The 45,985-nt window shown below is 69.7% G+C and carries 39 protein-coding genes and 3 pseudogenes; 23 read left to right on the forward strand and 19 right to left on the reverse strand.

Features of this window, described 5'->3' with window-relative positions:
- The coding region (locus ACFU53_RS17535; protein WP_383992477.1) for a hypothetical protein at positions 1-3,348 on the forward strand (3,348 nt) is incomplete at its 5' end.
- Positions 3,349-3,370: 22 nt separating this feature from the next.
- Here the strand turns inward: ACFU53_RS17535 and ACFU53_RS17540 are convergent.
- Positions 3,371-3,979 (reverse strand): annotated as a pseudogene (locus ACFU53_RS17540) (transposase); the annotation flags it as partial.
- A gap of 620 nt (positions 3,980-4,599) precedes the next feature.
- Here ACFU53_RS17540 and ACFU53_RS17545 point away from each other — a divergent pair.
- On the forward strand, positions 4,600-4,749 hold the full coding sequence (locus tag ACFU53_RS17545) for an integrase (protein WP_383992480.1): 150 nt from the start codon (positions 4,600-4,602) through the stop codon (positions 4,747-4,749).
- 500 nt (positions 4,750-5,249) lie between these two features.
- Here ACFU53_RS17545 and ACFU53_RS17550 read toward each other — a convergent pair.
- From ACFU53_RS17550 to ACFU53_RS17590, 9 genes and pseudogenes are all read right to left on the reverse strand, one after another.
- A pseudogene (locus ACFU53_RS17550) lies at positions 5,250-5,851 on the reverse strand (transposase family protein); the annotation flags it as partial.
- Between the two features lie 235 nt (positions 5,852-6,086).
- On the reverse strand, positions 6,087-7,049 hold the full coding sequence (locus ACFU53_RS17555; RefSeq protein WP_383992482.1) for a hypothetical protein: 963 nt from the start codon (positions 7,047-7,049) through the stop codon (positions 6,087-6,089).
- Between the two features lie 470 nt (positions 7,050-7,519).
- Positions 7,520-8,107 carry a TetR/AcrR family transcriptional regulator gene (locus ACFU53_RS17560; protein WP_383992485.1) on the reverse strand — a complete coding sequence of 196 codons (588 nt, stop codon included), beginning with the start codon at positions 8,105-8,107 and terminating at the stop codon, positions 7,520-7,522.
- A 32-nt stretch (positions 8,108-8,139) separates the two neighbouring features.
- On the reverse strand, positions 8,140-9,315 hold the full coding sequence (locus ACFU53_RS17565; RefSeq protein ID WP_383992488.1) for a pyridoxal phosphate-dependent aminotransferase: 1,176 nt from the start codon (positions 9,313-9,315) through the stop codon (positions 8,140-8,142).
- 26 nt (positions 9,316-9,341) lie between these two features.
- Positions 9,342-10,127 (reverse strand): SDR family oxidoreductase, encoded by a 786-nt coding sequence (locus ACFU53_RS17570; RefSeq protein ID WP_383992491.1) that lies wholly within the window; start codon positions 10,125-10,127, stop codon positions 9,342-9,344.
- 70 nt (positions 10,128-10,197) lie between these two features.
- Positions 10,198-11,193, reverse strand: coding sequence for a biotin-dependent carboxyltransferase family protein (locus tag ACFU53_RS17575; protein WP_383992494.1), 996 nt, complete (start codon positions 11,191-11,193; stop codon positions 10,198-10,200).
- The gene (locus ACFU53_RS17580; RefSeq protein WP_383992497.1) at positions 11,190-11,921 is read right to left on the reverse strand and encodes an allophanate hydrolase subunit 1; all 732 of its coding nucleotides are present in this window, start codon (positions 11,919-11,921) and stop codon (positions 11,190-11,192) included. Before ACFU53_RS17580 ends, ACFU53_RS17575 begins: the two co-directional genes overlap by 4 nt.
- A 6-nt stretch (positions 11,922-11,927) precedes the next feature.
- Positions 11,928-12,734 (reverse strand): LamB/YcsF family protein, encoded by an 807-nt coding sequence (locus ACFU53_RS17585; RefSeq protein ID WP_383992500.1) that lies wholly within the window; start codon positions 12,732-12,734, stop codon positions 11,928-11,930.
- A 27-nt stretch (positions 12,735-12,761) separates the two neighbouring features.
- Positions 12,762-14,114 (reverse strand): MFS transporter, encoded by a 1,353-nt coding sequence (locus tag ACFU53_RS17590; protein WP_383992503.1) that lies wholly within the window; start codon positions 14,112-14,114, stop codon positions 12,762-12,764.
- Between the two features lie 343 nt (positions 14,115-14,457).
- On the opposite strand from ACFU53_RS17590, the gene ACFU53_RS17595 reads away from it, so the two are divergent.
- The 6 genes from ACFU53_RS17595 to ACFU53_RS17620 all read left to right on the forward strand — a co-directional run bounded on the left by ACFU53_RS17595 (position 14,458) and on the right by ACFU53_RS17620 (position 18,236).
- Positions 14,458-15,093: an RraA family protein gene (locus tag ACFU53_RS17595; RefSeq protein WP_383992504.1), complete on the forward strand. Its 636-nt coding sequence runs from the start codon at positions 14,458-14,460 to the stop codon at positions 15,091-15,093.
- Positions 15,093-15,596 (forward strand): hypothetical protein, encoded by a 504-nt coding sequence (locus tag ACFU53_RS17600; protein ID WP_383992507.1) that lies wholly within the window; start codon positions 15,093-15,095, stop codon positions 15,594-15,596. The genes ACFU53_RS17595 and ACFU53_RS17600 overlap by 1 nt, the downstream gene beginning before the upstream one ends.
- On the forward strand, positions 15,518-15,805 hold the full coding sequence (locus tag ACFU53_RS17605; RefSeq protein WP_383992510.1) for an NAD(P)-dependent oxidoreductase: 288 nt from the start codon (positions 15,518-15,520) through the stop codon (positions 15,803-15,805). Before ACFU53_RS17600 ends, ACFU53_RS17605 begins: the two co-directional genes overlap by 79 nt.
- A gap of 32 nt (positions 15,806-15,837) precedes the next feature.
- Positions 15,838-16,170 (forward strand): hypothetical protein, encoded by a 333-nt coding sequence (locus ACFU53_RS17610; RefSeq protein ID WP_383992513.1) that lies wholly within the window; start codon positions 15,838-15,840, stop codon positions 16,168-16,170.
- On the forward strand, positions 16,167-17,027 hold the full coding sequence (locus ACFU53_RS17615) for a branched-chain amino acid ABC transporter permease (RefSeq protein ID WP_383992516.1): 861 nt from the start codon (positions 16,167-16,169) through the stop codon (positions 17,025-17,027). The genes ACFU53_RS17610 and ACFU53_RS17615 overlap by 4 nt, the downstream gene beginning before the upstream one ends.
- A gap of 273 nt (positions 17,028-17,300) precedes the next feature.
- The gene (locus tag ACFU53_RS17620; protein WP_383992519.1) at positions 17,301-18,236 is read left to right on the forward strand and encodes a branched-chain amino acid ABC transporter permease; all 936 of its coding nucleotides are present in this window, start codon (positions 17,301-17,303) and stop codon (positions 18,234-18,236) included.
- A 373-nt stretch (positions 18,237-18,609) separates the two neighbouring features.
- Here the strand turns inward: ACFU53_RS17620 and ACFU53_RS17625 are convergent, their stop codons facing one another.
- From ACFU53_RS17625 to ACFU53_RS17640, 4 genes are all read right to left on the reverse strand, one after another.
- A complete protein-coding gene (locus ACFU53_RS17625) occupies positions 18,610-20,157 on the reverse strand; it encodes a long-chain fatty acid--CoA ligase (protein ID WP_383992521.1) in 1,548 nt (515 codons plus the stop codon).
- Positions 20,158-20,289: 132 nt separating this feature from the next.
- Positions 20,290-21,816 (reverse strand): CocE/NonD family hydrolase, encoded by a 1,527-nt coding sequence (locus ACFU53_RS17630; RefSeq protein WP_383992524.1) that lies wholly within the window; start codon positions 21,814-21,816, stop codon positions 20,290-20,292.
- Between the two features lie 213 nt (positions 21,817-22,029).
- Positions 22,030-22,302 carry an alpha/beta fold hydrolase gene (locus ACFU53_RS17635; RefSeq protein ID WP_383992526.1) on the reverse strand — a complete coding sequence of 91 codons (273 nt, stop codon included), beginning with the start codon at positions 22,300-22,302 and terminating at the stop codon, positions 22,030-22,032.
- A gap of 624 nt (positions 22,303-22,926) precedes the next feature.
- Positions 22,927-23,856, reverse strand: coding sequence for a LacI family DNA-binding transcriptional regulator (locus tag ACFU53_RS17640; RefSeq protein ID WP_383992529.1), 930 nt, complete (start codon positions 23,854-23,856; stop codon positions 22,927-22,929).
- 265 nt (positions 23,857-24,121) lie between these two features.
- On the opposite strand from ACFU53_RS17640, the gene ACFU53_RS17645 reads away from it, so the two are divergent.
- The 6 genes from ACFU53_RS17645 (at position 24,122) to ACFU53_RS17670 (ending at position 28,164) form a co-directional block, all read left to right on the forward strand.
- The gene (locus tag ACFU53_RS17645; protein WP_383992531.1) at positions 24,122-25,405 is read left to right on the forward strand and encodes an MFS transporter; all 1,284 of its coding nucleotides are present in this window, start codon (positions 24,122-24,124) and stop codon (positions 25,403-25,405) included.
- A 16-nt stretch (positions 25,406-25,421) separates the two neighbouring features.
- Positions 25,422-26,249, forward strand: coding sequence for an alpha/beta fold hydrolase (locus ACFU53_RS17650; protein WP_383992534.1), 828 nt, complete (start codon positions 25,422-25,424; stop codon positions 26,247-26,249).
- Positions 26,250-26,357: 108 nt separating this feature from the next.
- The gene (locus ACFU53_RS17655; RefSeq protein ID WP_383992536.1) at positions 26,358-26,795 is read left to right on the forward strand and encodes a serine hydrolase domain-containing protein; all 438 of its coding nucleotides are present in this window, start codon (positions 26,358-26,360) and stop codon (positions 26,793-26,795) included.
- A 240-nt stretch (positions 26,796-27,035) separates the two neighbouring features.
- Entirely contained in the window at positions 27,036-27,455 is a 420-nt protein-coding gene (panD, locus tag ACFU53_RS17660; RefSeq protein WP_383992539.1) for an aspartate 1-decarboxylase, read from the forward strand.
- 48 nt (positions 27,456-27,503) lie between these two features.
- Positions 27,504-27,848, forward strand: coding sequence for a GNAT family N-acetyltransferase (locus ACFU53_RS17665; RefSeq protein ID WP_383992542.1), 345 nt, complete (start codon positions 27,504-27,506; stop codon positions 27,846-27,848).
- A gap of 85 nt (positions 27,849-27,933) precedes the next feature.
- On the forward strand, positions 27,934-28,164 hold the full coding sequence (locus ACFU53_RS17670; RefSeq protein WP_383992545.1) for a hypothetical protein: 231 nt from the start codon (positions 27,934-27,936) through the stop codon (positions 28,162-28,164).
- A gap of 137 nt (positions 28,165-28,301) precedes the next feature.
- Here ACFU53_RS17670 and gndA read toward each other — a convergent pair whose 3' ends face one another.
- On the reverse strand, positions 28,302-29,741 hold the full coding sequence (gndA, locus tag ACFU53_RS17675; RefSeq protein WP_383992547.1) for an NADP-dependent phosphogluconate dehydrogenase: 1,440 nt from the start codon (positions 29,739-29,741) through the stop codon (positions 28,302-28,304).
- A 336-nt stretch (positions 29,742-30,077) separates the two neighbouring features.
- Between gndA and ACFU53_RS17680 the strand changes: the two genes are divergently transcribed.
- The gene (locus tag ACFU53_RS17680) at positions 30,078-31,211 is read left to right on the forward strand and encodes a transglycosylase family protein (protein ID WP_383992549.1); all 1,134 of its coding nucleotides are present in this window, start codon (positions 30,078-30,080) and stop codon (positions 31,209-31,211) included.
- Between the two features lie 71 nt (positions 31,212-31,282).
- Here the strand turns inward: ACFU53_RS17680 and ACFU53_RS17685 are convergent, their stop codons facing one another.
- Positions 31,283-32,401 (reverse strand): DMT family transporter, encoded by a 1,119-nt coding sequence (locus ACFU53_RS17685; protein WP_383992553.1) that lies wholly within the window; start codon positions 32,399-32,401, stop codon positions 31,283-31,285.
- Between the two features lie 229 nt (positions 32,402-32,630).
- Here ACFU53_RS17685 and ACFU53_RS17690 point away from each other — a divergent pair, with 229 nt between their 5' ends.
- From ACFU53_RS17690 to ACFU53_RS17710, 5 genes are all read left to right on the forward strand, one after another.
- Positions 32,631-33,347, forward strand: coding sequence for a (2Fe-2S)-binding protein (locus ACFU53_RS17690; RefSeq protein ID WP_383992556.1), 717 nt, complete (start codon positions 32,631-32,633; stop codon positions 33,345-33,347).
- 121 nt (positions 33,348-33,468) lie between these two features.
- Positions 33,469-34,620 (forward strand): glycogen synthase, encoded by a 1,152-nt coding sequence (gene glgA, locus ACFU53_RS17695; RefSeq protein WP_383992559.1) that lies wholly within the window; start codon positions 33,469-33,471, stop codon positions 34,618-34,620.
- Positions 34,621-34,680: 60 nt separating this feature from the next.
- Positions 34,681-35,901 carry a glucose-1-phosphate adenylyltransferase gene (glgC, locus tag ACFU53_RS17700; protein ID WP_383992562.1) on the forward strand — a complete coding sequence of 407 codons (1,221 nt, stop codon included), beginning with the start codon at positions 34,681-34,683 and terminating at the stop codon, positions 35,899-35,901.
- 225 nt (positions 35,902-36,126) lie between these two features.
- Positions 36,127-37,476 carry a wax ester/triacylglycerol synthase family O-acyltransferase gene (locus ACFU53_RS17705; protein WP_383992565.1) on the forward strand — a complete coding sequence of 450 codons (1,350 nt, stop codon included), beginning with the start codon at positions 36,127-36,129 and terminating at the stop codon, positions 37,474-37,476.
- Positions 37,477-37,721: 245 nt separating this feature from the next.
- Positions 37,722-39,215: an SDR family NAD(P)-dependent oxidoreductase gene (locus ACFU53_RS17710; protein ID WP_383992568.1), complete on the forward strand. Its 1,494-nt coding sequence runs from the start codon at positions 37,722-37,724 to the stop codon at positions 39,213-39,215.
- Here ACFU53_RS17710 and ACFU53_RS17715 read toward each other — a convergent pair.
- A complete protein-coding gene (locus ACFU53_RS17715; RefSeq protein WP_383992571.1) occupies positions 39,194-39,730 on the reverse strand; it encodes a hypothetical protein in 537 nt (178 codons plus the stop codon). The genes ACFU53_RS17710 and ACFU53_RS17715 overlap by 22 nt on opposite strands.
- 496 nt (positions 39,731-40,226) lie before the next feature.
- Between ACFU53_RS17715 and ACFU53_RS17720 the strand changes: the two genes are divergently transcribed.
- Positions 40,227-40,400: a hypothetical protein gene (locus tag ACFU53_RS17720; RefSeq protein WP_383992574.1), complete on the forward strand. Its 174-nt coding sequence runs from the start codon at positions 40,227-40,229 to the stop codon at positions 40,398-40,400.
- A 91-nt stretch (positions 40,401-40,491) separates the two neighbouring features.
- Positions 40,492-40,784, forward strand: a pseudogene (locus tag ACFU53_RS17725) (GNAT family N-acetyltransferase).
- 19 nt (positions 40,785-40,803) lie between these two features.
- Here ACFU53_RS17725 and ACFU53_RS17730 read toward each other — a convergent pair.
- Positions 40,804-42,153: an amidase gene (locus ACFU53_RS17730; RefSeq protein WP_383992577.1), complete on the reverse strand. Its 1,350-nt coding sequence runs from the start codon at positions 42,151-42,153 to the stop codon at positions 40,804-40,806.
- A 151-nt stretch (positions 42,154-42,304) separates the two neighbouring features.
- Complete coding sequence (locus ACFU53_RS17735; RefSeq protein WP_383992580.1) at positions 42,305-43,729, reverse strand: lipase maturation factor family protein; 1,425 nt, start codon at positions 43,727-43,729, stop codon at positions 42,305-42,307.
- A 76-nt stretch (positions 43,730-43,805) separates the two neighbouring features.
- Between ACFU53_RS17735 and ACFU53_RS17740 the strand changes: the two genes are divergently transcribed.
- Complete coding sequence (locus ACFU53_RS17740; protein WP_383992583.1) at positions 43,806-45,890, forward strand: SpoIIE family protein phosphatase; 2,085 nt, start codon at positions 43,806-43,808, stop codon at positions 45,888-45,890.
- Positions 45,891-45,985 lie beyond the last annotated feature (95 nt).

The following is a 45,985-nucleotide window of genomic DNA, read 5'->3' on the forward strand; positions in this document are numbered from 1 at the left end:
CGGGACTTCTCCGTGCGGCCGAACCTGCTCGGCCGGATCTACGACGAGACGCGCTCCGTCGGCGCGGACGACGGGACCGACCCGGTGCTCGGGTACGAGGGAGCCGTCTTCCTCGTCGAGGTACGGCAGGGTGAGACGCCCGGCACCTGGCTGGGCCGGCTCACCTCCGTCCCGGCCAGGGAGGCGGGGTCACTGGTCAGCGCGGTGCGGCACGCCGGAGGATCACTGCTCGCCGTGGTCGCGGACCCCCAGGGAAGCAAGGTCGAGGTCGTCCCCGGAGTCGTTTTCAAGCTGCCCGAGGAATCCCGTAAGCACGCGGCCAGGGCGGGAACGGGGGCTGTGGTCCGGCTCTCCACGCGCGGCGGAAGGGGGCTGCACGTCGGCCTGGCACAGAGAACGGATCGCGACTACCTGCCTGGCGGCGAGAGCGGACGTGCCGCGCTCATCGGGAAGACCGGCGGCCGACGGAACGACGCTGGGGACTCCTTCCGTGCCGGCGGGCTGCCCACACTGTCCGTCAGTGTCCCCGATCACCTCACGAGCCGTCTGCGACAGAACGGACTTCCCCAGATCGCCCGCCTGGTACCGCCCCGTGCCGAGACGGGGAAGGCACGGGCAGCGCGGCCCACCGGGGTGCGGGCCGCGAAGGTCGACACCCGGGGCGCGACACCAATCATGCGGCCCGTGCCGCTCGGCGCGAGCGGCACACCGAAGGAGGGGCCGATCCCCTGGTCCCGACTCAGCTTCGCCGACGGCACCGCGGAGGATATTGCCGCGCGGTGGAGGGAGGGAGGGCGCTACGACGACCTGGAGACCGCTGCCACGCGCCGCGCCCGGTGGCAGGCTCCGTCGTTCTTCGACGTCGACGTCGACGGCAACTGGACGCTGCGTTACCGGACCGAACGGCTGTTGAGGAGCTTCGCCCTGCCCCCGAGCGCACTGACCGAGGTACCGCGACCGACCGGCCTTGCCTGGTACACCGTGGCCGGGCCGGCCCGGCACGTCTCGGGCACCGCCTACGGTCTCTGGCTCGAACTCGGTCCCGGCCGCGTCGTGGAGGTCAGCGGCCAACTGGTCACGGGACCGTACGGGCACCCCTTGGCCGACCTTGCCTGGGACCGGTTCGGCCCCGGCGACCAGGTACGCCTTGAGGTGGTCCAAGGTGCTTTCGCCGCGCCCCAGGGGCTCCGGCTGCTGGACTGGCGTCCGGGCCCGCGCGCCGCATGGTCGGCCACCTCGCGCTCCCGGGTGTGGCTGCCCGTCCGTCCCGTGAGGGGACGGAACGGAGTCGAACTGGGCGCGGGTCATTTCCGTTGCCGGTACCCGCTGGCCGACGCCGAATCCTGCTTCGCTCCGGGCGGCGTGCTGCACTCGGCCACGGCGGCTGTCCTGAACTGCTCCACCAACGCCCTGTCCGCCGCCCCCGAAACCGGGCCGGCCGCCGGTGACTGCGCCCTGCTCGGCCTCGGCCCGGACGGTGTTCCGACTCTCCTCGGACTGGAACACCGCCGTGTCGAGTTGAGCGAAGCCCCCGAGGGGTGGCCCGGCGGCGACTGGCTGCGCGGCCTGCTCGCCCGGCGGCCGGCCACGGTGCTGGACCCGCTCGGCTGTCTCCCGGTGACCGTAGAGCACTGGGCGGAGGAGTCCGTCACCGTGTCGCGACGGCTCCAGCCGGACGGGACACTGCACGAGAGGGCGATCATGCTCTGCGTCGGGCTGGCCGAGGTCGACGGTGATCTCTTGGTGCGCTGCGGGGGAGCGCTGCATCGGCTCTCCCTGAGCGAGGCGATCCCCGGACTGCCGGACGATCTGGCCACCGAGGCCGCCGCTTTCCTGAGCGATCCGGCACGGCGTCAGAAGGGGGAGGACCCGCGAGGCCGACGACTGTGGTGCCGCACACCGGCGCCCACCGGCAGCGGCCAGGAGCCCGGCCCCGGCTCGGTGCTCCGCGTCGGTCTGTCGGTGCCGGGCACACCCGCCCTCCGGGACGAGCCGCTCATGACACCTCGGGGGGTGCTGGCCCCGCAGGACGGGCCTCCGCACGGTCTGCTCGTGGAGGACGAGCAGGACCACGGCTGGTACTGGCTGCCCGCCGAGCGAGCGTCGTGGCTGCCGGATCCCACGGCCGGGGAGCTGCGCACCGCCCTCGCGGGCGACGCTCGGTCCCTCCGGGTCCGGCGCATGCCGGACAACACCGTGTCGGTGGTGGACGTACGGGAGGTGGAGCGCACCCGGCTCGGCCTGCGGCCGGGCTCCCGGATCCGGGTCGAGGTCGCCGGCTACCGCGAGCCCACGGCACGGGAACCGCGGGCGATGGTGGCGCGCGCACTGCCCACGGGCGTCCTCGTGCAGCTGCGCCCCGAAGCGTACGGCGACAAGCACGACAGGAAGAAGGACGACAGAGGGAGCGACCGCGGGCAGGCGAGGGAATCGCTCTACTGTGAGGTGGAGCGGCTGGACACCGGACCGGACCGCTGCGCGGTCCACGTCGTACGGGTCGGTCGCCGCCCCCTCAGGGTGGACCTCCCGAAACGACTTGCCCAGGCTTCCGCGACCACCGTGGCAGATGAACAGATGTCCCTTGCCACGCGATACGCCGACACGCCGCTCGTGTCCACCGCGATCCGTCTGCCTCGGACACCCGACATGCCGCTTCCCCCCGAGGCCCGGCAGGAACTGCGGCGCTGGCTGACGGGCCACGGTGAGGCCGCGTACCACCTCTGTCCCGATCCGGACACACCCGGGGCGGACTCGGATCTGGAACTGACGGAGGCCCTGGCCGCCCTCCTGCTGATGGAGTGGCACGGCCGCGGCAGCGCGCTGTATGCCCAGGGTGCGGTTATGCTCGCGCACCATCTGGGGTTGCGCGCCACCAGCTCCCTCCATGTGGAGCCACTGGTGAGGACGTGGGCCTCGCACGAGCGGCTCCAGGCCGACGCGCGCCTCAGGATCCTTCAGTTCCCCGCCGAGATGACCGACACGCAGCTCGCCGCGGCCCGCGCCTTCGGGAACGGTCTGCTCGGCCAGACCGACGGCAGGGCGGGGGCGCACCCCGACGCACCCGTGGCCCGTGCCGTGCTCGCCGCCATAGGCGAACTCCCGCCGGGAGAGGACCTGACGGAAGGTGCCGATGTGCTCTCCTCACTCGCGGCTCTGGGCAGGGCCCTGCACCCCCCGAAGGGCGAGGCCACGGCCCAGACCGAACTGACCGAGGGGCAACGCAACCTGCTGTGGACTTCGCTGCGCAACGTCGTCGGCGTCCCCATCCCACTGCTCGCCCACACCGTCACCTTGGCTGACGCCCAGCTTCGCCTCGCGCGCGTGATCCTCAAGGAGGACATCGAGTAAGAGGTCGCTCTCTACCGATGTTTCATCCCGTAGTTGGTGTTTGATCCCGGGGTGTCGGGTCGCGCCAGGAGATGGTGGCTTCGCCGGTGAGCCGGCGGGCCATCAGGTCGGTCATGGCCAGCTGGATCACGGCGTCCGAGCGTGCGGGGAGGGTTTCGTAGTCGCGAGCCAGGCGGCGGTGGAACATCAGCTTCCCGTAGGTTCGCTCCACGGTCCAGCGCTTGGGCGGCGGGGAAAATCCCCTGGTTCCGGGGGTGCGTTGCATGGTTTCCATGTCGATGCCGAGCGCGGCGGCGTGCTCGACGAGGTGTTGGCGGTAGCCGCCGTCGACCCAGACTTTGCGGATGGTGGGGTGGGCGGCGGCGACCTGCTCGATCAGATGGGTGCCGACCACGGAGTCCTGCACGCTCGCTGCGGTGACGGACCGCGAGCAGTAGCCCGAGGGTGTCGGTGGCGATGCTGCGCTGCGGCCCACGTTCTTCTTTGCCGCGTCGGTGCCTCGGCCGGCGGCCGGGACGCTAATGGAGGTCTTCACGTTCTGCGCGTCGATCACGCACGCGGACGACTACGCACGCTTGCCCTCCTGCTGCCCTAACAGCCTGCGCAGTACGCCGGTGAGCTGGGTGAACACACGTAAACTGGACGGCAAGGCGGCTGCGGTCAAGACAGCCCGACCTAAGAGAGCTGCGTGCAACGAAGCTCTCAACACTGCGCTAGAAAGGGGTGCTTCGCCGAGAACCCCCTCAATGGCCTCCGGTGACGAGCGCCAGCAGTCACTGAGGAGGTCGGACCGAACCGGCCGCCGTTCCCGATCCGGCCCAGGTGCTTCGGCTGCTCGATGCCGTTGCTCACCATCGGGGGCGGGGTCCTCATCTTGAAGCGTTCTTCGGCTGCATGTACTTCGCGGCCAGGCGGCCAGCTGAGGTCATCCATCCTCGGATCGAACAAGGCAAATGCCGAAGACTGGATGGGGGATGGTCAACCTCTCTGGCGGGGGCGTCACGTCCCGCCGCAATTCGTACGCATGCTGCGTGCCCATGCGAAACGGTTCGACATGGCACCTGACGGCCGATTCTTCCAGAACCAGGCTGGCAACTACATGGACGCTGCCGCATACGGCATCACGTGGGCGCGGGCACGGGAGCACCCCCTGGCTCGAACTGAGCGCACCTCTCACCTGGCCGAGCGACCTCACGATCTCCGGCACGCCGGGATCTCGTTCTGGCTCTACTCCGGAGTGGACTCGGCCCAATGGCCCGCCGCGCCGGCCAGAGCACCGAGGTTCTCTTCCGCCACTACGCCAAGTTCCTCGACGGCCTTCGAGAGCAGGCGAACCGCCTCATCGAGCAGTCCATGAACGAGTGGCAGCGCGTCAGCCAAGGTGACGTACCCGAGGGCTGAACCGGCGGTTTGGTCCGTGACTGGTCCGGAAGCACTGGTCAGGAGGGGTGCAGTCGTGGGAGGAATGGGGAGTTAGAGCGCAAGCCGGGCTCGGTCGAGAGCGGGCTGAGCGAACGGCGCCTGACGGGTGAAAACCCAGGTCAGGCGCCTTTTCGCATGTGTCTAGAAGAAGCCCACCTTCTTCGGCGAGTAGCTCACCAGCAGATTCTTCGTCTGCTGGTGGCACGGCGCGCGCGAGCCCGTGAGCTGCGGCGATTATGTAACGGGCGACACTTGCGGCTCGTCTGGCCCGCGTATGGTCCGGATCTTGGTTGTTCCATCGAGTTCGTGTCCGGAGCGGTAGTCGGCTGGGGTGACAGATGTGGATGGCTGCCCGCCTGGGGTGGGCACCACATGGCACATGTCGTAGAAGCCGTCTTCAGGCGTCCACGTGGTCTACATCGCTGCTGTTCATGCAGGTAGGGTTTTCGGTGACCCATCACGTGTCACGTTACTGTCACTAACACCATCGATGTGAGGCTGAGTTCCTGCAGGGGCCTGCGTTTGATGCCCGTGGTCACCCAGGGGCCACCGCCCTGGTGGCGAGATCGGCCAGGATGGGGACGCCCTGGCGCTCGCAGATGCGGATGATCCGGTGGGTGCGGGCCGCGGTCAGGTCGTGAGTTCGGCCCGGCAACGCGGGTGAGAGCCACAGCAGCTGGCCGTCCGGATCGGTGACTACCTGCACGTTCACGCCGTGCCGGTGGCGCTTGTGGGAGTAGTCGGCTCGTCCGTCGCCGACCCGGTCGCATTCGGCGAGCGTGCCGTCCAGCAGGACGAAGGCCGCATCGGCCTCGCGCAGGACCTTCAGCAGACCCGGGGCACGGTCGGCCAGCAGGTCGATGACGGCGCTGGTGTAGGCGTGAGCGGTGGACTCGCTGATCCCGAACCCGGCGGCGATCTCCGCCAGGGTGGTGTGCTCGCGCAGGTACACCAGTGCCACCATCGCACGCTGAGAGGGGCGGAGCTTGCAGCGGCGGTCGCCCTCACGGGTGACTACGAGCATCGTCACCCACTCCACGAGCGCATGTGGCAGGTCGAGTGCGGCAGGATTGATGACCAATGAGGCCCCCGAGCAAAGTGATTGAGACGTCAGACATCTCGATCAACAGCCCGGGGGCCTCGCTCGTTGCGCTTCGCGGCCGTTACCTGATCGGTGGCCAACTCGAAGAAGCTCATTCAGATGAGGTAACAACACCCCGAGTTTCAGGGCCAGTTAGTCACGAATCTCGTTCGGTGTGGACATACCACCAACGACAGGCGGACCGGGAAGCAACGTGTTGATTCCTTACGGGCCCTTAGCTCTTGCCGCTGCCGTTCCAGAACAACTCCTCGAATCGCTGATACTCGCGGCCTAGGCTCACCCTCCCTGTGTAGTTGGCGAGCGTTGCAAGGAAGAGACGCGGTCCCGCCCAAGCGCCGGTCGACCACAATCGGATCAACCACGCCGGAGCCGTGCCGAGGTCTTGGGACAGCTCAACCCACGACGCCGTGTCGGCGGCATGCTCGCCGTGCGCCATCGACGACCCGCTCGTCCAGGCGTACCCCTCGATGCCGATTCGGCGCTCAAGGTTCTCGCTGAGCCAGTCAATCGAAAGGGTTGTGATCTCGGGGGCGCGGCGGCTCTTCTTCACGGGCCAGCCCCGGTCCTTGGCGTAAATCAAGATGTCGTCGATGTCCTTCGCAGGATCGCGGTTGGTCCCGTGCTGGTCATCGACGTCGCCGTCGTTTTCGATGAACTGGTCGGCGTCAGTGACGCCGTCGTCGAGCATGTTCTTGAGACGGATGCCTGCCGAGAGTCGTGCGAGGCGACGCGTCAGGGCGCGTTGCAAACGCTCGTCAGTGGTGATGGTCGGGTCGATTACCGCTGTGGCCCACAGGCACGCCTCGAAGATGCCGCGCGCGACCGAGACCGCGCCCATCAGCGATGCCTCTGCGCGAAGCAGGACGGCGAAACCCCGAAGCTGATCGGCGGCGCTAAGGATGTTGACCGCTGATTCATACCTGAGAATCGTTGCGGCTGGTTCGGCGCGGTCACCGAGCAGGACGTCCGGGGCCTTCATGTCCTCTCGCGCCGGGCTCTTTCGCCTCATTTTCCAAGGCTTGAGGCCCAACTGCGTGAATCCGTGCGCTATTTCGTCGACCGCTACCGCGAGCGCGTCGCGACGCTCATGCGCCTCCTGTGTGCCTCGGTTCAGCCGGTCGATGAATTCCATCGCCCACGCCTCGTCGTCCCTGCTGGCATCGCCCTCGCCTGTCACGCGCCACACCCTGCCAGAAGGCGCCGACCAGGGAAAAGCGTTTACCGTCATAGGAGTCGCGCCGGGATACCGTGCTGGTGCTCACGCTCACACCGATCTGGATGCACGCGACATCCCGGTCGAGAAGTCCTACGACGCCTGCTGAACGCCCAGCGGTTGCCAAACGCTCATGTCTCGACGACACAGGAACGGCAAGTGCTCCACTCCACCCTCGGCAAGCCGGAGGATCACGATCAGTCCGGCTTTAAGAGGGCGTTTCATGAACGGTCAGGGGCGATGTGGCGCCGAAACGGCTGAGCATGAGTCGCAGGCCGCGCTTCATGCTCAGCCGCCAGGTGGTCTGGCGGAAGTGCGGGCTGCTCCAAGCTTATTGTCCGGCTGCTGCGGCGCCGTCGTCGCGTGTCCGGCCATGACACCCGAGTTGCCGTCCTTGACCTGCTGCCAAGGAGTACTGAACTGCAGCGTCGGTCTCACTCATCCCTCCGGTCCGGTGCCGTGGACCAGCCGATGAGGGCGCCGCGCAGTGCGGCCACCAGGCGGGAGGCAGCCTCGTCCTCGGTGCGGCCGCTCTTGATGAGGTCGAGGATGTCGCGGGGGTCGAACAGAGCGTTCCATAGGTACAGGGCTTCGTCTCCTAGGTCGCCGAGTCCGAGGTCCTCGGTGGTCTGCCGCAGGGGCTCGGTGAGTGCCTCGGCCTGGGGAGCGAGATAGCCGGTTCCCTCGCGCAGCCGCTCCAGGTAGCCCCGGTGCGAGCGCATCTGAGCCATCGCTCCGCCGTGTTCGAGGACGAGCGACACCCAGTAGCGGGACACCGTCTCCAGCCGCTGCATGCCGCGGGTGGTCTGTGCCGCACTGAAGTCGCGTAGTTCGGTGCCGACTTGGGCACGGAAGGCGTGCAGGATTTCCTCGACGGAGGAGAAGTGCCGGTAGGCGGTGGCGGTGGACACCTCGGCGTACTTGGCGATCTCGGCCAGGCTGACCGGGGTCGGCGAGTTCTCGAACAGCCGCGCTGCGGCCTTGATGAGCTGCCTGCGGTTGCGCTGGGTGTCACTGCGCATCGGTCGACTCCCCGTGTGTGTCATGCCGGCGTTCACAGAAGGGCCGCGAGGCCGTGAGCCAGACGGCGGACGCCCTCGGTGATGGACTCCGCGTCGGCAGCGTACGACAACCGCAGGTGCCCCTCGCCCTGGGCGCCGAACTCACTGCCCGGCCGCACGGCGACGCCGTACGTCGTGCGCAGCGCCGCTACGACCTCGGCCGACGGCAGATCGAGGTCGTAGCGCGGGAACTGGTAGAACGCGCCTTCGGGAGAACTCAGGGTGAGGCCCGGGATCTTGGCGAGTCCCGCCCGCATGATCTCGCGGCGCGCCTCGTACTGAGCCCGCATCCTCGCGATGTCCGGGCCACAGGTCTGTACGGCGACGAGCGCGGCGTCCTGGATGAAGGTGTTCACCGAGCCATTGAAGGTGTTGTGGATGCGTGCGGCGGCCTGGATCAGTGGTGTGGGGCCCCAGAGGTAGCCCACGCGCCAGCCGGTCATCGCGTAACTCTTGGAGAAGGTCTGGCAGTAGACCGTACGGTCGCGCAGGCCGTCGAGTGAGAGCGCCGACGTGAACGGGCGGCCGGTGAAGTCCAGGTCGGCGTACGCCTCGTCGGAGATGACGAGGGTGGGCGTGCCGTCGAGCAGTTCGGCCAGCGCTTCCAACTCGGCCCGGCTGTGCACGATTCCGGTCGGATTGCTCGGGTTGCAGAACACGAAGAGCTTCGCCCCGTCGAGGGCTTCGGCCAGCCGGTCGAGGTCCCAGTGCAGGTCGAGGGCGAGCGGGACGGGCACGACGACTCCACCGGCCATGCTCACCAGGTCAGCGTAGAGGGAGTACGTGGGGTCGGGGATGACCACCTTGTCGCCCGGGTCGACGATGCTGAGGATCGACGCGGCGAGACCGGCGGTGCCGCCCTGGGTGATCAGGATGTCGGCGGCGGAGACCGGTGCTGCGGCGATGCCGGCGAGCTTCTCGGCGAGCGCTTCGCGCAAGGACTGTTCGCCCAGCAGGGGCGAGTAGTGGGTGCGTCCGGTGCGCAGCGACGCGTTCGCGGCTTCGGTGACCTGTACGGGCGTGTCGAAGTTGGGTTCCCCCATGGCGAGGGAGACGAGGTCGCCTCCGGACTGCGGCTGCTGTGTCCGGCGGGAGGCGGCGGCGATGCGGGCGACGGCCGCGGCGGGGGCCCACGAGGGCGAGGGGGCGGTGGTGACGGTGGGCGACATGCGCTCCTCCTGGGATCGGGTGCTGTTCAGTCCTGGGGTACGGCGTCGGCGGGAGCGCCCGCCCATCGGCTGATCTCGATATCCGTCGAGGTGTCGCGCTGCCGGGTCGGGGCGACGACGATCTCCTGGAGGACGACCCGCTGGGGCAGCGTGACCGCGAGGCGGATGGCCTCCGCAACGTCCTGCGGCTGCAGCATGTGGGCGCGTTCCTCCGCCGCCGGGGGCCGGGCGCGGTTGTCGAGGATCGGGGTGTCCGCCTCTCCGGGCAGCACGGTGATGGCGCGCAGGCCCTGGTTGCGGAAGGTGTTGTGCAGGAAGGTCATGAAGTTGCGGACCCCCGCCTTGGCCGCTCCGTAGGCGGCCCCGCCTAGCAGGTTGGGGTTGACGGCGGCGAGCGAGGAGACCGTGACGATCGTGCCGCCGCCGCGGCCGAGGAGGTCGGGCAGCACGGCCTGGGTGAGCTGGAAGACCGCCGTGAGGTTCACGTCGAGGACTTCGCGCCACTCCTCGTGGGGCAGCCACTGCGGGTTGAGTACCGACGAGGAGCTTCCCGCGTTGTTGACGAGGATGTCGATCGGGCCGAGTTCGGCGTGCACCCGGTCGACGATCCGGGTCACGTCGTCGGCGCGGGTGATGTCCGCCGCCAGGGCGAGGGCTGTCCCGCCCTCGGCGCGGATCGCCGCCTCGGCCTTGTCGAGGGCCTCCTGGCGTCGGCCGACGAGGACTACGGCGATGCCGTCCCGGGCGAGCAGGCGTGCGGTCTCCAGGCCCATTCCGCTGCCGGCACCTGTGATGAGCGCGGTCGTCGTCACCGTTTCCTCCATTTGCGATGCCTATATCAAATGAGAATAGTTTCTCGTGTAGTGATGGATCAAGTGTGTCTCAGAGGTGGATCAGGTTTCCCGTGAAGCCGAGTGCGCCGAACGCCTCGGCCGTCGCCCGCTCCAGTGCCGCGACCTCGCGCTCCCGTTCCGCGCACCGGCGCACCGAGGTCTCCTGGTCGACCCAGCGGAACCGCAGCTCCCGGCCCGGTCCGGCCTGCCCCAGAAGCGGGAGCGACGCCCGCGAGGTGACGCCGACGATCGGGTATCCCGCCGTCAGGCTCCGATACCGGCCCAGGACGATCAACTCGTCCGCGTGCGGGATCTGGAGGGCCCCGATCGGCACGCCGTGCGACACGATCTCGGCGTCCGTGTCCGGGTGCAGCACCGGCCCGTCGAGCCGCTGGCCGACATGGTTCGAGCGGGTGGTGACGATGTACGACGACTCCGCGATGAGCTCACGCACCCCTGGGATCGAGCGGGCGCCGTAGCTCTCGACGACGTCGACGACCCAGGGCCCCTCCGTGCACCGCAGGACGGGGACGGGGAGCCGGAAGAGCGGGGGAGAGAAGTGGCTGCGCCCGAATCCCCGGAACTCGGACTCCAGCAGGACTCGCGCCCCGAGGGTCTGTGTGAATCCCATCCGGGCGTCCGGGGCGGCGCTGCCCAGCAGGGTCCTGGCCGCGAGCGCACCGCCCACGGCCAGGTAGTTCCGGGCACCGAGGCCCATGTCGCCGCGCAGGCGGATCTCCTGGCCCGCAGGCACCATCACCGGCGACCAGCTGTCGACGGGCGCGCCGCCGACGGTGACGTGGGCGGGGGCACCGGTCACGGCGACCAGGACGTCGGCGTCCGGCACGAACGCCAGCTCACCTCCGAGGTTCTCGATCAACGTGGCACCCCGTGGGTTGCCCACGAGGATGTTCGCCACGGCCGCCGAGTGCTGGTCGGCGGCGCCGCCGGTGGGGACACCCCGGCGTTCGGTGTCGCGCCTGCCGAGGTCCTGGAACGTCGTGACCCACCCTGTGCAGGTGATGTCGAGGCCCACGGTTGTCATACGGTCACCTCCACCGGCATCAGGAAACCTGCGTCCAGCGCCGCCTCGTCCCGGGTGACCGGGACGAACCGCACGACGTCACCCGTGGCGAACGACACCGGGTCCGGGCGGGAGATGTCGACGATGGTGTGCGGAGTGCGCCCGATCACCCGCCAGCCGGTCGGGCCCGGGAACGGCTGGATGATCGCGTTGGTGCCCGCGATCATGACCGCTCCAGGTGCCACGTCGGTGCGCGGCTCGGCCCGTCTCCGTACCGGCCGGGGCACCTGGAGCCCGTCCATCATCGGAGCCATCGCCGCGCCGAGCAGGGAGATCGTGAACGTGGACCCCGCGATCGCGTCGATCACTTCGGCGGGCGCGAGGCCCACCTCCTCGGCGACGGAGAGCAGATCGGGCCCCGTCTCCTCGTCGAACACGACCGGAATGGCGAACCGGCGAGCCGTACGCGTGCGTGCGGGCCGCCGCCCGGCCGGCATTCGCCCCGCCAGCAGCCGTATCGCGTACTCGACGTGCTCAGGTGTGGTCGCCAGCGGGTCGTACTCGACGAGCAGCGACTCCAGGCCGGAGACGACGTCGAGCACGCCGGGCGGTCGGTCCGCCAGGAATCGCTCGCGGAAGGAGGTGATCGCGGTCCGGCGGATCACCGGGTCGGGGTGGGGGACGGTCACCGTCACCGCCGAGTCCCCGAAGACTTCGACGGTGACGGCGGGGCACTGTGCGGCGGTCATGGAGTATCAGACCAGTGCTTTCGCCTTCTCGGCCAACACGTCCTTCAGCCCTGTGACGTTGACACCCGCCGCGTCCAAACCGGCGCGCAGCGCGGTGCCGTTGGCGAGCACGGACGGGTGGTCGCCGTGCAGAAGGAGTACGTCGACGTCGTGGCCGAGCGGTACGACGTTGCCGTCCACCGAGCGCACGGTGCCCTCCCGCACGACCTGTACACAGCGCTCGCCGATGACCTCGGGCTCGTAGATCAGGCCCTGCTCGTGCGAGCGCGGCACGGGCATGCCGTCGTCGCCGTAGCCGCGGTCGGCGAGAAAGACGTAGCCGACATCGAGGCCGCGCTTCCTGGACTCCTCCGCGAGCAGGCCGCGTTGACAGATGACGATGTAGTCCTTGTTGTACGCGGCGATCGCGTCCGTGATGGCGCGGGCGTGTTTGGCGTCGGTCTGCGCTATCGATCCCATGCGGCCGTGCGGGGCGACATGGCTGATCGTGCCGCCGTGCACACGGGCGAAGGCGTCGAGCGCCCCGAGCTGGTAGAGGACGTCGGTGCGGATCTCCTCCTCCGTGGCCTCGATCAGCCGGCGGCCGAAGCCGACGAGGTCGGGATAGCCGGGGTGGGCGCCCAGTTCGATGCCGCGCTCGACGCAGTCGGCGACCGTCTGGTCCATGATGCGCGGGTCGCCGGCGTGGAAGCCGCAGGCGATGTTCGAGGCGGTGACGAGGCCGAGCAGGGCTGCGTCGTCGCCGATCGTGTAGTTGCCGAAGCTCTCGCCGAGGTCGGCGACGACTGCTACCGAGTTGGTTCCGGATGTCATGGTGTGTCTCCCGAAGTGCGGTTCGGTTCAGTGGGATGCGAGCGGTCGGCCCTTGGTCTCCCGCAGGAAGGCCACGGTGACCAGGGTGATCGCGGCGGTGATGATCGACGCGAACGCCGGGATCAGGTTGGAGCCTGTCGACTTGATGAGTTCGGTCATCACGAGCGGGGCGCTGCCGCCGAAGATGATCGTCGAGATGCTGAAGCCGATGCTGTACGCGGAGTAGCGCACGCTGGTCGGGAACATCTCGGCGAGGACGGTGTGGACCACCGCGGCGTGGCCGGAGAACGCCACCGCGAGAACGACGGTGCCGATGCAGGCGAGCCCGAACTCACCGGTGGTGATGAGCAGGAACATCGGGTACGAGACCAGCCCCATCGCGACGGCCGAGAGGGCGAGCACGGGCTTGCGGCCGATGCGGTCGGACAGCCGTGCCATGAGCGGGATGCTGATGACGATGGCGACCAGGCTGAACGCGGTGACCATGAGCGCCCGCACCATCGAGAAGTTGTGGTCGCCGAGCGAGGTCTTCAGATACGTCGGCATGTAGACGAACAGCAGGTAGTAGCCGGGGCCGTTGAGCGCTGGCAGGAAGATGGTGAGCGCGATCGCCTTCAGGTGCCGCGGGGAGGTCAGCGCCTCGCGCAGCGGGTTGCGGGCGACACTCTTCTCCTCGCGCAGGGCCGTGAAGTGCGGGGTCTCCTCCAGCCGGCTGCGGATATAGAAGCCGACATAGCCGAGCGGTACGGCGAGCAGGAAGGGGATCCGCCAGGCCCAGGAGGCCATCGCGTCGTCGCCGAGCGTCGTGATGAGGACGGCGGAGAGCGTGCTGCCGAACATGAGAGCCACGAAGGAGCCGACGGCGATGAAGCTCATCATGTAGTTGCGGCGCGCGTCCGGGGCGTACTCACCCACGAACGACATGGCGCCCGCCACCTCGCCACCCGCGGAGAAGCCCTGGAGCACGCGGAGGAGGACCAGAAGGACGGGCGCGGCGACGCCGATGGCGGCGTGGGACGGGATGAGGCCGATCGCCGCCGTCGCTCCGGAGATGAGCACCAGCAGGGTTGCCAGGAGCGTCTTGCGTCCCAGCTTGTCGCCGAGGTATCCGCAGATCACGCTGCCGAAGGGGCGGGCGAGGAAGCTGATCAGGAAACCGACGTTGGTGAGGAAGAGCCCGCCGGCCTCGGCCTCGCCCATGATGTTGATCGCGAGATAGGTGACGAGCAGGCCGTAGATGCCGTAGTCGTACCACTCCACGAACGAGCCGATGGCGCCCGCGACGGTGGCCTTGCGGACGACTTTGTCCTGTGCGGTGACGGCGTCGCCCGCTGTCTGTGGCTGGTCTGACGTGGAGTGGAGCCGATCTGACGTTGCCATGGGGGTTCACTTTCGCTGTCGCGGACTCCGGATCGGTGTCCTGGGAAGCATGCGCTGGGTCCGCGTGGGGAGGCGACGACGGCGCCGCGGCGGAGTGGGTGGCTCGGCGCTTCAGTACGTACCGGAGCCAAGCTGCGACCTCAATCGCGAATGAGAATAGGTTCGCATTCTCGGCACGGTCAAGAGTCGGAGTTGCCTACGTGTCAATCTTGCGATTCCGTCATGTTTCCTTGGTTGTCGCGGTCGATCGGACTGTCTCGACCTCTTGTCCGGTCGCGCGGTTGGATGCACACTGGCACCTCAAAACGCGAAAGCTTTCGCATTTTCAGAGGAGGGGTCATCGATGACTCAGGACAACGTGCGCGTCCACACGGGGTGGGAACGTGTTGAGCGCCACGTGCTCGACCAGTTCCGCGAGCACTCCGTGGCCAACCTCGGCGACGCCCTCGACCGGCTGAACATCGTCGACGGGGGTATCGCGCCCATCTGGAACGGGGCCCGGGCCGTCGGCACCGCGCTCCCGGTGCTCACCGTCGCGGGTGACAACAAGGCCGTGATCGCCGCGCTCGAGCACATCCGCCCCGGCGACATCCTCGTCATCAACGCCTTCGGCTACGAGGGCCGCGCCATCGTCGGCGACAACCTCGCCCAGCGGTTCGACGTGTACGGCGCCGTCGGAGCGGTCATCGACGGCTATGTGCGCGACGGCGCGATCATCGAGGAGCTCGGCGTCCCGGTCTTCGCGCGCGGGCTGACACCCGCCGGCCCCTTCAAGAACGGACCGGGCACGATCGGCGAACCCGTCGCCATCGGCGGGGTCGTGGTGAACCCCGGCGACATCATCGCAGCCGACGCCGACGGCGTGATCGTCATCCCGCCGCACCGCGTCGAGGAGGCGCTCGCGGCAGTCAAGGAGATCGTCGCCCGCGAGGCCGACCTCGACGCCGAGGTCGAGGAGCTGCGTAAGAAGGCTGCCTGATGGGAGCGCCGGGTCGGCTTCGCGTCGCGGTCGCCGCGCCGCTGTCCGAGGAGAACCGCGCGCGCCTGAGGGAGCTGGAGCCCCGGATCGACCTCGTGGTGGACCAGGACCTGCTCCCGCCCATGTGCTGGCCTGGCGACTTCGCCGGCGACCCGGCCTGGCGGCGCACACCCGCGCGGCAGCACGCTTATGAGGCCGCCCTCGACTCCGCCGAAGCTCTGTACGGCATCCCCGACGTGAACCCGTCCGCGCTGGCGCGCACGGTTCGCGAGAACGGGCGGCTGCGCTGGGTGCACACTATGGCGGCCGGCGGCGGGAGCCAGGTCAAGGCGGCGGGGCTCAGCTCCGAAGAACTCGGCCGGGTCGCCTTCACCACCTCGGCCGGTGTGCACGGGCAGCCCTTGGCAGATTCGCCGTCTTCGGCGTGCTCGCGGGAGCCAAAAATCTTCCCCGCCTCGACCGTCAGCAGCGCGACCGTGAGTGGAGCGGCCGCTGGACGATGAGGCAGGTGAGCGAGCAGACCGTGCTCGTACTCGGCCTCGGCGGGATCGGCCGGGTCGTCGCCGCGAAACTGCACGCGCTGGGAGCGAGGGTCATCGGTACGAGCAGGAAGGACGTCACCGTCACCGGGGTGTCCGACGTCGTGCATCCCGACCGGCTCTCTCCCTCGGCCTCGCGCCTCTCATCGTCGCCGACCTCGCCGAGCACCTGACCGAGCTCAACCGGGAGCAGGGCACGGCCGTTGTGCTCATCGAGCAGAACGCGCGGCTCGCCCTGGACCTGTGCAGCCGCGCCTACGTCCTGGAAGCGGGACGGATCGCCGCCGAGGGCGACAGCGCCGACCTGGCCGCCAGCCCCGACATCGCCCGGGCCTACCTCGGCGAGGCCCAGGTACTCCCAAGCCCTCCGGACGCTCAGGACGACCCGGGTCCGGACGGCCGGGGTTCGGACGAGCCGGGTCCGCACGACCGGGCCACGGCCGACCCCGCACCCACGCCCGGCACTGCCAAGACCGCCCGGGGCAACCAGGACACCGCCGTCCAGGCCGCGCAGGCCGCGACACGGGAGGCGAAATGAGCGACTTCCTCGTCTACCTCATCACCGGACTGGGCACCGGCTGCGGCATCGCGCTGATCGGCAGCGGCCTGGTGCTCATCCACCGGGTGACGCGGGTGGTCAACTTCGCCCAGGGCACCTTCGCCGTCGTCGGGGCGCTGACCGCCATCTCGCTCCTCGACACCGACCTCCCGCACGGGCTCGCCGAACTGCTCGGGGTCGCCGTCGCCGCCGTCGTGGGACTGCTCGTCGGCATGATCGCCATCGGTCGGCGGGGGACCTCGCCGCAGGCCGCGCTGATGGTCACCCTGGGACTGGGCATTCTGGCGTACGCCGTGGAGGTCATGCTCTGGGGGGACCAGGGTCGGTCCTCCGAGGGGCTCTCCGGCGCCGTGACCGTCTTCGGCGCCCGTATCCAGACCCACTACCTGCTCATCATCGGCGTCACCGTGGCCGTCTTCGCCGCGATGGCCACGCTGTTCGGCCGTACCGACGCCGGCAAGGCCCTCTCCGCGTGCTCCTCCAACCCGTACGCCGCCCGCGTCGTCGGGATCTCCGTCACCCGCATGGGGCTGATCGCCTTCGCCATCGGCGGCGCTCTCGGCGGTCTGGCCGGCGTTCTGCTGGCGCCCATGAACTCGATGGCCTTCGACTCCGACGTGGCGCTGATCATCAACGGTTTCGCGGCGGCGGTCGTCGGGTCCATGCATCACATCGGCCGCACCCTGGCCGGTGCGCTGTTCCTCGGAGTGGCCGAAGCGATGGTCGCGGGCTATGGAAGCGCCACGTACCAGACCGTGGTGGCGCTGGGTCTGGTCCTGGCGCTGATGATCGGGCAGGCGGCCCGTACCCACAGCGTCGTGGCGGAGGCCGGATGACGCCTCATCAGTCCTCTGTGGGACGCCCGCTGCCCTCCGCGTACACCGGGTGTATGCACGCATGGGGCACCCCGTCCGTGCTCGATCCGTATCCGCCGCACCAGAAAGGCAGCACGACATGAGCGCCGTCACCTCCGGCCGTGAACGGGCCACCTCCCAGCCCCCCGGCGGCGCGGGGGACACCAGTCGTCGGACGCCCGAGGGCCCCTCGGCGCCCGTTTCGCCGGCCGGGGGAGGCGGGCCGGCCTCGTCGCGGCCGGCGCGGCGGTGGCCGTGACCCTCGCCCTGCCTCCGATGCTGACCGCCGGCCAGCTCTCGGTGTACATCCTGCTCGCCCTGTCCGCCATGGTCACCGTGGGGCTGAGCCTGCTCATGGGCTACGCGGGCCAGGTCTCCATCGGCCAGGCGTCGTTCTACGCCATCGGCGCCTACGCGGCCGGCCTGCTGGGCGTCCACGGTACGCCGCCGCTGCTGGCGCTGGCCGCGGCACCACTGATCGCCGCCCTGTTCGCCGCCGCCATCGGCGGACCGTTGCTGCGGCTGCGGGGGCACCACCTGGCCTTCGCCACCATCGCGCTGCAGCTCATTCTCATCTCCCTGTTGGGCGAGGCGGACTGGGCCGGTGGTTCGGTCGGTCTGCAGGGCATCCCGCGACTCTCCGTCGGAGGTACGGAACTGGGCGAGGACATCCACTACGCCTACCTGGCCTGGGCTGCCGTGGCCGTCACCGTCCTGGTCGCCCGTAACGTCGTCACCTCACGGGCCGGCCGCGGACTGCGCGCGCTGGCCACCAGCGAGACGGCGGCGAGCGCCAGCGGAGTGCCGGTGGCCCGCTACAAACTCGCCGTGTTCACCCTGGCCGCCGCGTTCGCCGGACTCGCCGGAGGGATCTACGCCTTCTTCATCGGCTACATCAATCCGGGGTCCTTCCCGGTCCTGCTGTCCATCCAGTTCCTGGTGATGGCCGTCGTCGGCGGGCTCGGCACCATCTGGGGCGCGCTCCTGGGCGCCACCGCGATCACCCTGATCGTGCAGTTCCTCAACGACCTGGGCTCCAGGCCGGGCATGCCCGCCAGCGCCCCCAGCATCCTCAACTACGCCGTGTACGCCGCCCTTCTCATCCTCGTTGTGCTGTTCCTGCCGCGCGGCATCGTCCCCGCACTGCGCGACGCGTGGCAAGCCCGCCTCGCGGGGCGAGCGTCCTCGTGACACCTAGCCGCTGAGCTTGAGCTTCGCGTACGGCCACTGGTTCTCGCCCGGCGGCTCCGGATTCGATGCCTGTTCCCGCAGCCATGGCTGCGGGAACAGGCATGTGTGTTCAGGCGTGCGGCAGGAGCCGTTCGGCGCCGGCTTCCGGGGCGGCTCGTCCGCCGCCGGGCCGGGTTTGCGCCGGGGACGGAACAGGTCAGCTACGCCCGAGAGCGGTGGTCGTCATTGCCACTCAGGGCCTGTGGGGCCCGGCGGTACCAGGGGCCCGGCGACGCGCAGGTATGCGTCGTCTTCCGCGACGTGGACCCGTTCCTGTTTCCGGCGACCTGCGTGATGATGGCTGACCGGCAGTCGGATCCCTACCGCAGTACGGTCATGGCTGCCGCAGGCTGCGCTTGAGGATCTTGCCGGTGGCCGTCATGGGGAGTGTGTCGGTGAATTCCACCAGGCGGGGGTATTTGTATGCGGCCATGCGCTCCTTGCACCAGCTCACCAGTTCCTCCTCTGTGAGTTCGGCTCCCGGTTGGAGGATGACGAATGCCTTGATCTCCTCGCCGTGGGACTCGTGGGGTACGCCGATGACGGCGACCATGCTTACCGCGGGATGGGTCATGATGACTTCTTCCAACTCGCGCGGGTACACGTTGAAGCCGCCCCGGACGATCATGTCCTTGGCCCGGTCGACGATGTAGTAGTAGCCGTCGGCATCCCGGCGGGCCACGTCGCCGGTGCGGAACCAGCCGTCACTGATGGCTTCGGCGGTGGCGTCAGGGCGGCCGAGATAGCCCTTCATGACGTTGTGTCCACGAATGGCGATCTCGCCGATTTCGCCGTCTGTGACTTCGTTCCAGTGGCTGTCGATCAGCTTGAGCCGTATGCCCCAGACCGGTTGTCCGATCGAGCCGGGCTTTGCTTCCCGTCCGGGGTGGTTGAAGGTGGCGATCGGGCTGGTTTCGGAGAGTCCGTAGCCTTCCCGGACCTGTACACCGAGGACCTTGTGTACCCGCTCCAGGATCTCCACGGGCAACGCGGCGCCGCCGGACAGCGCCATCCGCAGGCTGTCGGCGATGGCTTCCAGGTCGACGGCCGTGTGGTCGGCGCCGAGCAGACCCCAGTACATGGTGGGTACGCCGGCGAAGAAGGTGACTTTCTCTTCCTCCATCAGCTTCAGCGCGGTGGTGGCGTCGAACCGGGGGAGAAGGACGAGCGTCGCTCCTGCGCCGATGCCGGCGTTCATCTGCACGCTCTGGCCGAAAGAGTGGAAGAGCGGCAGTGTCACCAGGTGCACATCATGGTTGACGGTGCCGAACGTCCTGTGGCAGACGACGGCGTTGAGCAGCATGTTGGTGTGGGTCAGCTCGGCGCCCTTGGGCCTGCCGGTGGTTCCGCTGGTGTAGAGGATCACCGCCGTGTCGGTCGCCTCCGTGGCGACCGATTCGAACTCGGTCGACAGTTGAGCCACGGCTTCCCCCAGAGTGGCCGCTCCCTCCGCTGTGCCGGGAGACGAGGCGGCGGCTGTGATGAGGAAGAAGTGCTCGCACCCGTCGACTTCGGAGAACCCGCGCCGGCCCTCCGCGCCCAGCGGGAGTTCAGCCGTGCCTTCGAAGCAGAAGTAGGCCTTGGCCCCGGAGTCGGCCAGATGGTAGGCGATCTCCTCTGCCTTGAGCAGGATGTTGAGCGGGACCACGACTGCGCCCGCTTTGAGGATGCCGTAGTAGATGATCGGGAAGTCCGGCACGTTCGGGCAGGACAGGGCCACCCGGTCACCGGGGCGCACTCCGTGCTCCACCAGTAGGTTCGCCACTCGGTTTGCGGAGCTGTCCAGGGCCGCGTAGGAAAGACGTGTCTCCCCGAGCACCAGGGCGTCTCGGCCCGGAAGCCGCTGGGCGGTGTCCTCGAGCAGCATTGCCAGGTTCAGCACGTGGTTCTCCTTGGACTGTGGCGTGCGTTGGCACCAGTACGGTGTTCTGAGTGGACCTGCAGGTGATCTGGGACGGCGCCCGTCCGCGCAGCGCGCATCGGCACTGCCCCGGTGAGGTGGTCGCGTCGGTGGCTAGTCGGCCTCTCGTACCGGCAGGATGACCGCCGAGGGGCGGGCGGGGTCGTGGTAGACCTCTTGGTCGGCGGCTCTGAGGGTGGTGGCCGTGGCATGCGGCTCGCCGGTGCCCGGATTGCGGGCGTAGCGGGGGAACGCGCCGCTGGCGACCTGGACTCTGATGCGGTGGCCCTTTTTGAACCGGTGCGCGGTAGGCCACATCTCGACGGAGGCACAGGTGAGGTCGTCAGCTTTGGACAAGCTGATCAGGCCGTCACAGACGTTGTACGAGCGCCCGCGGTCGTCCACGTCGCAGAGGCGGACGAAGACGTCGCTGTGGGACAGACTGGAGCGGAACCATATCTCGGCGCTTACGTTGCCGATGATCTCGACGTCCCGGTCGAGCGGGGTGGTGGTGTAGGTGAGCACGTCCTTACGGGCCTCCACAGCCGAGTTGTCCGTGCGGGCTCCGCTGCCCTGCAGCCGGACGCCGCCCACGGCCGGTGTGGGATCCGAAGGGTCGTAGCGGTATCGGTCGGGGGCCGAGTCGCCGGCCTGTTCCTGGGACAGCGCGCCACCGGGCTGGAGGTGGAAGCGGCGTGGGGAGTATCCCGGCGGCGGCCAGGACTCGACGTCCCGCCAAGCTTCCTCGCCCATCACATACAGGCGCACCGGTGCGCGGTCCGGTGGTTGCTCGCCGCGGGCGTGCGCGAGCCCGAACTCGAGCGTTTCCCGCAGGCCCGCGCCCAGAACGGCGGTGGTGGTGCCGTGAGACCACGGCCCGACGGTCAGCCGGGCCGGTCGTCCTGCCTCGCGCAGGGCTTGGTAGTCGCGCAACTGGCTGGGCAGAAAGATGTCGTACCAGCCGGCGACCGAGCTGACGGGTACCGTGACCTGGGCCACCCGGCTCCGGTGGTCGGTCTCGGCCCAGTACGGATCGTCGGCATCGTGGTTCAGGAAGTCCTGTACGTGTTCGGAGGTGCGACCGACGGCCGTGACGTCGGCCCGGTTGAGGGGCAGGGTGGAATAGGCGCGTCGCAGCCTTCTCGCGCCGAGGAACTGCCGGAGCAGCGCCCCGCGGCGTTCCTGGACCTCGACCAGGGCACCCCAGCTGATCACTGTCTCCATGGCGAAGGCGTCCTTGCGGAGCAGCCCGAGCAAGAGCGCGGAATCGGTGACCACGGGGACCATCGCCTTGACCTCGCTCGGTACCTGATCGGCGATCGCCCACTGCGTGTATCCGAGATAGCTGCCTCCGGCAAGCACGATCGCCCCGCCGAACCACGGCTGCTCGATCAGCCACGCCGCCGTGTCCAGCCCGTCCGCCCGCTCATGCCGGAACACGTCGAAAGTGCCACCAGAGCCGAACGTGCCGCGACAGCTCTGCATCAGCACCTGGAAGCCTCGCTCGGCCAGCGGCCGGGCGAACGATTCATTGGCAAAGCCACGCCGCCCATAGGGCGTGCGGACGAGCGCGGTCGGCAGACCATTGCCCCCCTCTCGTGGTGCCCACCGGTCGGCCAGCAGTTCCACGCCGTCGGACATGGGCACGCGAAGGTCGCGCTGTACGACCAGATCGCGGGTCAGGGGAGGCGGGAGGTGTAGAAGGCGTTGGACGAGGTGACTGCTCAGACTCGTCGGGAGCGGCAGCTTCAGTGGACGACGACCAGGTCGTTCGGATCGCTGCCCGGAGGCCGCCCGGGCAGGGGAGTCGGTGGGTGACACGTCGGCTCTGTCCCTCTCTGTGGTGCTGGGTGGTCAGTTCGTGCGAAGAGCCTTGCCACGGATCTGCTTGTCGAGGTCGTCCCAGAGAGGTCGCAGCAGTTCGTGCCCCATCCCCGGGTAGGTGGTCAGCGTTGAGTCCGGGATGACGTTGTGCAGTTCGGCGGAGGCGATGGGGGCGATCGGTCGGTCCGCGTCGCCGCGCGCGATGGTGGTGGGGACCTGTATGTCGCGCAGTGCTGGGGCGCGGTCTGGTGAGGCGTCCACGGCGGCCACCCGGCGTCCATCGCACCTGGGTGCGCCTGCCATCGGCGCAGGGTTGAAGACAGGCATCCGGAGTACCGGGGCGATGGTCGTGTGTCGCCAGAACTTGTTCAGCCGGGGCGCGCTCAGGATCGGGGGACTAACAGCAGCATGGGGGACCTCCGGCGGCCGGCGGAGGGGCCGGTGGTGTCGTGGCGACGCTATCGATCATGGCTCCTCCACTGGAACCTTGCGGCCGCGGGGCAGAGCCGATGCGACAGAGCCGAAAACGCGTAGCAGCCGCTGTCATGGCCGGCCGGGGGCCCCGTGGCTTGCTGCACGCTAATACGTATTAGGCGACGACGCAATGAAATGCGCCTGAAACGCGCCAGGCCTTGGAATGCGCGCTGTCGGCTCTATGGATGGATCGCCCGTGCGCAGATGCGACCTACGAGGACCGGGCGGTGCACCAGGCACAGGAACTCACCGTCGGTATCGACGTCGGGCCTCGCTCAGGCCGACGACCTGGGCGGCAGGCCAGTGTGCCGGGGTCGACAGGTCCATGGAAATGATGAAGAGAGCCGGAATGGTGAGGGATGCGAGGGGAAGGTCCAGGATCCCCGACGGAGTCCGCTCGCCGACCGGCAACACCACCACACGACGGTCACACGACGGGAAGTCATCAACGGGCTACGTCGTCTCGCGCTGAATGAGGGCGAGGATGTCGCCCGAGCCTGGCCGGCGCGGCGTCGGTGGGGCGGCAGCGCCGACCATCGAGAGGATGCTTGTGGTGACATTCCCGGCCGCTGCGGTGAGGTCCATCCCGATGGTGGTCAGGGCCGGTACGGCGAGCGAGGCCAGCGGGAGGTCGTCGACGCCGATGAGCGCCAGGTCGGCCGGGACGGCGATGTGCTGTGAAGGGCAATTCGCCAGGACGGCGAGAGCCAGCAGATCGTTGAAGGCGGCGACTGCCGTGACCGGCGTGGCGCCCTGTGTCCACTCCGCAACGGCGGCCCGGGCGCCGGCCCGCGAGTAGCGCATGCTGACGACCCGCGGCGGTGGCAGACCCAGGTCGTTGCAGGCCCGGGTGGCTCCCTGCAGGCGGGGCAGGCAGAAGGGGCGCTCCCGGGGGTCGTCCAGGGCGGCGTAGCCGATGTGCCGGTGTCCACGGGCCGCGAGGTGCTGGATCTGCATGCGTCCGATGTCCTCCTGGTTCAGTCCGGTCAGCCGGGAACCGTCCGGTGTGAACAGGCCGTCGAGCAAAGGGATTTCCGCTCGATGCAGTGACTGCGCGTCGTCGGGCGGCAGACTGCCGAACGCGACGACCACCGCCGGCTGAACGTGCTGCCACAGCTCGGCCAGCGGCGTGGCCGTCCCGGCATGGTGCAGGTATACGCAGGTGTAGCCGGCCTCGCCCAGCGACCGGACGAGGGCCAGTTTGAACTGCTCCATGGCCTCGGCGACGGGCAAGTCCGGAATCACGCAGAGCACGACCTTGCTCCGGCCCTTGCGCAGCGCCCGTCCGGCCCCCGATGGCACATAGCCCAGACGCTTCGCTGTTTCCAGCACCCGACGGCGGGTCTCGGCGGAGAGACCGTGCTCGTCCCTCCCGTTCAGCACGAAACTCACTGTGGTCTGTGAGACCCCGGCCTCCCGCGCCACGTCCTTGCTGGTGACCCTTCCCAACGCCCCTCCTGAACCCTTGCCACACATCCATGCAGAGGCTACGGTACGGCGACCAGCGACCTAATACGTATTAGAGCGCCGTCGCGGGCCTGCGAGGAGAGAGACCCCCACGCCCGTTTTGCCCGAGCCGCCCACCCCCAGCCCCACGACTGTCTTCGTGCGCGCCGACGGGGTGGCCCACACAAGGGAGTGATCTGTCATGGGCGACACGATCCCCGTCAGCACCGACACGACGCCTGGCCGCGTCCCTTCCCCCGCCGATCCGGTCCGCCTGAGCCGCCTGCTCGCTTTCGTGTTCCCGGCGACCACCGCCACATACGCCCTGTTCAACGCGATCGGGGTGATCCTTCTCCCCGCACAGGTGGCGCGACTCGCGCCCGACTCCAAGGTCGGTGTGCTGGCGCTGCTGACGACGCTGGGCGCGGTGGCCTCGATGATCGCGCTTCCCACCGGAGGAGCGCTGTCGGACCGCACGCGGTCCCGGTTCGGACGACGCGCCCCCTGGCTGGTTCTGATGGCCGGCGTGTCCGCGGTTCTGACGATCGCCATGGGCCTGAGCACCGGGCTGGTCGTCCTCGCGATCCTGGTCCCCGTCCTGTGGTTCACCTCGAACTTCTATGCAGGGGCGATCTCGGCGATCCTCCCCGACCGCGTGCCCGTGGGCCGCCGTGGTGTCGCCTCCGCGGTCATCGGGCTCGGCACTCCGGTGGGCATTCTCTTCGGCGTCAACCTGGCCAGCCGAGTCAGCCAGGTCTGGGCATACACGCTCCTTGCGCTGGTGCTGCTCGTCACGACGCTCGCCCTCGTGTTCGGTGCGCGCGAACCGTCCTCGCTCGACCTGGCCACGCCGAGACCGAAGGAACGACGCCATGCGGTCGCGGCTGTCCGGGAGTTCTTCCGCGCGTTCGGCCACCGTGACTTCGCCCTGGCCTTCGCCAGCCGGTTCGGCTTGTTCCTGGCCTACTTCACGGTTTCCGGTTACCTCTTCTACGCCGTGCAGGACTACATCGGGGCCGAGAACGTCCCCGGCGGCAATGTCGCCGTCGCGGTGAGCACCCTCTCGACGGTGTCGTTCGGCACCTGGATCGCCGTCGCCACGCTCTGCGGCTGGCTCGCCGACAAGGTCGACCGGCGCAGGCTGTTCATCGCGATCAGCGCCATCGGTCTGGGACTGTCCCAGGTCATACCGATGGTCAGCCACAGCTGGGGCGCGATGCTCGTGTACTCCGCCGTCTCGGGCGCGGCCCTGGGCACGTACTTCGCGGTCGACCTCGCCGTCATGTCGCTGGTCCTGCCGGACAAGGAGAACGAAGGGCGCGATTTCGCGATTCTCAACGTCGCCACCGGCCTGCCCCAACTCGCCGCACCGGCCATCGCCGGCTCACTCATCGGACTCGGCGGCTACGGCTCACTGTTCCTTTTCAGCAGCGTGTGCGCCGTGATCGCCGGTGCGCTGGCCATGGGCATCCGCTCGATCCGATAGCAGAACGGAGACTTTCATGACCATGGTCACCACGCCCGGAGGGGTGTCGCTCAGCTACGACACCTTCGGCGATCCCGGGCGCCCCCCGCTGCTGCTGATCCAGGGCCTCGGGGCCCACATGATCGGATGGCACGCCGATCTGTGCCGACAACTCGCCGACGCCGGCTTCCACGTCCTCCGCTTCGACAACCGGGACGTCGGCCTGTCGCAGAAGTTCCCGCAGGGCGGCTACACCCTGGCCGACATGGCGAACGACACCGCGGGCCTCCTCACCGCGCTCGACATTCCCGCAGCGCACGTGGTGGGACAGTCGATGGGCGGCATGATCGCCCAACAGCTCGCCCTCGACCACCCCACGCGGGTACTGACCCTCGCCCTGATCTACACGACGCCCAGCACGGACTTCATCGCCGGACGCGACCTGGTCGACGAGCGCACGGACCGTCCCCCCGCCCGTGATCGCGACGAGGCGATCGCGCTGTACCTGGACAACGAATCAGTGTGCGCCTCACCCGCATACCCCCAGGACATCGCGTGGCTGCGCGAACTCGGCGGCCGGATGTACGACCGGGACTACGACCCCGACGGCATCGTGCGACAGGTGGAGGCACTCGACAACTCCCCCGACCGTACGCCTCATCTGCACCGCATCACCGTGCCCACCACGATCCTGCACGGTGACGGCGACCGCTTGATCGATCCAGGCGCGTCCCAGGCCATGCACGAGCTGATCCCGGATTCGAATCTGACCATCCACCGCGGGATGGGCCACGAGCTTCCCCGTCCGCTCTGGCCTCAGATCGTCACCCAGATCCGGAACAACACCACACGAGAGGGAAGGTGAATGACCGCAGTACAGGTGGAAGGCCTCGTCTCCCGCGGATTCGAGCCGATCGCGGACGCCTTCGCCGACAATTTCCAGCAGCGCGGCGACACAGCCGCCTCCTGACTGGTGTACGCAAGGGGAGCTCCCGTCGTGGACATCTGGGCCGGGCACACCACCCTGCGCGCCTGGACGCCCGAGACCCGCACCGTCATGTTCTCCGTCAGCAAGGGAGTCACCACCGTCTGCCTGCTGATGGCCGCCGAGCAAGGACTGATCGACCTCGACGCCCCCGTGGCGCAGTACTGGCCGGAGTCCGCCGAAAACGGCAAGGAGGCGACTACCGTACGGCAGCTTCTCCCGCACCGGGCCGGTCTGGATGCTGGGCAGCGCGATGTTGGTGATGGTGTTGTCGAGAACCATCATCAGCTGCGCCGTGGCGATCACGCCGCACTCGACGGTCTGTACGGCCGCGTCCGTAGCCCGCCGATCCGAGGGCAGACCGTCCGGGGGACGGTGCGGTCCCGCCGCCGCAGACATCCAGACCGTGCGGGTCGGCAGTGGTGAAGGTCACGGAGGCTGGTGAAGGCCGGTGCGTAGGCTGGTCGCCGTCGTTGTGGCAGCAGATCTGGGAGCCCGATGGCCCCAGGACGCGGCCTGATGATGCGTCAGGAAAGTCGGCAATTGGTCAGCGTGAGTCCTCGAACCCTGCGAATGCTGACCGGAAATGCGACTCGTTGTAAGGTAAGGAAACAGCCCTTGACCTGCAAAAACGCAGGCAGGGAGCCTAGGTCCGGGAGTGCCTCCATGCTGCGCACCATGTTCAAGTCCAAGATCCACCGTGCCACCGTCACCCAGGCCGACCTGCACTATGTCGGGTCCGTGACCATCGACGCCGACCTGCTCGACGCCGCCGACCTGCTGCCCGGCGAGCTCGTGCACATCGTCGACGTCACCAACGGCGCCCGCCTGGAGACGTACGTCATCGAGGGCGAGCGCGGCTCGGGGGTCGTCGGGATCAACGGTGCCGCGGCCCATCTCGTCCATCCCGGGGACCTGGTGATCATCATCAGTTACGCTCAGGTCTCCGACGCCGAGGCCCGCGCCCTGGAGCCCAGGGTCGTGCACGTGGACAGCGGCAACCGGGTCGTGGCCCTGGGTTCGGACGCCTCCGAGCCGGTGCCGGGTTCGGACCAGCGGCGCAGCCCGCAGGCCGTCACCCTCTGAGGCCACGCGCGGCCGCCCGGCGTCTTCGATCCGCACGCGAGGAGTGCCATGAGCGACGTACAGATCCGTGACGACCGGGCGGCCGGCCGACTGGAAGCCTTCGCCGGCGACGGACTGGCCGGTCACATCCAGTACTTCCTCCTCGAATCCCCGCAGCGCGCGCTCGTCCCGGTCCATACGATCGTCGAGCCCGCGCACGAGGGACAGGGCGTCGCGGGCTCGTTGGCCCGGGAGCTGTACGGCATCGCGGCCCGCGAGGGCGTCGTCGTCGTGCCCCTGTGCCCGTACGTCGCCAGGTGGGCCGAACGGCACCCCGAGGAGGCCCCGGCCGTCGGTCCGGAGCTGCTGCGGGCGGCGAAGGACTGGCTCGTCGCCCATCCCGAAGGGTTCTGAGGAACGCGTCGCAGGCCCGGTCGGGGCAGGCTCCGCCGACCGGGTGACTGCCCGTGCGGGCGACGGGTACCCGTGGCAGAAGTCCATGGCCGACGTATCCCACTGGCTGGAGGACGCGATGACGCATCCCGAACCGGACCCCGTGCACCCCGGCCCCACCCCGGGCCCGGGCCCCGACCGCCCGGAACCCTTCCCGCAGCCCCCGCTCCCCGATCCCGTCCCCACGCCCGTCCCCACCCCGGGACCGGACCCCATCCCGAACCCTCCGGGCCCGGACCCGGTCCCGGGCGAACCAAGGCCGGGCCCGCTGTCGTAGGGGGTAGCGGAACAAACGCATGTGGCCCGGCGTGGACATCTCCACTCCGGGCCACATCAACGAACTCAGGGGCGCGGGGAACCGCGCGACCAGCCACAGACAACCCGCAGCCGCCGACCGGTCCGCGCCCCCTCCCCCTAGGCCTCGATCTCGCCCCGGCCCTGTCCCCACAGCGTGTGGAACGACCCCTCCCGGTCCACCCTCCGGTACGTGTGCGCCCCGAAGAAGTCCCGCTGCCCCTGCGTGAGCGCCGCAGGCAACCGCTCAGCACGCAGCGCGTCGTAGTACGCCAGCGCCGCCGCGAACCCGGGCGTCGGCACACCCTGACGCGTCGCGGCCACCAGCACCTCGCGCCAGTCGTCCTGCGCCGCCGCGATCTCCTGGGCGAACGTGTCGTCGGAGAGCAGGCTCGGCAGGTCGGGCCGGGCGTCGTACGCCGCGCGGATCCGGTCGAGGAAGGCCGCGCGGATGATGCAGCCGCCCCGCCAGATCGACGCCACCTTGCCGAGGTCGATGTTCCAGTCGTACTCGTCGCGGGCCGCGTCGATCTCGTGGAAGCCCTGGGTGTACGACACGATCTTGGAGGCGTACAGCGCCTGCTCGACCCGGTCGGCGAAGGCACCGGCCTCGGCCGCGCTGAGCGGCGTGGCCTTGGGGCCGGCCAGCGAGCGGGAGGCGTCGCGCAGCGCGGCGTGGCCCGACAGGGAGCGCGCGAAGACGGCCTCGGCGATGCCGGAGACCGGGACGCCCAGGTCCAGCGCGATCTGGACGGTCCAGCGGCCGGTGCCCTTCTGCTCCGCCTGGTCGACGACCACGTCCACGAACGGCTTGCCGGTGGCCTCGTCCACGTGCGCCAGTACCTCGGCCGTGATCTCGATCAGATACGAGTCGAGGCGGCCGGTGTTCCAGGTGCGGAAGATCTCGGCGATCTGCGCGGGGGTGTAGCCGGCCACGTCGCGCAGCAGCTGGTACGCCTCGCCGATCAGCTGCATGTCGGCGTACTCGATGCCGTTGTGGACCATCTTCACGAAGTGCCCGGCGCCGTCCGGCCCCACGTGCGTGACGCACGGCGCGCCGTCGGAGGCCTTCGCGGAGATCTTCTCCAGCATCGGGCCGAGGGAGTCGTACGACTCGACCGGGCCGCCGGGCATGATGCTCGGGCCGTTGAGCGCGCCCTCCTCGCCGCCGGAGATGCCCGCGCCGACGAAGTGGATGCCCTGCTCGCGCAGCGCGGCCTCACGGCGGCGGGTGTCGGCGAAGTGCGCGTTGCCACCGTCGATGATCATGTCGCCGGGCTCCAGGAGCGGCGCGAACTCCTCGATCACCGCGTCCGTCGGTCCGCCCGCCTTCACCATGACGACCAGGCGCCGGGGCCGCTCCAGCGCCTGCACGAAGTCCTTGGCGGTCTCGGCCGCGATGAAGTCGCCCTCGTGCCCGTGCTCCTTGATCAGTGCGTGGGTCTTCGCCGCGGAGCGGTTGTGGACGGCGACCGTGTAGCCGTTGCGGGCGAAGTTGCGGGCGAGGTTGCTCCCCATGACCGCGAGGCCCGTGACGCCGATCTGGGCTGAAGTGCTCATACGGTTGGCTCCTATGGATCCTGATATCGGTGGTGCCGTTCCTGCCCGCCAGTATTGTCCTTCCGGTCATCCTGACGTGCACCGGCCCCGTCCGCACTGCGCGGCCTGCCGGGCTTGAGTACGCAGGAAGGGCCCTACCTGCCTCAATGGGGCGCGCAACCCGATCGCTTGCGCGCCGTCCCTGGTCACTCGCGCGCCGGACGGGGGCACTTACGCGCCGGAGCAGGTCGCTTACTCGCCACTCGTGGGACGGGAGCGGCTGATTTTTCGTCTTGCCATGGCCTGTTCGCGGCACTTACTTTTGCGGCTCATGGCATATGCGAGGGGGGCTTCTCCATGGCCGTACGCGGTCGGCACCGCCGGTACCAGCCGAACAGGATCAACCGCGCCTCACTCACCGTCACGGCGGGCGGCGCCGGGATGGCGCTCCCGCTGATCGGCACCGGGGTCGCGGAAGCGGCCGATGTCGAGACCTGGGACAAGGTCGCGGCCTGTGAGTCCACCAACGACTGGAACATCAACACCGGGAACGGGTACTACGGCGGTCTCCAGTTCAGCCAGTCCACCTGGGAGGCCTTCGGCGGCACGGCCTACGCCGCCCGCGCGGACCTGGCCACCAAGGAACAGCAGATCGCGATCGCCGAGAAGGTCCTCGACGGGCAGGGACCCGGCGCCTGGCCGGTGTGCTCGGAGCGCGCGGGCCTCGCGCGGGGCGGTGACGGGCCCACCCGCATGATCGAGGACGTGAAACCGCAGACCACGCCTCAGTCACAGGCCGGCAAGGTCGAGATGTACACGGTGATCCGGGGTGACACCCTCTCGGAGATCGCCGACTCCCAGGACGTGCGGGGCGGTTGGCGCAAGCTCCACGAGGCCAACCGCAAGACCATCGGCTCCGACCCGGACGTGATAGTCCCCGGCCAGCGGCTGAGCCTGAACACGGCGGGTCAGAAGAAGGAGCAGAAGAAGGAGCAGCAGAAGAAAGAACAGAAGAAAGAACAGAAGAAGGTCCAGAAGGAGCAGAAGGCCGACAAGCAGCAGACGTCCGAGAAGCGGCAGGAGTCGGCGTCCCTCGTCGCCCCGGTCAGCGCCTCCCTCGGCACGCCCTACCGCGCCTCGGGCTCCTCCTGGTCGAAGGGCTACCACACGGGCGTCGACTTCCCCGTGGCGACCGGCAGCTCCGTGAAGTCCGTGGCCGCCGGGGAGATCGTCACCTCGGGCTGGGGCGGCTCCTTCGGCTACCAGGTGGTGATCCGGCACGCCGACGGCCGTTACACGCAGTACGCCCATCTGTCGGCGATCTCCGTGAAGGCCGGCCAGAACGTGGGCGCGGGCCAGCGCATCGGCCGCTCCGGCTCCACCGGCAACAGCTCGGGCCCGCATCTGCACTTCGAGGTGCGGACGGGGCCCGGCTTCGGCAGCGACATCGATCCGATCGCCTATCTGCGGGCGGGAGGGGTCCGGATCTGACGCGGTGCGGGAGGTCCGACGCGGTGCGGGAGGTCCGACGCGGTGCGGGAGGCCCCGTCCGGGCCTCCCGCTCAGGATTTCACGCGGTCGCGATGCCGGTCGAGGAGTGCCCTGGGCACATACAGCTCGCCGTGGAACGGCCGCAGCAGCAGGCCGGGCGGAGCGTCGTCCTCGTCCGCCGCGCTCCTCCCCAGGAACGGGGCCGGTACGACCACGCGCTTGTCCAGGCCGATCGCGTCGCCGGCGTCCGGGGCCCCTGCGGTCTGCCGCGGAAGCCCGGCGAGCAGCTCCTCCAGGGCGAGGGACTCCCGGTCGGTGGCCGTGACCGTGACGTCCTCGTGGGCCCGCTCCGCCCGGACCTCGTCGCCGAGGCGCTCGGTGGTCAGCAGGATCAGACCGCCCGCCGCGACGACGCCGCAGCCCAGCGCGAGGAGGGTGCCGGTCGTGCCGTAGCGGAACGTCTCGCCGAACATCGTGATGCCGACCGCGGCCGCCACCACCGGGTTCACCACGGTCAGCGTGGCGAGCGGGGCAGTGAGGCCGCCGCCCCGGTAGGCGGCCTGGGACAGCAGCAGACCGGCCGTCGCGAAGACACCTATGACCGCGAGGGTCGGCAGGTCGGACGGTGTGACGCCGTCCGTCCAGTCGACGGCGACCGTCTTCGTGAACACCGAGGACATGCCGAACGCGACACCGGAGGCGACCGCCAGCAGGATGCTGCGCACCGCCGGGTGCCGATGCGCCGCGCGGCCCGCCATCATCAGCGCCGCCACCGCGCCACCGCTGACCACGGCCACCACCACACGCTGGGGAGTGTCCAGCGACTGCACGTCGGCCGAGCCGACCAGGGAGAGCAGGCCGGCGAGACCCACCGTTGCCATGATCGCGCCCCGCCAGGCCGTCGCACCCGCCTTGCGGCCCACGAAGAGCGCCGCCATGGGCAGGACGAAGACGATGGTCAGCGCGCCCAGCGGCTGCACCAGGCTCAACGGGCCGTAGGCCAGGGCCACCACGTGCAGCAACCCGCCGAGGCCGTTCAGTGCGACGGCGGCCCACCAGACAGGCCGGCGCAGCGGCGCGTAGGGCTGACCGGGGGAGGACACCGCGACACGCTCCTGGACGATCGCCCCGCCCGCGTACGCGACGGCGGAGACGAACGACAGCAGCACGGACAACGCGAGGGCGCTCATGATCGGCTCCTCAGCGAAGCGTGAGGGGTACCCGCCCGGCGCGGTGAACGGTCGGCTTTCATAAGGACCACGATGCCTCGCGAAAGTGTTCCCGTCGTCGTACCTGAGCACGCAATGAGTCCTACTGCCGATGGAGTACGACGGGCCCTGCGTCATACCCAGGGTGGGGGGACACGGAGTGCAAGCCTCCTGGTGAGCGCACCCGCGGGCTCTGGTACTACTCGTCCTCGTGCATCACGACCCCGCCCTCACCGCCCTCTCGTCCCTCGGCGGCTTCTTCGTACTACGCACGGGAGAACCACCGCACGGCCCGCTGCCCACACTCGCGGAGGCCTACGCGGCACGGGATGCCGATGTGGAACGGGAGGTTTACGCGAATCCCGTAATTTTCCGTGTCCGGAAGGTCGCGCGGAGTGTGCGGACGCCCGAGCCGCGCGTGGCCGCCTCCATCGCGCACCTCGGCTTCGCCGCCCGCCTGTGGTCGGTGGCCCTCGGTGCGGCCGCCCTGTACGGCCGCGTCCCCGACCTCGACCCGCGCCTCCTGCGCTGGGACGCGGACGCGAGCGCCCCGGACGAACTGTGGCTGACCGAGGTGCGGAGCCTGCCCGCCGAGCGGATCGGCGAGGTCGTACGGGACGGTCATCTCGTACCGCTGGCGGCGGCTCTGCGCGCTCAACTGCCCGTCTCCGAGCGCCTGCTGTGGGGGAACGCGGCCTCCGCGCTCATGGGCGCCGTGCGTCAGATCGACCGCTGGGCCGCCGCCAACGGCCGTACGGACGCGGCGAGTCGGGCCCGCGCGCTCGCCGCCGACCTGTTCACGCACCCCGACCTGGCCGGCACGCTCGACCCGGTGACGTACCGCCGCCGCAGTTGCTGCCTCTACTACCGGCTGCCCGGTGGGGGGCTGTGCGGCGACTGCTGCTTCGACCGGCCGCCCGGCACGTGATCCCTCCGTGGTCCGCGCCGCACCTGACATCGGGCGCGCCACCACGCGAAATCGTGGTCTTCCCCAACCGACCCTTCTGGGTGACCATGTGGGAAACAGCCGCTGAGACAGGGGGTTCCGGGTGCGAGTCGGCCTGCTGACCCGGGAGTATCCGCCCGACGTCTACGGTGGCGCGGGCGTCCATGTCGAGTTCCTCGCCCAAGAGTTGAGGTCCCTCGTCGATCTGGACGTGCACTGCTGGGGTGAGGGAGCGGGCGGCGGCGTCGTACGCCACCGGCCGTGGTCCGCGCTCGACGGCGCCAACGACGCGCTGCGCACCTTCTCCGTGGACCTCTCCATCGCGGCCGGTCTCGAAGGCCGGGAACTGGTCCACTCGCACACCTGGTACGCCAACCTCGCCGGCCACTTCGGCAAGCTGCTGCACGGCATCCCGCATGTGATGACTGCCCACTCGCTGGAGCCGCTGCGCCCCTGGAAGGCCGAGCAACTCGGCGGCGGCTACGCCCTGTCCAGCTGGGCCGAACGCACTGCCGTGGAGTCCGCCGACGCGGTGATCGCCGTCTCCGGGGCCATGCGCGACGACATCCTCGGCTGCTACCCCGCCCTGGACCCGGCGAGGCTCCACGTCGTGCACAACGGCATCGACACCTCCCTCTACACGCCGGACCACGACACGGACGTCCTCGACCGGATCGGCATCGACACCGGTCGCCCGTACGTCCTGTTCGTCGGCCGCATCACCCGGCAGAAGGGTGTGCCCCACCTGCTGCGCGCCGTGCGGGACATCGACCCGGCGGTGCAGGTCGTGCTCTGTGCGGGCGCGCCCGACACCCCGGAGATAGACCAGGAGTTCCGCGATCTCTTCGCGGAACTGAGCCGCGCACGCGAGGGCCTGTTCTGGATACCGCAGATGCTGCCGCGCCCGGATGTGATCCAGCTCCTCACGCACGCCGCCGTGTTCGTCTGCCCGTCGGTGTACGAGCCGCTGGGCATCGTCAACCTGGAGGCCATGGCCTGCGGAACGGCCGTGGTGGCCTCGCGGGTCGGCGGCATCCCGGAGGTCGTGGAGGACGGCGTCACGGGCCTCCTCGTGTCGACCGAGGACGACTTCGAAGCTCAGCTGGCCCGCGCTCTCGACTCGGTCCTCGCCGATCCCGGGACGGCCGCCCGGATGGGTGAGGCCGGACGGGAGCGTGCGGTGCGGGAGTTCGGCTGGGACGCGGTCGCCCGGCGGACGGTCCAGCTTTACGAAGAAGTCCTCAAACAGGGGTAATCAAAACAGGGGTAATCAAGGGACAGGGTTCGGCACAACCGGGCGTAGAGGGGCGGCGGGATGCGGCGCGGTGGACCTTCGGTGCTGGGAATCGTACTGGCGGGCGGTGAGGGCAAGAGACTGATGCCCCTGACCGCCGACCGCGCGAAACCAGCGGTGACCTTCGGCGGAACGTATCGACTGGTGGATTTCGTCCTCTCCAACCTCGTCAACGCGGACATCCTGCGCATCTGCGTACTCACGCAGTACAAGTCGCACTCGCTGGACCGGCACATCACCACGACCTGGCGGATGTCGAGCCTGCTGGGCAACTACGTCACCCCGGTCCCGGCCCAGCAGCGGCTCGGCCCGCGCTGGTACCTGGGCAGCGCGGACGCACTCCTGCAGTCCCTGAACCTGGTGCACGACGAACAGCCGGAGTACGTCGCCGTGTTCGGCGCCGACCACGTCTACCGCATGGACCCCCGCCAGATGCTGACGCAGCACATAGAGGGCGGCGCGGGCGTGACGGTGGCCGGCATCCGTGTGCCGCGCACGGAGTCGTCGTCCTTCGGCGTGATCACGCCGGGCTCCGACGGCCGGATTGTCGAACGCTTCCTGGAGAAGCCGGCCGACCCGCCGGGCCTGGTCGATGACCCCGAATGCGTGTTCGCCTCGATGGGCAACTACATCTTCACCACCAAGGCCCTGGTGGAGGCGCTCCAGCGGGACGCCGAGGACGAGAACTCCGTCCACGACATGGGCGGCTCGATCCTGCCCCAGCTCACCGACCGGGGCGAGGCCCAGCTGTACGACTTCAGCGCCAACCACGTGCCCGGCGAGACCACCCGCGACCAGGGCTACTGGCGAGACGTCGGTTCGCTCGACGCCTACTACGACGCCCATATGGACCTCATCGCCGAGCGCCCCGCCTTCAATCTCTTCAACCGCAGCTGGCCCATCTACACCAGTTCCGGTCAGCTCTCCCCGGCCCGCTTCAACGCGGGCGGCATCGCCAGCGAGTCGATCATCAGTGCGGGCTGCCTGATACGTGGCCAGGTGACGAGGTCCGTCCTGTCACCGGGGGTCGTCGTCGACCCGGGCGCCGTCGTCCAGGGCTCGGTCCTGCACGACAACGTCCACATAGGGCGCGGCGCGGTCGTACGGGGCGCCGTGCTCGACAAGAATGTCCAGGTGCCCCCGGGTGCCACCATCGGCGTCAACCCCGAGCGGGATGCCGAGCTGTACACGGTCTCCAGGGGTGGCGTGATCGCCCTGGGGAAGGGCCAGCAGGTGCCGTAGCCCCTCCGCGGGGGACGCCGGTCGGCTGTGTGCTCCGGCACGTCACGCTGGGCCGGTCGGGTTGTGATGGCTCCCGAGTGGCCACGGATGTCCCATGAGTCCCGCCTTTCACACCATGGCGGGACTTAACCTGCTGTTAACTGAGCGTAGCTTGATCGTGCTTGACCGTAATCGCCCGAGGGCGATTGACTGCTGACTCACCCGTCGTCGACGCGAGGCAAGCCATTGACTTCTGACCTGCTCGCACCACTCGACCTGGCGTTCTGGAACATCGAGTCCGCCGAACACCCCATGCACCTGGCCGCCCTCGGCGTCTTCACGGCGAACTCGCCCACCGCGGGTGCCCACGCAGCCGAACTGCTCGCCACGCGGGCCGCCGCGGTGCCCGGGCTGCGGATGCGGATCCGGGACGTCTGGCTCCCGGACGTACGGCTGCCGCTGGCGTTCGGCGGCGCCACCCGGGAGCCCGTCGCCGACTTCGAGCCCTTCGACCACGTCCGGCTGCACGCGCCGACCGCCGACTTCCACGAGGTGGCCGGGCGCCTGATGGAGCGACCTCTGGAGCGCGGCCGGCCGCCGTGGGAGGCGCATGTGCTGCCGGGGCGGGACGGCACCTCCTTCGCCGTGCTGTTCAAGTTCCACCACGCCCTGGCCGACGGACTGCGGGCGCTGACGCTCGCCGCCGCCGTCATGGACCCCATGGACATGCCCGCGCCCCGGCCGCGTCCCGCGGAGCCGCCGCCGCGCGGCCTCCTCGGCGAGGTGCGCAGGCTGCCCGGCCTGGTCCGGGGCACCTTCTCCGACCTCGGCCGCGCCCTCGACATCGGCGCCTCCGTCGCCCGCACCACGCTCGACGCGAGCCTCGGCGCCCGCTCCTCCGCCGCGCTGACCTCCGAGGCCAGCGGCACCCGCCGTACCGCCGGGGTGCTCGTGGACCTCGACGACGTGCACCGGATCCGCAAGACCGTCGGCGGCACCGTCAACGACGTCCTCATCGCCGTGGTGGCGGGTGCGCTGCGCCGGTGGCTGGACGAGCGCGGGGACGGCAGCGAGGGTGTCGCGCCCCGGGCCCTGATCCCCGTCTCCAAACGCCGCCCGCGCACCGCCCACCCCCAGGGCAACCGGCTCTCCGGGTACCTGATGAAACTGCCCGTGGACGATCCGGACCCGCTGGGGCGGCTGCGTACGGTGCGCACGGCGATGGACCGCAACAAGGACGCAGGGCCCAACCGGGGCGCCGGCGCGGTCGCCCTCCTCGCCGATCACGTGCTGCCCCTCGGCCATCGGCTCGGCGGCCCGCTCGTCAGCCAGGCAGCCCGCCTCTGGTTCGACATCCTCGTCACCAGCGTCCCCCTGCCGAGCCTGGGCCTCCGCCTCGGCGGCTGCCCGCTCGCCGAGATCTACCCCCTCGCCCCGCTCGCCCACGGTCAGTCCCTGGCCGTAGCCGTGTCGACGTACCGCGGCAGCGTCCACTACGGCCTCGTCGCCGACGCTGAGGCCGTACCGGACCTGGAGCTGCTGGGCAAGGCGGTGACCCGGGAGGTCGAGGACCTGTTGGAGGCGTGCGCGTGGTGAGCCCCGTTCGCGCGTGAGAGCTCGGGTGGGTGGGGGTTCGTGGGCGAGTACGGGTAGGTCGTGGCTGGTCGCGACACATCACCCGCACCGCCGACGGATCCGCACTCCCGAGCTCTCCGCGCCCAGGGGTCGCCAGAGGCCGCAGCCCCTGGATTTTTGGTGAGCCGGGCCGAGGTCCGTAGAATTCCGCGTTCGGTGGCGGACGCGGTCGGCGTGCCGCGGGTGATCAGGGAAACGGCAGCGCGATGACGGTGACAGAGGACGGCCCGGCGGCCACGGACGAGGTCGTGTACGGCCCGGGCATCGACCCGGAGCGGCTCGCCGTGTGCCTCAGCGTGCTCGAAGAGCTCGACAAGCTGGACGTCGACCACCCCGACGCGATCGCGGTGCGCCGGGCGACGGCCGGTGTCTACCGCACGGTGAAGCAGCGCCGCCGCCAGGAGCGCCGCGCCGCCAAGACCGCGCACGACAAGACAGTCACGGAGTCCACGGCCACCGGCTCCGCCCAGCGGATCGACGACGAGACCGAGGGCATCCTGCCGTCGTCCGTGACCGAGACGGGGAAGATCGCGGGGATACTCCAGCGCCCGCGCTCCTGCTACACCTGCAAGACCCGGTACGTCGAAGTCGACTACTTCTACCACCAGCTCTGCGCCGACTGCGCCCGCCTGAACCGCGGCAAGCGCGACGCCCGCGCCGACCTCACCGGCAAGCGCGCCCTGCTCACCGGCGGTCGCGCCAAGATCGGCATGTACATCGCCCTGCGGCTGCTGCGCGACGGCGCGCACACGACGATCACCACGCGCTTCCCGAAGGACGCCATCCGCCGCTTCAAGGCCATGGACGACTCGGCGGACTGGATGCACCGCCTGGAGGTCGTCGGCATCGACCTGCGCGACCCGGCCCAGGCCGTCGCCCTCGCCGACCAGGTCGCCGAGGCGGGCCCCCTCGACATCCTGATCAACAACGCGACCCAGACCGTACGCCGCCTGCCCTCGGCCTACGCCGCCCTGGTCGAGGGGGAGAGCGCCCCGCTGCCCGTCGGTGAGCTCCCCGCGCACCACGTCATCGGCGCCTTCAACTCCGGCGCTGTGGACGGGCTGACCGCACTGCCCGTGGGCATCAGCGGCCTCGACGCGCAGCAGGTCGCCGACCTCGCCCTGGTCGCGGGCAACGCCAGCGTCGCCCGGCACCTCGACGGCACCGCCATCGACGCGGGCGGCCTGGTTCCCGACGTGGTCGACAGCAACACCTGGGTACAGACCATCGAGCAGATCTCCCCGGTGGAACTCCTCGAGACCCAGCTGTGCAACTACACGGCGCCCTTCATTCTGATCAGCAAGCTCCGCCCGGCCATGGCCGAGGCGGCCAAGAGGGCGACCAGCGCACGCGCGTACGTCGTGAACGTCTCGGCTATGGAAGGCGTCTTCGGCCGCGGCTACAAGGGCGCGGGCCACCCGAACACGAACGCCGCCAAGGCCGCGATGAACATGGTGACGCGGACCAGCGCCCAGGAGATGTTCCAGACCGACGGCATCCTCATGACCTCGGTCGACACCGGCTGGATCACCGACGAGCGCCCCCACTTCGACAAGCTGCGCCTCGCCGACGAGGGCTTCCACGCCCCGCTCGACCTCGTCGACGGCGCGGCCCGCGTCTACGACCCCGTCGTGCTCGGCGAGCAGGGCGAGGACCTGTACGGCGTCTTCCTGAAGGACTACGCGCCCGGCAAGTGGTGAGACGACGCCGCGACCCGGTCGGTCCGGCCCGCTCGGTCCGCCACCAGTTCCAGCACCGTGCGCCAGTCCTCCAGGACCCCGGCGTCCACTCCGGCGGACCGGCCCGCCTCTTCCGCCTGGCGTAGCGTCAGCACGTCCTCGACGAGGCCGGCGTCCACCCAGCCGCCCGCATGGAGTCGTACGAGATCGTCGGGGCCGAGGGCGTGCAGACGTACGAGATGTGCGACCCGTTCGCCGAGAAGGGGCCGGACGGCGTCGGCGGCCAGGTCCGCGTGGCTCGTGTCGTCACCCGGTCGCAGCAACTGGCCGATGGCGTGGACCAGGCCGGCCACCTGCAGTTCCTTGTCGGCGGGCCGCCCCCGGCGCAGCAGCGCGGCGGTCTGCAGCGCGTGTTCGTGCGGATCGGAGCAGGTGCCCGGAGTGCGGTCCGGTCCGTCCCGGCGGTCCGGCGCCTCGCCGCCGCTCCGGCAGGCGTGCAGCAGATCCATCAGCTCCTCGACGCTGCGCAGTTCCATCCGCCGGTCCTCCCGAGTCCGCCCGCGAGAAATGCCGTTGCGACACATGAGCAGATCATGGTCGGCTTGCGATTCGGCCAACAGGACCTGAACTACGTGCCGAGGACAGCGATCCGATGGGTCGTCGGCCCGGTGCGGGGTTCGAGTACTGAGCCGAACGGGTGATGAGAAAACAGGGTAAATGGGTCAAATTGCCCTAGGGTAAGGCCTGCTGGACGCTGAACGACTCAAGACAGTTACCTCTTGTTTTCAGCCCCATCGAGCGGCCACCCGCTCATTTGGTTACTCTGTACCGGACGGACAGCCTTATATGGGTCCCACCCACACCCACGGTCCGTCCCGGGACAAGCCGGTCACCACGGCCTGCTCTCACATCCAGGTAATCCGGCGCCACCGCGTCCGAGCTGACCTCGACTCAGACCCGAGCGGACGTCAGGCGCACAGCGGCAGGCTGGGCCGACATCCCGAGGGTGACCCGACACATAAGGAGTGCGCGGTGACACCAGAGAAGACGAATCGCGATCAACGCCCCAAGGAACGCACGGAGGGCGGCGTCCGGTCGAAGAAGGAGCTCGGCAGCCTGGACGTGTGGGCCAGGTCGGCACCGATCCGACTGGCGGGCTACGAGGACGACCTCGCCGAGCCCCACATCCTGCCCAGCGTGGACTGACGGGCAGGAACTTCGCGATCGCCGTCTGCATGGGCGTGCCGGACTCGCGCCCATGCAGATCAGATAAGCCACCGCCGACGACCGGCCCGGTATCTGGCCGTTCTGACACCGCGCCGTCGCCGCCGACGAGACCTGCACCTGGGACCCGGACACCACCGAGAAAGCCGCCCGCGCAGCCGCCCGCACCCTGGCCTCCCACGTCCTCACCGAGGCGAAGGCCCACGGCTTTTGGGGCATGGTGTTCAACGCCGTCGTCGAGACCAACCCGGCCGTACGGCTCTGGATCTCCCTCGGCTTCACCGTCCTCGGCACCGTCCCGAACGCGTTCGAGCACCCGAAGGACGGCCGCGCGTGGGGCTGCACATCATGTACAAGGCGCTTTGACGCGGCTGCTCGGACGCGGCTAGTCGATCGTTGCGGTCCGCTGCCAAGGACGCAGTTCCTCCAACCGGCCCGCCACCTCCAGGAGTTCGAGCTCCGAGCCCGGGCGGCCGACCAGCTGTACCGCGCAGGGCGCGCCCGACGGCAGCGTGCCGAAGGGCACCGACATCGCCGGCCAGCCCGTGAGGTTCCACGGCGGGGTCAGCGGCGAACAGTTCGTGTTCACCAGCAGATTCCGCAGCCACCCCCGCTCGTGCCAGTTCGCGGCGGCGGGCCCGCGCCGGGCGAGCGCCGGGGTGAGCAGCACATCGTGCTCGGCGAAGAACGGCTCCAGACGTCCGCGCAGTCGGTCCCGGCGGTCGCCCGCGCGAACCCCCTTCACGAAGCGCCGCCCCACGGCCGCGTGCACCCGCGTGCGCCGGGTGAGCAGCTTCGGATCGAGGCCCTCGGCGTCCACCGCGGTGCCCGCCGTCCAGTGCGCCAGCGAGGTCGTGCCCAGCCAGAGGGGATACGGCGGATCGGCCGGCCGGACATCGAGCCCGGCCCCGGCCAGCAACTCGGCCGCCCGGCGCGCGGCATCGGCGTACGGGCGGGTGACGGTCACGCCGATCAGGGGGCTGCGTACGGAGAGGGCGATGCGGGGTGGGCGGGAGGAGGTCTCGGGCGGTCGTACGGCGTCCGTTCCCGCCAGTATCCGGAACATCAGCCGGGCGTCCTCGACGGTCGTCGCGAGCGGGCCGTTCTCGGACATGCCGAACCAGTCGCCGTGCCCGATGTCCGCCGGGACCACACCGAAGCCCGGCTTGAGGCCGAGCAGACCACAGTTGGCGGCCGGTATGCGCAGCGAGCCCATGCCGTCGTTGCCGAGGGCCAGCGGCACCATCCCGGCGGCGACGGCGGCCGCGCTGCCGCCCGACGAACCGCCGGTCGTGCGCGAGGTGTCCCACGGGTTGCGGGCGGTACCGTGCACACCGTCCGTGGTGCCGAAGACGCACAGCTCGGGCACGTTCGTGAGCCCCACGACCACCGCGCCCGCCGCCCGCAGCCGGGCCACGGTCACATGGTCGTCACCGGCCGGCGTCTCCGATGTCGCGGCGGACCCGTTCCGGGTGGACTCGCCCCGCACGGCGAGGTTGTCCTTGATCGCCACCGGTACGCCCGCCAGGGGCAGTTCGGCCAGATCGGCCCGGCCGGCCACCTCGTCCGCCTCCGCCAGGGCGGCCGCCGCGCGGACCTTGCGGAACGCCCCGACCCGCCCGTCCAACGCCTCGATCCGCGCCAGATGCTCCGCCACCACCTCACGTGGCGTGACCCGCTTCTCCCGCACGGCGGCGGCTGTCTCGGCGGCCGTCCGGCCGACCCAGCTGGTCACGGGCGCTCCCTGGCGATGTCGTGCGCGTCGGTGTCGTACGCGACGGAGGGGCGTACTCGTGAGTAATGATCGAGTACGAGGAGCACTGTGCCCTGTGTGACGGCCCCGCGTCGAGAGGCTGCCGTGAGGAAGCGCGTCCATGACCGCCGCGCTACGCCTTCTTCGCGGGCGACGTGGCCAACCGCGTCGGCGGCATGAACTCCCGTACGTACGTCCGCTCCCAGCACGCCCCGGTCTCCCGCAGCTCGCGCCAGGTCGTGTACCGGTAGCGGAAGAGGCGGGCGCGGACGAACCGGGGCGGGGCGTCGGCGGGGAAGGGAGAGCGGCGGAGCAGGCGGAGGGTGTCGCGGTCGTTCTCCAGGAGGCGCTCCATCATGGCGCCGAACCAGGAGCCGGCGTACGCGGGCGAGAGCGCGGCGAACCACATCAGCCAGTCGAGCCGCAGATGGTACGGGGCGAACTGGCGCGGCCAGCGCCTCGGATCGCCCGGCTTGCCCTTGAACTCGTACTCCCGCCACTCCGACTCCTCGCGCGGCACCTCGTCCGCCGTCCCCTCCACCACCACCTCGTACCGCACCCGGCTGACGCTGCCGAACGCCCCGTAGGTGTTGACCAGGTGCAGCGGATCGAAGGAGCGGTTCATGACCTGGCGGCGGGAGATCATGTTGCGGACGGGGTGGTAGCTGAGCCAGAGGACCAGCGCGGCGACGGCGAGGACGACGACCGTGTACCAGGGGGGCGTGTCCGGGGTGTCCGGCGCTGGCGTCCCGAGGTCGACCGCGGACAGGGCCAGCACGATCGTGATCCAGTTCAGCCAGGAGAAGTTGCCCGACAGGACCAGCCACAGCTGCGTCAGGATCATCAGCGAGGCGGCGGCCGTCGCGATCGGTTGCGGGGCGAAGAGCAGGAACGGGACCACGAGCTGGGTGAAGTGGTTGGCGGCCACCTCGACCCGGTGGAACGGCTTCGGGAGGTGGTGGAAGAACCAGCTGAGCGGGCCGGGCATCGGCTGGGTCTCGTGGTGGTGGTAGAGACACGTCAGCTTTCGCCAGCACTCGTCGCCGCGCATCTTGATCAGCCCGGCGCCGAACTCGACCCGGAACAGCACCCAGCGCAGCAGGAACAGCACGACGACCGGCGGCGCGACCTCGTCGTTGCCGAGGAACACGGCCAGGAAGCCGACCTCCAGAAGCAGCGACTCCCAGCCGAACGAGTACCAGGTCTGGCCGACGTTCACGATCGACAGGTACATCGCCCACGGCACGAGCCACAGCACCATGCCGGCCCAGAGAGGCAGCAGCGAGTCCAGCCCCGCGACGAGCGCCGCCGACACCGCACAGCCCGCCCAGGCCCACGCCGCGAAGAAACGGTCCGAGTAGTGGCGGTGGAACACGCTCGGCGCGTGGCGGAACGGCACCCGCTCGACGAAACGGGGCACCGGCAGCATGCCGCGCTCGCCGATCAGCGCGCGGAACTGCAGGGCCGCCCCGAGAAAGGCGACCAGATAGACGACGGCCAGGGACCGCTGGAAGAGCAGCCGGCTCAGCCAGTGGTCGGGTGCGGTGAACCAGTCCACGGTAGTGACGATAGTGAGCGGATCGACGGCGAACCCTCCACTCGAATAATCGGGCAAATGCTGTCAAAGTGGCCCCATGGTTGATCGGGGAGCGAGCGACTCGGACGTCCCGGACGACTGGCTCGCCCACCCGGACGCGGTCCTGGCGCTCAACCTCATGGGCACCTTCGACTGGGACCTCGACGCCGGTGCGTTCCACATGGACGCCACGGCCCACGAAATCTTCGACGTACGCCCGGACGAGTACGACGGCAACCCCGAGTCCCTGTCGCTGCGGGTGCCCCCGATGGAGGGCCGCAGACTCGACACCCTCGTCTCGCAGGCCCTCAAGGACGGCAGCGAGAACTACGGCGCCTACTTCCGCATCCGCCTGCGTGACGGCACCCTGCGCTGGACCCACACCCAGGGCTACATCCGCCGCGACGGGACGGGCCGCCCGTACCGCGTCATCGGCATCGTCCGCGACGCCACCCGGGAACTGCGCGAGATCCGCTCCCGCACCGAGCGGGCCGCGCTCGACGAGGCCCGCCGCCGGCAGCCCAACGTCGTCCAGGTCATCACGGCCGCCCTGGCCCACGCCCGGACCGTCCAGGACGTGATCGACGTCCTGGAGGACACCGACGGCCTCACCCACCTCGGCGCGACCAGCCTGGTCATGGGCCTGGTGGAGGCCGGACGCATCCGGATGGTCGCCGCCGGCCCCCAGGACAGCTATGTACCCGGCACCCGGATCACCCGCCTCGACGTGAAGTACCCGATGAACGAGGTCGTACGGCACCTCGTACCGCACTTCATCGAGTCGCCTGAGGAGTTCGCCGAGTCGTATCCGCTGCTGTGGCCGCACATCACCGACCTCAAGATCACCTCGGCCGCGTATCTGCCGCTGATCGTGCAGGCCCGCCCCATCGGCGCGATGGGACTCCTCTACAACGACCGGCGGGGCTTCACCTCGGAGGAGCGCGACGTCCTCATCGCGCTCGGCAGCAGCATCGCCCAGAGCCTGCAGCGGGCCATGTTCTACGAGCAGGAGAAGGACCTCGCCGAGGGCCTCCAGCAGGCGATGCTGCCCCGGTCCATCCCCAGCTTCCCCGGCGCCGACATCGCCGTCCGCTACCGGGCCGCGTCCTTCGGGGGCTCGCTCGGCCGTGACATCGGCGGCGACTGGTACGACCTCATCCCGCTGCCCAACGGGCGCGTCGGCGCGGTCATCGGCGACGTCCAGGGCCACGACACGCACGCGGCGGCCGTCATGGGCCAGCTCCGCATCGTCCTCAAGGCCTACGCCACCGAGGGCCACACCCCGGCCATCGTGATGGCCCGCGCCTCGGCCTTCCTCCACGAACTCGACACCGACCGTTTCGCGACCTGCCTGTACGCGGAGGCCGATCTGTCCACCGGAGTGGTCCAGGTGGTCCGGGCCGGGCACATAGACCCCCTGGTGCGGCACACCGACGGCACCTGCCACCGGGTCACCGTGGAAGGGGGGCTGCCACTCGGGCTGTCCGCCGAGTTCGGTGGCCTGGAGTACCCGGTCACGACCATCGAGATGTTCCCCGGGCAGACGCTGATGCTCTGCACCGACGGCCTCATCGAACAGCCCGGCGCCGACCTCGACGACGGCATGCGGACGCTGAAGGCGCTGATCGCCACCGGGCCGGACGACGTCGACGATCTCGCCGACCGGCTCATCGACATGGCGGAGGAGAGAGGCGGCGACGACGATGTGGCCCTCCTCCTGCTGCGGCGCCGCAGCCGGAGTGCCGAGCAGCCCGGTGGGCGGCTCCAGCAGCACGTCGGGCCCGGTGACCCGGAGGCGCTCACGGAGGCCCGGCACATGATCGGCGCGGCCGTTCGCACCTGGGGTGCGCGGGACCGGGCCGACGAGATCGAGCTCGTCGCCGACGAGCTGATCACCAACGCACTCATGCACACGGAGGGCTCCGCGATCGTGACGCTGCGGGCCCTCGCCGGGTCCGACCGGCGGTTGCGGGTCGAGGTCGAGGACTCGTCCAGCGCGTTGCCGCGGCGGCGGGAGGCGGGGGAGTCGGGGGTGTCGGGGAGGGGGTTGCTGCTGGTCGATCGGCTGACGGATGGGTGGGGGGTGGAGGCGCGGGGCGGGGGGAAGTGCGTGTGGTGCGAGTTCCTGCTGCCGGGCGTCTAGTGATCTGGTTCGGAGATGCGTGAGCAGTAGCGGCAGATGCGGTCGAGGATCTGGTCGGCAGTCTTGGTCCATTTGAAGGGTCTGGCCTGGTCGTT

Source organism: Streptomyces sp. NPDC057474 (assembly GCF_042802555.1).
Taxonomy (GTDB): domain Bacteria; phylum Actinomycetota; class Actinomycetes; order Streptomycetales; family Streptomycetaceae; genus Streptomyces.

Coding starts and splice junctions, on each gene's coding strand:
- ACFU53_RS17545 (WP_383992480.1), top strand. CDS start 4,600: ATGGCCCGCCGCGCCGGCCAGAGCACCGAGGTTCTCTTCCGCCACTAC.
- ACFU53_RS17560 (WP_383992485.1), bottom strand. CDS start 8,107: ATGCGCAGTGACACCCAGCGCAACCGCAGGCAGCTCATCAAGGCCGCA.
- ACFU53_RS17565 (WP_383992488.1), bottom strand. CDS start 9,315: ATGTCGCCCACCGTCACCACCGCCCCCTCGCCCTCGTGGGCCCCCGCC.
- ACFU53_RS17575 (WP_383992494.1), bottom strand. CDS start 11,193: ATGACAACCGTGGGCCTCGACATCACCTGCACAGGGTGGGTCACGACG.
- ACFU53_RS17580 (WP_383992497.1), bottom strand. CDS start 11,921: ATGACCGCCGCACAGTGCCCCGCCGTCACCGTCGAAGTCTTCGGGGAC.
- ACFU53_RS17585 (WP_383992500.1), bottom strand. CDS start 12,734: ATGACATCCGGAACCAACTCGGTAGCAGTCGTCGCCGACCTCGGCGAG.
- ACFU53_RS17590 (WP_383992503.1), bottom strand. CDS start 14,114: ATGGCAACGTCAGATCGGCTCCACTCCACGTCAGACCAGCCACAGACA.
- ACFU53_RS17595 (WP_383992504.1), top strand. CDS start 14,458: ATGACTCAGGACAACGTGCGCGTCCACACGGGGTGGGAACGTGTTGAG.
- ACFU53_RS17600 (WP_383992507.1), top strand. CDS start 15,093: ATGGGAGCGCCGGGTCGGCTTCGCGTCGCGGTCGCCGCGCCGCTGTCC.
- ACFU53_RS17615 (WP_383992516.1), top strand. CDS start 16,167: ATGAGCGACTTCCTCGTCTACCTCATCACCGGACTGGGCACCGGCTGC.
- ACFU53_RS17630 (WP_383992524.1), bottom strand. CDS start 21,816: ATGTCCGACGGCGTGGAACTGCTGGCCGACCGGTGGGCACCACGAGAG.
- ACFU53_RS17635 (WP_383992526.1), bottom strand. CDS start 22,302: ATGGCAGGCGCACCCAGGTGCGATGGACGCCGGGTGGCCGCCGTGGAC.
- ACFU53_RS17645 (WP_383992531.1), top strand. CDS start 24,122: ATGGGCGACACGATCCCCGTCAGCACCGACACGACGCCTGGCCGCGTC.
- ACFU53_RS17650 (WP_383992534.1), top strand. CDS start 25,422: ATGACCATGGTCACCACGCCCGGAGGGGTGTCGCTCAGCTACGACACC.
- panD (WP_383992539.1), top strand. CDS start 27,036: ATGCTGCGCACCATGTTCAAGTCCAAGATCCACCGTGCCACCGTCACC.
- ACFU53_RS17665 (WP_383992542.1), top strand. CDS start 27,504: ATGAGCGACGTACAGATCCGTGACGACCGGGCGGCCGGCCGACTGGAA.
- ACFU53_RS17670 (WP_383992545.1), top strand. CDS start 27,934: ATGGCCGACGTATCCCACTGGCTGGAGGACGCGATGACGCATCCCGAA.
- gndA (WP_383992547.1), bottom strand. CDS start 29,741: ATGAGCACTTCAGCCCAGATCGGCGTCACGGGCCTCGCGGTCATGGGG.
- ACFU53_RS17680 (WP_383992549.1), top strand. CDS start 30,078: ATGGCCGTACGCGGTCGGCACCGCCGGTACCAGCCGAACAGGATCAAC.
- ACFU53_RS17685 (WP_383992553.1), bottom strand. CDS start 32,401: ATGAGCGCCCTCGCGTTGTCCGTGCTGCTGTCGTTCGTCTCCGCCGTC.
- glgC (WP_383992562.1), top strand. CDS start 34,681: ATGCGGCGCGGTGGACCTTCGGTGCTGGGAATCGTACTGGCGGGCGGT.
- ACFU53_RS17710 (WP_383992568.1), top strand. CDS start 37,722: ATGACGGTGACAGAGGACGGCCCGGCGGCCACGGACGAGGTCGTGTAC.
- ACFU53_RS17715 (WP_383992571.1), bottom strand. CDS start 39,730: ATGGAACTGCGCAGCGTCGAGGAGCTGATGGATCTGCTGCACGCCTGC.
- ACFU53_RS17740 (WP_383992583.1), top strand. CDS start 43,806: ATGGTTGATCGGGGAGCGAGCGACTCGGACGTCCCGGACGACTGGCTC.